Here is a 57671-nt window from a genome sequence, read left to right on the forward strand (position 1 = left end):
ACCCCCGGGCGCCCCCCCCAGTGGCGGGGACCCGACGGCGTTTTCGAGGTGAGCGGAAGGTCAGCCCGCGGATACCGACTTGCGGTGCACCGGGCCGTGCGCGTCCTCGCAATGCGGCGCGTGATCGTGGTCATTGTGTTGCTCCGCGACGCATTCCGCGAAATCGACCTGAAGCACGACATGGTCGATGTGGTAGCGCTCGTCGAGCATGGCGGCCACGGCGGCGCGGGTGCGCTGGCAGTCCTGATCGGGCTCGACCAGGATGTGCGCGGACAGCGACGGGACGCCCGAGGTGATCTCCCAGATGTGCAGGTCGTGCACCTCGACCACGGTATCCATGGCGGCCATCTCGCGACCGATCTCGATCGGATCGAGGTGGGCGGGGGCGGCCTCCAGGAAGATCCGGCCGGAGGCCTGGACCAGGCCGATACCGGCCTTGACCATGAGGACCACCACGACCAGGGTCGCGATGCCGTCGGCGCGGGCGAAGCCGGTGAGCATGATGATGACGCCCGCGATCGCGGTGGCGATGAAGGCGAACAGGTCATTGAGGATGTGCTGGTACGCGCCCTCGACATTGAGGCTGGTGCGATTGGCGCGGCTGATCATCCAGGACGCCAGCACATTCACCACGATGCCGATCAGCGCGGTCACCAGGACCAGGCCGCCGGTGACCTCGGGCGGATCGATGAGGCGGCGAATGGCCTCATAGGTGAGCCAGGCCGCCAAGCCCAGCAGGGTCAGGCCATTGGCCTGAGCGGAGAGGATCTCGGCGCGTTTCCAGCCGTAGGTCATGCGACCCTCGGCCGGTTTGGCGGCGAGCCGAATGGCCCACAGCGCCAGCACGATCGAGGCCGCGTCGGTGAGCATGTGCGCCGCATCCGAGAGCAGGGCCAGGGACCCCGCGATCAGGCCGACGACGACCTCGCCGAGCAGGAACGCGACGATGACCGCGAGTGCCCCGGCCAGCCAGCGCTTATCGCTGTCCGCCGTCGCTCCGTGCGAGTGTCCGCCGTGCCCGTGCGCATGGCCGTGGTCATGTCCGTGATCGGCGCTCATAAACCCTCCTTCGATCTTTACCGCTCCACACCATATGCATACATCGCAATGTATGCAACGCTTCGCAGCGAGAAACATATCCGGACAGCTCGCGAGCAACATCTCAGCGACCGAGAGTTACCCGTTCAGGACAAGTCACGGAAGGTCATGACGAAACCGACCATGGCCATCAGCACCAGCGCGATGTAAACGATCACCCGCAACCACACCCAGGGCAGATCACGGGCCCATAACCCCGCAATCATGAAGGTGATCAGCATCAGCACGCCATAGAACGGCGTTCGCTGCGGATGGCTACCCATAGTTCATGAATACGCCCTCCCCGGGCCACATGCTCGTATTCCCCCGCCGAACTGTCATCGGAAGTTCGGCCACGACCCTCCCCGCGTTAACGGCAGCACATCCTGAGCATTCCTAGCCTGGATCATGACCTTGTCACGACGGCAGTTGTTGCGTTTCGGCGCTGCTGGATCGGCGGCGGTGCTGGCGGGTGCGGCCGCGGCGAGCAGTTGCCGATTCCGCGCGCCGCACTGGGTGGGCGGTGATCCCTTCACCCTCGGCGTGGCGTCAGGCGACCCGATGCCGGACGGGGTGGTGCTGTGGACCCGGCTCGCACCGGACCCGTTCGACCCGGATGGGCTCGGGGGCATGCCCCTCGCGCCGGTGACCGTCGAATACGAGGTCGCGCACGATGAGGGCTTTCGCGATGTGGTGGCCCGGGGCAGCGCGGTGGCGACGCATGAGCTCGCGCACAGCGTGCATCCCAAGGTGAACGGGCTGGAACCGGATCGCTGGTACTTCTACCGGTTCCGGGCCGGGACCGCGGTCTCGCCGATCGGGCGGACCCGCACCGCACCGCGACCCGGAACCGCCTTGGCGCGCATGCGATTCGCGTTCGCCTCGTGTCAGTCCTGGGGCTACGGATATTTCACCGCGTATGAGCACATGGCCGCCGAGGACCTGGATCTGGTCGTGCATCTGGGCGACTACATCTACGAATCGGCCTGGGTGGAGGGGCGGCAGGGGAACACCCAGCCGGATCTGCCCGACGAGGCCTTCGATCTGCGCGATTACCGGCTGCGGTACGCGCAGGCCAAGGCCGAGGCACCGCTGCGGACCGCGCATGCGGCGTTCCCGTGGCTGGTCACCATGGATGACCATGAGGTGCACGACAATTGGGCGGGGAATTACAACGGGCCCGCCTTCGATATCGTGCATCGGCTACCCGGGATGTTCCGGCAGCGGCGAGCGGCCGCGTTCCAGGCACTGTACGAGCATCAGCCGCTGCGCATCGCGCAAATGCCTTCCGGGCCGAATATGCTGCTGCACAGGCGTTATGCCTTCGGCGATCTGGCGGAGATCACCATGCTCGACACCCGCCAGTATCGCAGTCGGCAGGTCTGCGGTGATGGCAACCTGGTCGCGTCCTGCCCGGAACGCTACGACCCGGACCGCACGATTCTCGGTGCACAGCAACGTGATTGGCTGATCAACGGCCTGACGTCCTCGCCCGCCCGCTGGCAGATCCTGGGTAACCAGGTATCCATGGCCCACTCCGACTACGACCCCGGACCGGGCGAGTCCATGGGCACCGACGGCTGGGACGGCTATGTCGCCGACCGTAATCGACTACTCGGCGCGGCCTCCGCGCGCGGCGTCGACAATCTGGTCGTGGTCACCGGCGATCGCCACCACAACTATGCCGCAGACCTCCGCCGGGACTACTCCACCGCCGATTCACCGGTGGTGGCAACGGAATTCACCGGAACCTCCATCAGCAGCGGCGGCGACGGCGAGGATATGAACGCCACCGGCAGCGATCTGCTGGCCGCCAATCCCGACTACAAATTCTTCAACTGCCAGCGCGGTTACGTGCGGGTGGAACTCGATCATCGGCTGTGCCAGGCCGGATTCCGGGTCGTCCCGTATGTGCATCGCCCCGGCGCACCGATCTCCACCCGGGCCGAATACGTGGTCCGCGATGGCATTCCGGGCACCGTCGAGGCCTGGCGTCCCGAGCCGCCCGTCACACTCACCGTCAAGCCGACGATCTCCAACGACGCGCTCCCCAGCAACCACTGACGGCGTTTCAGCTCTGGATGCGGGGCCAGGGGTAGAAGGCCAGGTGGATGAGCAGGACCACCAGCAGGCCGAGCAGTACCGCGGCGAATGGGTGGGCGCGCCGCTCCAGGTAGCCGATGGTGCGAAACAGCGTGGGGAAGGGCACGTCTCGGCTGAAGAACATGGCCAGAATACTGGGGACGATCACCCACATCAGGGCGATCAGGCCGTAGAGCACGTAGGCACCCAGATAGGAGTCGGGGTGCATGCCGCGATCGGCTGCGGCGAACAGAACGCCGAACGCGAAGGTGGCGGCGGCGGTGGCGAGATAGCCCGCGCCGAGCAGCGTGATCGGTGAATCCGGTTTGGTGACACGGCCATTCAAGGTGACAGCGCGGCCGCCGACCGTGCCGGGCAGCACCGGTTTCTGGGCGATCGCCAGCTGCGGCACGGCGTAGTAGGCGAGCAGCACGATGACGAACACCACCACCAGCCGCACCCAGGCGTGCTGGAATTCCAGGTGGCCGATGGTGTTCGAGATGGTGGGCCAGCCCGCCAGGCCGAAGACCGAGGCCAGTTCGGGCACGGCAATGGCCAGCCCGGCCAGGCCCCACATGCAGTAGCCCCAAAATTCGAGCGAACGGCCCGCCGGGGTTGGCGTGGCGCCGTTGCCGACCACCTCAGTCATACTGTCGGTTTACCATGAAAATAGGTCGCTACCTGGGATTTTCTCAGTCGATATCAGGCTGGGACTGATCCGAAACCGGCCAGTTGGTCGAGAGCGGACGCGGTGGCCGAACCGGGCACCGCCGTATAGACAACCATCAATTGATCCGGATCGCCCGGCAAGGCGAGGCATTCGTAACCCATATCCAGCAGACCCGCCTCGGGATGCCGTATGCGCTTGACCCCATTCGTCTTCTCCTTCACCGGATGGTCCGCCCAGATCCGGCGGAACGGCTCACTGCGCGCGGACAGCTCATCCACCAGGGCAATGAGTTTCGGGTCGTCCGGATGCAATCCGGCGTCACGCCGCAGGAAGGCCACCGTCTCCCCCGCCACCACTTCCCAATCCGGATAAAGCTCCCGCGAGGCGGGTTCGAGGAACAGGTACCGGGCCTGATTGCGCTCGGCCTCCGGCACTCGGGAGAACCCCGACACGGCATCCCCCAGCGCATTCCAGGCCAGCACATCCATCCGCCGCCCGAGCACGAACGCCGGGGCCGCGAGCGCGTCCAGCACCAGCCGCACACCGGGCCGCAACGCATCGCTGTACACGCCGCCCGATCCGCCCGGCCGGGCCAGCGCATACAGGTGCGAGCGCTCCGAATCGGTCAGCCGCAATGCCCGGGCAACCGCATCCAGCACCGCATCGGAGGCATTCCTCCCCCGCCCCTGCTCCAGCCGGATGTAGTAATCCACGCTGACACCCGCGAGCTGCGCGACCTCCTCCCGCCGCAGTCCGGGCACCCGACGACGGCCGTACTCGCGCAACCCCGCCTCGCCGGGCTGAATCCGAGAGCGGCGAGACCGCAGAAACTCACCCAGATCGCTGTCCATGCCACCACCCTACGAATCCATCCTGGTACTGGCAGACCCAGGAAAGACCGAACCCTCGCTGACCGGCTTCCGCGCTCACAGGATGAGTGCAACGCCCACAGCGAAGGAGCACACGACATGAGCTACGACAACCTGGCCGGACGCACCGCGGTCATCGCCGGAGCCGCCAGCGGCATGGGCGAGGCCACCGCCCTCCTGCTGGCCTCGCACGGTGCGAAGGTGGCCCTGCTGGCCCGCCGCGCGGACCGTTTGGCCGCCCTGGCCGCCAAGATCGAGGCGAACGGCGGTACGGCCCTCGCGGTTTCGGTGGACGTCACCGATTCCGCGAGCGTCACCGCGGCGGCCGATCAGGTGCACGCCGCCTTCGGCCCCGCCGATCTGGTCGTCAATTCGGCGGGCGTCATGCTCCCGAACCCGATCACCGAGGGCCGCGAGGACGAGTGGGCCCGCATGCTGGACACCAATATCGGCGGCCGCCTGCGCATGATCCGCGCCTTCGTCCCGGATCTGCTGGCCGCCGCCGATGCGGGCCGCCCCGCCGACCTGGTGAACATCTCCTCCATCGGCGCACACGTCCCCTTCCCCAGCTACGCCGTCTACGGGGCCACTCAGGCCGCGATCACCCAACTCTCCGCGACCCTGCGCAGCGAACTCGGCCCGCGCAAGGTCCGCGTCACCAATATCGAGCCCGGCCTCACCGATACCGAGCTCGGCACCCACATCGACAATCCCGAACTCAGCGGCCAACTCGACGGCATGTTCAGCCTCATCGAATCCCTGCGCCCCGAAGATGTCGCCGACCTGATCGCCTACACGACCAGCCGTCCCACCCATGTGAACCTGCGCCAAGTCATCGTCCTGCCGACCCAGCAGGCCTGATCTACCTCGGAATTCGGAGGCAGGGTCGATCTCGTGCCTACTATCGAGGGCATGCGGGTGGGACGAGGGTTATCCGGGTTGCTGGCGTTCATTCTGCTGCTCGTCGTGGTGGTGGGGACGGCGTGGGAGCAACAGCCACACGGGTATCGGACCGAGGAGAACCCGGTCGATGTCTTCAATGCCACCAAGGCGTTCCGGACGGTGACCGAGATCGCGCAGCGGCCTCATGCGGTTGGTACCGCGGAGCATGACCGGGTTCGCGACTATCTCGTGGGCGAATTGCGAAAACTGGGGATGCAGACCGAGGTTCGGTCGGGGATCGGGCAGTGGCCCACCGAATTCAAGTCCGGTGAGCTGGGGATCGGACGGGTCGAGAATATTGTGGGCAGGCTGGCCGGAAACGCTCCGACCGGCACGGTGTACCTTGTCGCGCACTACGATTCCGTCCCGTCCGGGCCGGGCGCGAATGACGATGGGGTCGGGGTCGCGGCGATTCTCGAGTCGGTCCGGGCATTCACCAGTAGCCGGACCCCGGTGCTGCGCAATAACCTCGTCGTATTGCTCAGCGATGGTGAGGAACCGGGGCTGCTCGGGTCGGAAGCCTTTGTGGCGGCCGGGGATTACGACAAGAACGGCGTGATCGTCAATCACGATGCGCGCGGGGCGGGCGGGCCCGCGCTCCTGTGGCGGATCACGCGGCCGGACGGGGCGCTGGCTCAGGCTGTGGCGGACGCGATTCCGCATCCCAACTCGGATTCCATGACGACCGCACTGGCCGGGGCCGAGACCTCGAGCAATACCGATTACGCCTCGTTCAAGCCCGCCGGGTTGCGGGTGCTGGACTGGGCGTATGCCGGGCGCAGCGCCTATTACCACAATCGGCTGGACGATCCCGAGCACGTGAATCTCGCGACCCTGCAACAGCTGGGTGAGAATACGCTGGCACAGACTCGTGAGTTCGGGAACAAGGATCTTGCGACGGTCACCGCCGATGACTCGAATCGCGCATATTTCGCACTGCCTTTCGGCGTTCTGGTCGTGGTACCGGTGTGGGTGATCATCGCGCTCGCCGTGGTGATGGTGCTCGCGGTGGGCTGGGTGATCTGGCAGGTGCGGCGCAATGGGGAGACCAGTCTCAAACGGGTGTTCCTGTCCGCCGCAACGGCATTGGCGGCGGTACCGCTGGCAGGGGCGGTGACGTACGGGCTGTGGGTGGGGGTGCAGGTCATCCGCCCCAGCTATAAGGGCATGCCGATCGATCCGTATCGGCCGGAGTTCTATCAAGCCGCCACCATTGTGCTGTCGGCCGCGGTGCTGATCGGCTGGTATGTGTTCGCACGCAAGATGTTCGACGCCACGGCGGCCGGGCTCGGCATGCTGACGGGCGTGGCGGTGCTCGGCGCGGCGACCGCGGCGGTGCTGCCCGCGGCGGCAGAGGTCATTGTCGTGCCCGGGACACTGGCCGCGATCGGGGTCGCGCTCACCTTCGTCACGCCACAGCAGTGGCGGCTGCCGATCCTCACCGTGTTCCTCATCCCGGCCGCCTTGTTCCTCGGCGGCTTCACCTGGACCGGGGTGCAAGCGGGCCTCACTTCCGCGCCCTTCCTGGCCGCACCGCTGATCGTGCTGCTCGGCGGGCTGCTCCTGCTGACCCTCACACATGCCTGGCCCCAGCGGCGGAGCTGGACCATTCCGGTGACCGCCGTCCTGCTCACGGCGGCGCTGACGGCGGCCGGGCTGGTCGTGGACCGGGTCGACGATCAACATCCGCGAATGAGCCAATTGATCTACGCCCTGAACGCGGAAACCCATGAGGCGCGATGGCTCTCATCCATGGAGCCGGACGATTGGACCCGGAACTTCGTCAGCGGCGATGCTCCCGAACAGCCCTTCGCGACACTGTGGCCGAAGGCGATATCCAGTGGCAGCGCACCGGCACAGTCGCTCGCCGCGCCCACGGCCGAAATACTCTCCGACACCACCGAAGCGGGGCAGCGGAAGGTGCATTTGCGACTGCGTTCACTGCGCGGCGCGAATCGCATCGACCTGCTCTGGGATGCCAAGCCACAGTCACTGAAGGTGGCCGGGCGGGACATCACCTCGGTGCCGGACAAGGGTTTCCACTTCTACGCCCTGCCCGCCGAAGGCATCGAGGTCGAACTGGTCGCGCCCGCCGGACCGCTCCCGCTACGGCTGATCGACTTCACCTGGCTGGCGGACTCCGGTGTGGACGCCTATCGCACCCCACCGGCGGACACCTACTTCCGGCAGGACACCACCAGCGCCGTCTTCACCACGGTGCCGTTGAACGGCTAGCGGCCCCACCGGTCGGCGAGTGTCGCGCCGATGTGGGTAAGCGAATCCGGTTGTGCCATACCTATATGTGTCGCATCGATCGGAATATCGTGCACCGTGCCTGTGATGTGGTCATTCCAGGTGCGTGCCGGGTGACGATCGGGTTCCCGGGTCGCCGTGAAATGCAGTAGATCGCCATCGAACATTCCGCTCGGCGCGCCCGGCACGGGGCGGGTGAGGGCGGTCGTGGCGCGTTCGACCATGGCGGGCGGGAAGCTGTCGGGCGTCACGAGCGCGCGAAGTTCACACCATGCCGCCTCGGTATCGGACTGGGGCTCTTGCGGATTCGTGCCGTCATCGGATGCCGCATCCATGATGGCGAGCAGGGCGACCTCCGCGCCGGACTGTTGCAGCTGAACTGCGATCACATGCGCGATGCGCCCGCCGAGCGACCAGCCCAGGAGCCGGTACGGACCCTTCGGCTGCACTCGGCGGATCTCGCGGACATAGCGGTCGGCGTAGTCCTGAATGGATTCGCACGGTGTTTCGTCGCGCACGACCCACGGGTCCTGGATGCCGTACACGGAGATCTCCGGGTCCAGGTGTGCGAGCAGACCGGCGTACGGCCAGGCCATGCCGCCACCCGGATGGATGCAGAACAAGGTGCGGTCCGTCGCTCGGCGCAGCGGGAGCACGACCTGATAGGACTCCTCGGCGGACTTGGCAGCCGTGCTCAGCCGCGCCGCCAGACCCGCGACAGTCGGCGCTTCGAACAGATCACGCAGGGCCACACCGTCGAGCCGGGACATAACCCTTGCCGCCGCAAGAGAATTGCCGCCGAGAGCGAAGAAGTCATCGTCGAGTCCGGCCCGATCGAGGTCGAGCACTTGGGTAAAGGCCGTGGCCACCGCCTGTTCGGCGGCTGTGACCGGCGGCCGATACTCGGTGCGAGCGATCGAGGGTGCGGGCAGCGCACCGCGATCCACCTTGCCGTTCACCAGCATGGGGAGCTCGTCGAGCACGACAATGACCGGCACCAGGCGATCCGGAAGACGCTGTGCGGCAAACAAGGTGAGCTCGTCAGCAGCAATGGTGCGACCCGATTCCGGAACCGCATACGCGACGAGCCGCGCACCCGCCGACCCCCCGGCAAGCACCACAACAGAATGCGCGACGCCCGGCGCAGCCGCCACGACCGCCTCGATTTCGCCCGGCTCCACCCGCATTCCACGCACCTTGACCTGAAAGTCACTGCGCCCCCGATAATTCAACTCGCCACCCTTGGTCCAGGAGACGAGATCCCCCGTGCGGTAGAGCCGCTCACCAGCAGGTCCGAACGGATCGGCAATGAACCTCGCCGCAGTCTCACCCGATCGCCCCAGATAGCCGCGAGCAAGCCCCGCACCGCCGATATACAGCTCCCCGGTCACCCCCGCAGGCACCGGCCGCAGACAGCCATCCAGCACGTAACAGCGAATCCCGACCGCAGGCCCGCCAATAGTGACCGGTCCGCCCACATCGAGCGGCCCGCTCATGCTGGTGATGACAGTCGCCTCGGTGGGACCATAGGCATTGACCAGCCGACGACCTCGCCCCCAAGACCCAGCCAACGCGGGCGGGCACGCCTCCCCACCGGTAATCACCACCGAAAGGTCCTCCAGCCCCTCCGGATCGGTGCAAGCCAACACGGCAGGCGTCACAAACGCATGCGTCACCCGCTCCCGCCGCATAACCTCGGCAAGCCGCGGTCCGGCATAAGCATCCGGCGGCGCAATTACCAGCGCAGCCTCCGCCCCCACCGCCAGCACCAACTCCCACACCGAAACATCGAAACTCGGTGCAGCCAAACACAACACCCGCGACTCCCGATCAGCCCCAATCTGCCAAGCCTGAGCAGCAGCCAAATTCGCCATCCCGGCATGCGTCACCACCACCCCCTTGGGCAATCCAGTGGAGCCGGAGGTGTGAATCACGTACGCGGCATTGTCCAGTCGCAGAGGAGCCGACGATGCGCCCGAGGCCGAGGTGGCGTCCGGCTGATGCGCGCCTATGGTGCCGTCGGCATCCAGCACCAGGACTTGGGTATTGGGCAAGGCTGTGAAGGCGGGGCTTTCGGCGGCCGTCGTTATGACCGCGCGGGCTCCGGCGGCGCCGATCACGCCTGCGATTCGGGCGCGCGGGAACGTCGGGTCCACGGGCATGAGCGCCGCGCCCGATGCAGTCGCGCCCCAGAACGCCGCCACCCAGGGCAGGGACCGCGACATCCCCAGGGCCACCACGTCTTCCGGGCCGATTCCGCGTGCGGTGAGCCAATGTGAGATCCGGGTGGCGCGATCGTTCAGGTCGCGGTAGGTGAGGGTGTGGTCGCCGGAGCGGACGGCTTCCGCGTCGGGGGCGGATCGGACGGCTTCGGAGAGTAGGTCGCGGAGGAGGAGGTCGGAGTCGGCGGACCCGGTGCGGTTCCAGTTGTGGACGATTTGGCGGTGCTCGTGGTCGTCGAGCAACGGAATGTGGGCGGCCGGGGTGTCCGGGGCGGTGACGACCTGCTCCAGGAGGCGGAGGTAGCGGGCGGCCAGCGCCTCCACCGTGTCGGGGTCGAATAGGTCTGTGGCGTACTGAATGTTCAGGGTGAGGGCCGAATCCTCTTGGGCGACGATGAATTCCAGATCGAAGCGGGCGGTCGGGGAGCTCATCGGGACCGGTTCGACGCGCAGGCCCGGGAGGTCGAGGCGGATCGGGTCCAGGTTTTGCATGGCCAGTAGGACCTGGAAGAGCGGGTGGCGGGCTCGCGAACGCGGCGGGTCGAGCGCCTCCACTACCTGTTCGAAGGGGAGTTCGGCGTGGGCGAAGGCCTCGAGGTCGATGCCTCGGACCCGTTCCAGCAGGGTCGAGAAGGTCTCGGCCGCATCGACTTCCACCCGCAGGGCGAGGGTGTTCACGAACATGCCGACCAGGTCGTCGAGTGCGGCCTCACCGCGCCCGGCCACGGGGGTGCCGATCGCGATATCGGCGGTGCCGGACCATCCGGCCAGCAGCATGGCCAGGCCCGCGTGCAGCACCATGAACAGCGAGGCATCGTGGTCGCGGGCCAGCTCATCCAGCCGTCGCACCAGCGGTTGCGGGAGCGCACAGGACACCGTCGCGCCTCGATGGGAAGCTACCAGCGGACGCGGGTGATCCACTGGCAGCGCGAGTTCGGCGGGCAGTCCCGCGAGTGTCGCTGTCCAATAAGCGATCTGGCGGCTCATCTCCGATTCGGGATCCGAGGCCGACCCGAGCATCGCGCGCTGCCACAGCGTGTAGTCCGCATACTGCACCGGCAGGGCGGCCTGTTCCGGCGTTTCGTCGTTCAGGGCGGCGGCGTACGCCTCCCCCACATCCCGGGCGAGGGGGCCCAGCGAGAACCCGTCGGCATTCGCGTGGTGAACCACGAAGGCCAGCAACCACTCCGGGTCTCCGTCATCCGTGGCGAACAGCCCCACGCGCAGCGGCACCTGGGCGGTCAGATCGAAGGGGGCGGAGCAGAATTCGGCCAGTGCGGCATCCATCGCCTCGGACTTCACCACCCGCATATCCGGTTCCGCACCGGTCAGTGCCTGGTCCACGGACATCACCCGCTGTAGGCCGACGCCCCCGGATTCCGGGTAATACGTGCGCAGCGCCTCGTGTCGAGTCAGCACATAGCGCAGCGCGGTGGCCAGTGCACCGCGATCCAGTGAACCGCGCAGGCGCAGGACGAGGGGAATGTTGTAGACGCCGGATTCGGGGTCGAGGCGGTTGAGCAGCCACAACCGCTGTTGTGCGAAGGAGAGCGGCACCTGCTCGGGTCGGGTCAGTGCCACCAGGGATGGCCGGGTGAGGCCGGTGGTCTTGCCGATGCGCTCGGCCAGGCCCGCCACGGTGGGCGCGTCGAAGATCTCCCGTACCCGCACTCGCGTGCCCAGGGCCGCGCCGAGCCGGGCCGCCACCCTGGTCGCGCTGAGCGAATTGCCGCCCAGCCGGAAGAAGTCGTCGTCCACCCCGACCCGCTCGATCGCGAGGACTTCCCCGAATACCCGGGCCACCTTCTCATCGATCGGCGTGCGCGGCGGGCGGAAGGGCTCGGCGTCCGGCTCGGGTGCGGGCAGGGCCGCGCGATCCACCTTGCCATTGACCGTCAGCGGCAGCCGCTCACACAGGACGAAGGCGGACGGCACCATATAGTCCGGCACGCGCTGCCCGACCGCGGCGCGCAATCCGGCCGGGTCCACGGCGGGCACCACATACGCGACGATGCGCGGATCGCCCGGGACGTCCTCACGGACCGTCACCACGGCCTGCGTGACACCCGGTGTGGCGGCGACGGCGGCCTCGATCTCGCCGAGTTCGATGCGCATGCCGCGCACCTTGACCTGAGAGTCGTTGCGCCCCAAGAATTCCAGCGACCCATCAGGACCGCGGCGGACGGTATCCCCGGTGCGGTACATGCGGCCGGGCGCGAAGGGGTCGGGGAGGAACCGGACGGCGGTCTGCGCCGGACGACCGTGATAACCGCGGGCAACGCCGAGACCCGACAGATAAAGCTCACCGGGGACGCCGACCGGGACGGGTGCGAGCCGATGGTCCAAAACATGGCAACGCATGCCGATGGCCGGGCCGCCGATCGTCACCGGGTCACCGGAAACGTAAGGGGCGCTCAGATTCGAGATGATGGTGGCCTCGGTGGGACCGTAGGCCACCAGCAGGGTCCGCCCGGCCGACCATTTGGCGGCAATGGCCGGAGCCACCACCTCACCGCCCGTGACCAGGACCCGCAGCGCGGATACCGCTCCCGGACCGGTCAATTCGGCCGGATTCATCCCGGACAGCACAGCCGGGGTGATGAAGGCATGCGTAACCCGTTGCCGCCGCAGCAGATCCACCAGATCCGGGCCGCCGTACACATCCGGGTCCGCGACCACCAGGGTCGCAGCGGCACCGACGGCCAGCAGCACCTCCCACAGCGAGGCGTCGAAGCTCGGGGACGCCAATTGCAGGATGCGCGACTCCCGTTCCGGGGCAAAGTGTTCGGCCTGAGCGGCAACCGTATTCGCCAGTCCGGCGTGCGTGATCACCACGCCTTTGGGCACACCGGTCGAGCCGGAGGTGAAGAGCAGGTACGCGGCATCCAGAATGCTCAGCGGGCGAGTCCGATCGGCGTCGGTCACCTCGCTCACCGATGCCAGCGCCACATCCACCACCACGCCCGGGGCATCCAGGAGCGTCCAGTCGCGATCGGGGAATTCGGGGAGATGCGACCGCACCTCACTCGCGGTGAGGCCGAGCTCCGCACCGGAGGCACTCAGCATGCGGGCGATCCGCTGCGGCGGATACCCGGGCTCCATCGGAAGGTAGGTCGCGCCCGACTTGGCGACCGCCCACAGCGCGACCATCAGGTCCATGGAGCGCCGCAGGGCCACGGCCACCACACTGCCCGGACCGATATTCCGGCCGATCAACCAGTGCGCCAGGCGATTCGACTGCTCATCCAGGTCGCGGTAGGTGAGGGTGCGGCCCTCGAACCAGACCGCGTCGGCCTCGGGGGCACGCATGACGGCACGAGACAATAACTGCGGCAGGGTGATCGGAGTGGCATTGCCGGTGTCGTTCCACGTCCGGAGCTGCCCCCGGTGCGCAGGTAGGTCGAGCGCGCGCACGGGCAGCGTGGGATTCACGGCTATCCGGTCGAGCAGTCGTTCCAGCCGGTACAGGAAGGATCGCGCGGTCTCGGTGTCGAAGAGCGCGGTGTCATGACGCAGGGTCAGGACGAGGCCCGAATCCAGTTCGGCCACTTCGAATTCGAGGTCGAAGCGCACCGTGGTGGAACCCGACTCGAGGGGCTCGGCCGTGACGCCCGGCAATCGCAACTCCGCCGGGCCGAGATCGCGGAAGGCCAGCATCACCTGGAACAGCGGGTGGCGGGCGCTCGTGCGCGGTGGATCGAGCGCCTCCACCACCCGCTCGAACGGCACCCCCGCGTGGGCGAAGGCATCCACATCCAGTTGCCGGACCCGGTTCAGGAGCCGGGCGAAGGGCTCGTCCGGATCCACGGTCACGCGCAGGGCGACCGAGTTCACGAACATGCCGACCAGATCGTCCAGCCCGGCCGCATCGCGTCCCGCGACGGGCGTGCCGATCACCACGTCGGAGGTCCGCGAGAGTTCGGCCAGCAGGACCGCCAGCGCGGAGTGCACGACCATGAACAGTGAGGCCTTGTGCGAGCGGGCGATCTGCCGAAGCTTCACCGTGACGGATTGCGGCACAGCGGACTCCGCGATTCCGCCAATATGCCGAGCCCGCTCGGGACGTTGCCGGTCCACTGGCAGCGGCAGCTCGACGGGGGCATCGGCCAGCAGGCGAACCCAGTACTCCAGCTGCCTGTTCAGCTCGGAATCGGGATCATCCGGCGAACCCAGCCGCGACCGCTGCCGGAGCGTGTGGTCCGCGTATTGCATGGGCAGCGGCGGCCACTCCGGCTCGCCGCCATGCGACCTGGCCGCATAGGCCGCCGCCAGATCCCGGGTCAGCGGTCCCAGCGAGAAGCCGTCCACATTCACGTGGTGCACCACCATGGCCAGCACCCAATGTGCTTGCGCCGCATCGTCCACCGCATACAGTCGCACCCGCACCGGAGGCGCGCTCGCGAGATCGAAGGGCGCGGCCTCGAGCTCGGCGAGTGCCGGGCTCAGTTGCTCGGCGGGTATCCGATGGATCGACAGTGCCGCGCAATCCTCCTGTGCGACCGCCTGATACGGCTGATCCTCGTGCTCCGGGAAAAATGTGCGCAAGGCCTCGTGCCGCCCGATCACATCACCGACCGCCGCCGCCAGCGCCGCCACATCGAGGGTGCCGCGCAGCCGCACCGCCAGCAGAATGTGATAGGCCGAACCCGCGCCCGCCCGGTCCAGCAGCCAGATCCCTTGCTGTGCATGCGACAGCGGCACCCGCTCCGGGCGCACGCATGCCGCCACCCCGGGAATCGGATGGCTGCCCAGCAGTGAGACGGCCGACTCGCGGACCTCGAGGAGTTCCGCCAGACCCGCGACGGAGGGCTCGTCGAACAGATCCCGAAGTTCGACCGCATACGGGCCGAACTCCGCGCGCAGCTGCGTCACCGCCCGGGTCGCGCTGAGCGAATTGCCGCCCAGGGCGAAGAAGTCATCGCCGGTGCCGACACGCTCCGCGCCGGTCACCTCCGCGAAAACCCGCGCCACGACCTCCTCGGCGCAGGTCTCGGGAGCCCGGAATTCGATGCGCGCGCGGACCGGTTCGGGCAGTGCGCGGCGATCCACCTTGCCGGTCATGGTGAGCGGGAAGCGGTCCAGGACGCTCACCATCGCGGGCACGTACTGGCCCGGGAGTCGCAAGGCCAGGGCGGTGCGGATCTCTTCGGGATCGACGTCCCGATTCGGGACCGCCACATAGGCGACCAGCTCGGGTTCGGCGGCCGGAGCGTCCCCGGGGCGCAGCATGACGACCGCATCGGTCACCCCGTCCTGCGCGGTGAGGGCGGCCTCGATCTCGCCGAGTTCGATGCGGACGCCACGCAGCTTGACCTGGAAGTCGCTGCGGCCGTGGAATTCCAGCTCACCGTCGGGCCGCCAGGAACCCAGGTCGCCGGTGCGGTACATGCGGCGACCGGGGGCGCTGAACGGGTCGGCGATGAAGCGGGCACCGGTGCAGGCGGGACGATCAACATAACCGCGCGCCAAACCCGGTCCGGCCACATAGATCTCGCCGATCACGCCCGGCGGGACGGGACGCAGGCGATGGTCGAGGACGTAGCAGCGCGCGCCGACCACGGGGGCACCGATGGGAACCGTTGCGTCCGAATCGGATACCGGCCACGGACTGCTGACGGCGGACCAGATGGTGGCCTCGGTCGGCCCGTACGCATTGACGAAACACCGGTCCGCGGACCACAGTCCGGCCAGCTCGGCCGGGCATGCTTCGCCTCCCGTGGCCAGCAGCCGGAGATCGGGGAGCCGGTCCGGAGCGGGCAGGGTGGCGAGTACGCGTGGAGTGAGCATGGCGTGCGTAATACGCTCGCGCAGGAGCAATTCGTGCAGATCCGCTCCGGCGTACACCCTGGGCGGGGCGATCACCAGGATTGCACCCCCGGCCAGGGCCATCAGGAGTTCCCATATCGAGGCGTCGAAGCTGGGTGAAGCCACCGCGAGCACCCGGGAATTGGGGTCGGAGTCGCACCGCTGCGCCTGGGTGACAACCACATTCGCGAGACCGGCATGAGTCAGGGCGACACTCTTGGGTGCTCCGGTCGAACCGGAGGTATAGATGACATATGCCGGATGATCGAGGTACAGCGGGCGTATCCGATCGGCATCGGTGATCGGGGGCAGCGCGGGCTCGGTCGGTCCATCCACGGTGAGACGCAGCCAGTCACAGGTGCCGAGTTTCGGAACCGGCGAACGCCGTCCATCACTGGTAATGCCCAGGACCGCACGGGAATCGGCGAGAATCGCGCCGATGCGTTCGGCGGGCGCATCCGGATCCACGGGGAGATACGCGGCACCGGTGTGGGCTACCGCGCAGACCGCCACCACCCATTCGAGAGAGCGTGGCAGCGCCACGGCCACCACATCCTCCGGGCCGATACCTCGGGCGATCAGGATGCGCGCCAATCGATTCGAATGCGCCGCGAGCTCCCGGTAAGTCAACGCGGCGTGCGCACACACCACCGCATCGGCGTCCGGACGATAGGCGGCCGCACGGGTGAAGAGCTGCGGCAACGTCAGCGCCACAGCCTGACTGGTGTCGTTCCACTCCCGCAGCACCCGCCGCCGCTCGCCCGCCGACAGCAGGTCCAGGTCTCCGACGACCAGGCCCGGATCCCGGCCTACCTGGTCGAGGATGCGAGGCACGCGATCGGCCAGCGCCTCCATATCCTGGCGGTCGAACAGATCCGTCGCGTACCGGACCGTCACCGAGAGTCCGGAAGCTGTTTCCTCGAAGCCGAATTCGAGATCGAACTTGGCCAACGGCAGCGGCATCTCCACGGGATCCACTCGCAGCCCCGGCAATTCGAACCCGGAACGAGCACGCGTGCGGAACGACAGCATCACCTGGAACAGCGGATGCCGCCCCCGCGCACGCGGTGGATCAACGGCATCCACAACGCATTCGAACGGCGCTTCCTGTGCGAAGGCGCTCAGATCGATATCCCGAACCTGGGCCAGCAGTTCCGTGAACGGTTGCGCCGCATCGACATTCACGCGCAGCACGAGCGTATTCACGAACATGCCGATGAGATCGTCCAACCGCGGATCCCCGCGCCCCGCGACCGGCGTCCCGACCGCGATATCCCGCCCACCCGACACCGCCGCCAGCAGTGCCGCCAGCCCGGCGTGCACCACCATGAACAGCGTCGCACCCTGCCGTGACGCTACCTCCCGCAATAGGCTCACGGTCGCGCCGGACACCTCGGCGCACACCCGCTCGGCCCGCCGCGACGCCACCGCGGGCCGCGCCCGATGCCGCGGTAACCCGGACTCCACCGGCAGCCCCTCGAGGGTTTCCCGCCAATACCCGAGCTGCCGCGCGAGCACCGATTCCGGATCCTCGGCCGACCCCAGCACCTCCCGCTGCCACCGCGCGTAATCCGCGTACTGCACCGGCAGAGGCGCCCAATCCGGGGCCGCACCCCGCAGCCGCGCCCCATACGCCGCGGCCAGATCCCGTGCGAACGGCGCGAGCGAAAACCCATCGGCGACCACGTGATGCACCAGCACCGCGAGCACATACTCACCGTCCGGCGCGTCGCCTTCGACAGCGAACAGCCGCAGCCGAACCGGCGGAGCCGCAGCAAGGTCGAACCCACCCCCACCGAACTCCTCCAACACCCCGCCCAGCGCCTCCCCCGACACCGATTCGGCCACCAGCCCGCCGATCACCTCCCCCGCCCCCGAAACCCGCTGACACACAACCCCATCAACCTCGGGGAACGAGGTCCGCAACACCTCATGCCGCTCCACCACATCCGTCAGCGCCGCCCCCAACGCCCCCACATCCACCCCGCCGACCAGCCGCAACCCCAACAACATGTTGTAAGCCGCCGACCCCGAATCCCACTGATTGATCAACCACAACCGCCGCTGCGCATACGAAAGCGGCACCACCCCCTCCCGCTCCCCCGCCACCAGCCGAGCCCCCACCGCACCCGTCCGCCTCCCCTCGAGCCGAGCCGCCAGCCCCCCAACAGTGCTCGCCTCGAACAAATCCCGAACCCCGACATCCACCCCCAACGCCGAACTCACCCGAGCCACCGCCAATGCAGCGGTCAATGAATCCCCGCCCAGCAGGAAGAAGTCATCATCCACCCCCACAGGTTCACCTGCCCCGAGCGCGCCAGCGAACGCTTCAGCCACCGCCCGCTCCGTCGCGGTAACCGGTGCTCGATAAGCAGTCTCCACACAGGCAGGCACAGGCAGCGCGTGCCGATTCACCTTCCCGTTAGCGGTAACCGGAAACCGATCCAGCAACACAATCGTCGGCACCATATACGCGGGCAAGCTCTGCGCCGCAGTCTCTTCCAACTCCCGAGTCGTCAACAAGCACCCCGGCTCCGGCACCGCATAAGCCACGATCCGAGGCGCTGACCGACCCCGCACCACCTGCTCGCCCACTACACCAAACCCGTGCGTCGGATTGGTCCCGGGCACCGCAACCTGGCCCGGCCTGCCACCGGACTCGACCACCAGAATCTGCTCACCGGAGCCGCCCCCGAGCTCCGGCTCACCGAGCTCAACCGTCGCCCCCAACTCGCTGCCGACCTCGGACGCCGATGCGCGCTTGCCCGAGGCGGATTGACCCCGCCTGACCTCAGGCCGAGTGAGCAACGGTTCCGCACCGTGGTCGGGTGGCGAATCGTGGTCGCCGCCTCGGATTACGACGACGGCTTGGGCTACGCCGGGGTGGTCGGCGAGGACGGATTCGATTTCACCGAGTTCTATGCGGAGGCCGCGGACCTTGACCTGGAAGTCGGCTCGGCCTCGGAAGTCGAGTTGGCCGCGGTCGTTCCAGGTGACCAGGTCGCCGGTGCGGTAGAGGCGGTCGCCGGGGGTGTCGAAGGGGTCGGGGATGAAGCGGGCGGCGGTGAGGGTGGGGCGAGACAGGTAGCCGCGCGCCAAGGCGGGGCCGCCGAGGTAGAGCTCGCCGACCACGCCGGAGGGGACAGGGCGGAGCCACGGGTCGAGGACGTGGCAGCGGACGCCGGGGACCGGGGAGCCCAGGGAGACGGGGAGATCGGGGAGGAGGCGGCCGAGATTGGTGACGATGGTGGATTCGGTGGGACCGTAGACGTTTACGAGGACTCGGCCGGGGGCCCAGGCGGAGACGACCGATTGAGGGCAGTCCTCGCCTCCGGTGGCGAGGTAGCGCAGGTGGTCGAGGCCGGTGGGGTCGGTGCCCGCGAGGACGGCGGGGGTGATGAAGGCGTGGGTGACCCGTTCGCGGCGGATGAGGTCGGCCAGACGGGGGCCCGCATAGGCGTCGCCGGTGGCGAGCACCAGGGTCGCGCCATTGGTGCAGGCGAGGAGGAGTTCCCAGAGGGAAGCGTCGAAGGTGGGGGTGGTGACGCACAATGCGCGGTCGCCCGGTGCGATGGGGAGCTGTGCGGCTTGTGCGGCAACGAGATCCGCGAGACCGGCGTGGGTGATGACCACGCCCTTGGCGGTTCCGGTCGAGCCGGATGTGTAGATCACGTACGCCGGATGCGCCGGATGCAGTGGCCGGACCCGGGTCGTATCGGTGACCGCCGCATCGTCTTCGGTGAGCGCAGACGGCTGCGACAGGTCGTCCAGGACCAGCCAGTCCTGGATCGCGGTGGGCATTTCGATTGCCGCGGTAGCGATTCCGAAGCGAACTCGCGCCTCGGCGAGCGCGGTATTGATCCGCTCGGCGGGATGATCGGGGTCGATGGGCAGGTACGCGGCACCGGATTTCGCGATTCCCCAGACGGCGACCATCCACTCCGGTGAGCGGCGCGCCGCGACGGCGACCACATCCTCGGGGCCGATGCCGCGCTGACACAGGGTGCGCGCCAAGCGATTCGAGAGTGAATCGAGCTGACCGTAGGTGAGCGTTGTATCACCGCACACCACGGCCACCGCCGAAGGATCGCGAGGCACGGCGGCCGTGAGCAGCTCGGGCAGCAATACCGGATCGGTGGCGGGGGTTCGGTTCGGGGCGTGTGCGATTCGCTCGCGCTCGGATTCCGAGAGCAGCGGGATGCGGCCCACCGGCGCATCGGGATCGGCGGCGATGAAGTTGCCAAGAAATAGCAGAAAGTGCTGGAGTTGCTCCTCCAGCTCCCTCGGACCGTGCTTTTCGGGGTTGGCGAGCAGATCCACCGACAGCCCGGCCTCACCCCCGGCGCGATACAGATTGAAATGCAGATCCGACACGGAACCGGAAGCCAGAATGCGGTATTCGCCGACCGCCGCGCCGAACTTTCCGGCGCGATCGAAGAACATCAGATTCACGCTCGGCCCGAGCGTCTGCTCTGCCCCGACGCCGAGATCCCGGCGCAGATCCTCGAAGCGATACCGCTGATGCCGCAGCCCGCCGGTGGTCTCCCGGGCAGCGGCCGCGACAAGCTCGCGCAGTGTCACCCCACCCGCGCAGCGCACCCGGATGGGCAGCACATTGGCGAGCATGCCGCCGGACTTCTTGAGCGCCGCGGTGGTCCGCGCCGAGGTCGCCAGCAGCACCGTCGGATCGGGCTCCCCGGCCATCCCCGCACGAAAGGCGCAGACCGCCGCCACCAGCACCTGCGCGGGACTCACCGCGCACGCGACGGCCAACCGCTCCAGGCGATCCCAGTCCGGCGGCGGCAGCGCACCGGCGGCGCGCAAGGCGGGCGGCAGCGCCGCACTCCGTCGCCCGGGTCGCACCGCGGCGGGTGCGGGCAGCGGTGCGGTCCAGTCCGCGAAGCGTTCCCGCCAATACTCGCGATCGGTGGTGAAGCGCTCGGACGCACGGTATTCGGCATCGACCGCCTGGATCCGGGCAGGCGACAGCCCGCCGAACGCGACCGGTTCCGCACCCTCGAGCAATGCCTCGTACCACTGTCCGATGCGCGCGATGAGGCTCAGCCCGCCGTATCCGTCGATGGCGATGTGATGCATCTGCGCGTACCAGACGTGCCGCTCCGGCCCGACCCGCAGCAGCGCCGCCGCCCACAGTGGCGCGTCGATCAGGTCGATGGGAATCCGGTGCCGCCGGTTCATCCAGTCCAGTGCTGCCGCATGCGGATCGGGCTCAGTACTGAAATCGACACGTTCCAGACTGCCGCCGATCTCGGCCGCCATCCACTGGTGCGGCAACCCGTCGATCAGCCCGAGGCGCAACCGCCCGACGCCGAACTCCGCGAAGGCGCGATGGCTCGCGGCATCCAATAGTTCCGCGTCCAGCTCACCGCGTAACTCCAGATAATGCGCCTGCCCCGGCAGCGCACGGGGCATGGCATCGGCGGCACCGGATCCGAGATCGTCCGCGAGCCACAATTCCATTTGGGCCCGGGATAATTCGAACGGCGTGGCGTCTACATCGGCAAGCACAGTCCTGGCCCTCCCGTGGTCGAGACCTGCGGAATGCCCGGACAGTACCGCACAGTTGCTGGAAGTCTGCTGCTATTCCAAGCGTGCCGTAAGTGGACGAATGATCAGACGGCCGTAGCCATCTACGTGGTCGCGGCCGAGGGAGTCAGGCCATCCGCACGACGAGGCGGCCGAGATTGCGACGGGATTCGATCAGCGCGACACCCTCGCCGAGGCGCTCCAGCGGAAGCACGGTATGCCGGGGACGCAGCTTTCCGGCCGCGAGCAACTCCCACAGCTCGGCCCGCCAGGAGTCGAGGAGATCGAGGCGGGTGCGACTCAGCAGTCCGACCGAGAAACCGGTGACGGTCTTCAGTCCGGCGAGCAGACTGCCCGCATCCACCGCTCCCCCACCCGCACTGAAGGCGACCAAACGGCCATGCGGCGCAAGCGCATCCGCACCGCGCTGCACGAGATCGCCACCGACGCCGTCGAGCACCACATCGACAGGCTCGCCCCACGGCTCGTCATAGGTCACCACCGCATCGGCCCCGCACTCACGCAGGAATTCCGCCTTGCCCGAACTACTTACGGCGGCGATTACCCGAGAAGCCCCGAGTGCCTTGGCCAATTGCACCGCGAGATGCCCGGTTCCACTGGCCGCGCCGGTGATCAGCACCGATTCGCCCGCCGCGAAGCGCGATGTCTTCAACACACCCTGGGCGATGAGACCCCCGCGCACCACCACGAGCGCATCGGCGGCGTCGACGCCCTCGGGAATCTCGGTGATCAATTGCGGTACGGCGAGAACGTATTCGGCGTACACCTCACCGAAAACCACACCGCCGACCCGCTTTCCGAGCCACTCCGGCGACAGGTCCGCGCCGACGGCGGCCACGGTGCCGACCATTTCGCCGCCCAGCTCGGAGAGCTTGCCCGCCTTCAGCATTCGAACCAGGCCGAGGCCCAGGCCTGCCAGTTCGGTGCGAATCAACAGCTGCCCCGGGCCGGGAGCCGGTCGTTCGGTCTCGATGATGGCCGGGTTGCTGGAGAACTGCATCTTGCGCACTGACAGGCCCTTCTTTGGATCTTTTTGTTACGGGCCTAAAACTAGCCTGATATAGATTTGTATGTCAAACCTAAATTTCTGCCTTGGCTTCCTCTTCGGCCACATAGTGCGACTTCGAGCCCCAGCCGACATGGGCTTCGGCGCGCATGCGCTCGACCATGTGCGGGTAGTGCAGCTCGAACGCCGGACGCTCCGACCGAATCTTGGGGAGCTCGTAGAAGTTGTGCCGCGGCGGCGGGCAGGAGGTCGCCCACTCCAGGGAGTTGCCGTAGCCCCACGGATCATCCACCGTGACCACTTCGCCGTAGCGGTAGGACTTGAAGACGTTCCACACGAACGGCAGCATCGACGCACCGAGAATGAAGGCACCGATGGTGGAAACCGTGTTCAGCGCGGTGAACCCGTCACCGGGCAGGTAGTCGGCGTAGCGGCGCGGCATGCCCTCGTTACCCAGCCAGTGCTGCACCAGGAACGTGGTGTGGAAGCCCACGAACGTCGCCCAGAAGTGCCACTTGCCCAATCGCTCGTCCATCATGCGACCGGTCATCTTCGGGAACCAGAAATAGATGCCCGCGAACGTCGCGAACACGATGGTCCCGAAGAGCACGTAATGGAAGTGCGCCACAACGAAATACGAGTCCGACACGTGGAAGTCGATCGGCGGGCTCGCGAGGATGACGCCCGAGAGACCACCGAAGAGGAAGGTCACCAGGAAGCCGACGGACCACAGCATCGGTGTCTCGAACGTCAATTGACCTCGCCACATGGTGCCGATCCAGTTGAAGAACTTCACGCCCGTAGGCACCGCGATCAAGAACGTCATGAACGAGAAGAACGGCAGCAGCACCGCACCGGTGGCGTACATGTGGTGCGCCCACACCGCGATGGACAGCGCCGCGATCGCCATGGTCGCGTAGACCAGGGTGGTGTAGCCGAAGATCGGCTTGCGGCTGAACACCGGGTAGATCTCCGACACGATCCCGAAGAACGGCAGCGCGATGATGTACACCTCGGGATGCCCGAAGTACCAGAACAAGTGCTGATACAGCAGCGTCCCGCCATGCGAGGGGTCGTAGATGTGCCCGCCCAGATGCCGGTCGTAGGCGATGCCGAACAGCGCGGCCGTCAAGATCGGGAAGGCCAGCAGCACGAGCACACTCGTGATGGCGATATTCCACACGAAGATCGGCATCCGGAACATGGTCATACCGGGACAGCGCAGGCAGACCACCGTGGTGAGCATATTGACGCCACCCAGAATGGTGCCCAGACCCGAGACCGCGAGGCCCAGAATCCACAGGTCCGCACCCACACCGGGCGAATGCACCATATCCGTGAGCGGGCTGTAAGCAGTCCAGCCGAAATCGGCCGCACCACCCGGGGTGATGAATCCTGCGGTCGCCATGGTGCCGCCGAACAGGTACAGCCAGTAGCTGAACGCATTCAGTCGCGGGAACGCCACATCGGGCGCGCCGATCTGCAACGGCAGGATGACATTCGCGAAGCCGAACACAATGGCCGTCGCATAGAACAGCAGCATGATGGTGCCGTGCATGGTGAACAGCTGGTTGAACTGTTCGGTGGACAGGAACTGCATGCCCGGCCGGGCCAGCTCGGCGCGCATGAGCAGCGCCATCAACCCGCCGATCAGGAAGAAGGAAATGGCCGTCACCAGGTACATGACGCCGAGCACCTTCGGATCGGTCGTCGTCACCAACTTGTAGATGAACGAGCCTTTGGGGCCCAGCCGCGGCGGATAGGGGCGGGTGGCCTCCAATCCCGCTTCCGGCTTGGGTGCTACGGCAGTCACCAGATCCTCCTCGAGGTCGGTCCGGTGCTGGACGAGCGGCTCCGGAACCCACGATGAACGGCGCCAAACAAAGTCTTAGGGCAACTCAGCGTACTCAGAGCAATTCGATTCTGGCAGAGAACACTCCGGGCCGGAACTCAGGTCACCGGTTTCAGCTCCGGCGGCCTCCATTTGCCCTCGATGGCGGCGGCCTTCGGGGCGTATAGCCGCATGGTCAGCGAGAACTCCCCCGCGGGTGGAATCGGCAGCCAATTGCCGCGCGGCACACCGGGACCCGGATCGGCATTCTGCACCAGAATCTCGACCGAGCCATCCGGGGCGGGCACCACCGGAATCTCATGGCCGACGGCGTAGATATTCGCCGAGTTGGATACCAGGAAACTGTCGGCATCGTAGGCGGTCACCGACCAGAAGGCGTCGACCGGCGGCAATTGCCCGGGTTCGAATCGGAGCCGGAAGCGGCGCGGCGTGCCATTGTCGTCGGCCACCAGCGTGATGGTCGGATACAGCGTATTGCGGGGCAGATTCGAGCCCAGCCCGTACAGCGCGGTGCGGGCGCGCAGCGAATAGTCGGTGCCGTAGGTACCCAGACGGGTGGAGAAGCGCCAGCCGTTCTCGGATTTGGTGGCCGGGTCGACATAGGTCGAGATGGCCTTGCGCCCCGCCGCGGCGGCCGCCGCCAAATCGAACATCTTGATGCCGTCCACACTGCCGCCGGGCTGGATGCCGATGTCGTCGAAGCGATCGATCGCGGAGGCGTCGGCGGGCGCGGGCGTGTCGACGGTCATGAGCTTGCACAGCTGGTCGAAGTAGGTGCGGCCGTCCATGGCCGCCACATCCTTGGTCGGCCCGGCCGCGCCCGGCGGGATTCCGATCAGCGGCACGCCGGGGGTGGGTGCGTTCGGGTCGGCGCGCCAGGCGGTCAGCGGGGCCAACCGCATCTGCTCCTGTACGGCCCGCACGCCGGGCAGATCGTCGGGGCCGTTGACCTGGATCCGGCCCAGCAGCCACACCAGATTCGTGGGCATGGGCAGGTGGGTGACGTCCTGCGGGGTCTCTCCGGACCAGTTCGGGCCGGTGATCAGATAGGTGAAAGGCGGTCCGGCTGTGGGCTGCTCGGAGAGGGCATCGTCGTGGGGACCGCCGCTCGGGCGCAGGCTGTTCGGGTCCTGCACGGTATTGGACCACGCGTCCAGCAGTTGCATCATCCAGTAGCGGCCCGCCTCGACCGGAGGCATTTGCAGGACCATCGGTTCGGTCGAGACGTCCAGCCAGGCCATCGTGTAGAGCGTGTCGACATTGGCGCGGACCAGCAGCCGCAGGTCCGCGGTGGGCAGTACCTGCGCGTGTTGCAGGGTATTGATCGGGCCGCCGGAGGCCTTGGTGGCGTGCATGAGAATCAGGGGATATCCGAAAACGTATGCGTCGGTAGCGATCGCCAGCGCATCCGTGGACGATACTGTGGTCGTGATGGATGTCCCGGAATTGTCTTCGGAGCGGCCGCACGCCGCGACGGAGAGCCCGGCGGCTGCTGCCAGACCGAGCATGGCCCGGCGGCTCAGGGCGCTGTCCATGATGTCCGGAACCTATCAAACCGACCGGCCGGGAAGAGTTTTGGCGCGCTATTCACCCTCAATTCATCCCGTGACGTCACGAAATCCTCACAAGTCGCGATTCACTATCAGAGCTATGAGTCGATCGATCCGCACCCGCATCACCACCGCAGTCGTGGTCGGCTCCCTCGGCGCGCTGCTCGCCATGGGCGCGGCCCACGCCAACGGTGAACCCAAGGCCGTCATCCAAGGCCGGACCGCCATCACCGCGCACGTCAGCGGCGAGAAGGTGGGCTACAAGTGCCAGATCGCGGGCTCGAACGTGAGCGGGCCGTGGGGCACGGTCGGTGCGGACGGGACCGTCGACCTGACGCTCGGTGAAGTGCACGGCGACCTCAAGAAACTGCGCGTCATCTGCGAGGACCCCGCCCGCGGAGATGTCAGCATGCACACCGTGCGCGCCGACCGCGTCAGCTATGACGGCGCGCTGTCCCCGCTGCGGCACATCATCAACAACCGACTATTCGGCCGGGGCTAACCCGCGCGTGCGGCCGCGACCGCACCCCGGACCGAAGGCGCGGTCTCCGATGCGAAACGCTGCGTTTCCCGTTCGTCGTCCGGCGCCACCGGAAGCAGGAATTCGCTGACTCCGGTCGTCAAGGCCACATCGGTCAATTGCGCCGCGGGCATGGACGGATCGATCACGTAGGCGCGGCGGATGAGCGCCGGGACACGACCGGCCTCGCGGGCTCCCGCGTCGATCGCATCCATGAGGCCCGGAAGTTTGTCCGGCGGTGCGTAGGTGAAGCCGCCCAGCCAGCCGTCGGCGAGCTCGCCGGTCAGGCGCAGCGCGCGCGGGCCGTAGACGCCGAGCCAGATGCCGATCGGATGAGCCGGAATCGGGCCGGGCTTCGCGCCGTGCAGGGAGTAGAACTCGCCGTCGAGGTTCGTGCGCTCGCCCGCACTCCACAGTGCGCGGAGCACGCCGATGGCTTCTCGCAAGGCGCGCAACGATTCTCCCGGCGTGCGGCGCTGCCCGCCCATGGCCTCGATGGCATCCCAGAACGCGCCCGCGCCCAGACCGAGTTCGACGCGCCCCGCACTGAGCAGATCCAGGGTCGCCGCGCTGCGCGCCAGCACGGCGGGCGGGCGCAGCGGGAGGTTCGCCACGGCGGGCATGAGGGTGAGATTGCGGGTGGTGGCGGCGAGATAGGACAGCAGCGTCCAGGTGTCCAGGAAGGCCGGTTGATACGGATGATCCTGCACCGCCAGCACTTCCAGGCCGGACTCATCGGCCAGACGCACCAGGCGCAGCAGTGAGCGGCCGCGCGCCGCCTCGGGCGGAACGAAGATCCCGAACCTCAGCTCATGCCCGTAATCGCTCATAGCGAATGTCAAGCTACCTGCATGTCCGGGCCGCTTCACCGATCTCTCGTCGCATCGGCGAGTCCGGAGCAGGCCCCCGGTCACGCCGCGTGTCGCGATCGTGATCAAGCGGCAATCGGATTCCATAGTCGTTGCCGGGCAACGGATTACAATCGAGCAGGTGCAGCCCCACAGCACGCTCGACACGGCCCGGCAGCATCTGGCCAAGGTGGACCCGGACGCCCTCTCCCATGCTCGAAACCGATTGGCGGAGACCGGAATCGCGCGGCTCGGATTCCTGCTGCCGTACCGGGTCAAACGGGCGCTGGCCGCCGAGGCGCTCACCGTGGTCGATCATCATCGGCACTGGGGCGAGGCGCTGCCCGGCGGCGAGAACCAGGTGCGGCACGGCATCGATATCGGGCCGCAGGAAGTCACCGGGCAGTGGAACTGGATTCCGCAGCTCTACGACTGTGAACCCTTGCGGCACAAGCTATCCATCGTGGCCGACGAATCCGTGCTGCCCTCCCCCGCCGCGCGCCGCTACGGCGTCACCCGCCTGCACCATGACGACGACCCCAGCCAATGGCATTGGGACGATTACGCTTTCGCCCTGGTGCTGCTAGTGGAATGCCCGCCCCTGGAGGACGGCGGCTTCGTGCAGACGGTCGCGCACACCCGGCGGGACTGGGATCACGCCGACGTCTACCGCACCCTGACCCGCAATCCGATCCGCTCCTGGGAGCTCAATCCCGGTGATCTGTATCTGATCCGCGCCGACACCACCCTGCACCGGGTGCATCCGTTCGCGCACGGCCGCCGCACCAGCGTCCGCATGGCGTTCGCCTCCCGCGCCGATATCGAGCGCGAGCAATCTTCCGGCGCCGACCTGCGAGGTTTACAGACCGAAGCTACGGTTATGACGAATCAGACACGGTGATAACCTGATTCACCATAACCGCAGCGGGGGGCAGCGTCGCCTGACCGTATCTCCCTTCGGGCTACTCCACGCCCCACCGGTTAGGCGAACCGATGGACCTTTTGAATCCTCTCGACGCAATCTTCCTGGCGATCGAATCTCGCGAACACCCCATGCACGTGGGCGGGCTACAACTCTTCGAGCCGCCCGCCGACGCCGGACCCGAGTTCGCGCACGAGCTCTACCGCACCATGGCCAATGCCACCGACGTGCGCGCCCGCTTCCGCAGACAACCCAGCCGCAGGCTCGGTGGATTCTCCAGCCTGTCCTGGTCACACGCCGAAAATGTCGATCTCGACTATCACCTGCGGCGCAGCGCCCTGCCCAGCCCGGGCACCATGGCGGATCTGCTGGACCTCACCGCCCGACTACACGGGCAGCTACTGGACCGGCATCGTCCGCTGTGGGAAGCACGACTCATCGAGGGACTCGACGACGGACGGTTCGCCGTCTACATCAAGATGCACCACGCCCTCATCGACGGGGTGTCGGCCATGCGGCTCATGCAACGCACCCTCACCGACGATCCGTTCGACAGCCGGGTGCGGGTGCCGTGGGGTACGCCGCCGCCCATCACCGTCGAGGCGGCCGAACCCGAAAGCTCCTGGGCGCAACTGCGAAAAGCGCTCCCGCGAATGATCCGCAACAGCCGCTCGATCGCCACTCCCCTGCGCGGCGTGCTCGACGGCCGGCTCACCATGCCCATGACCGCACCCAAGACCATGTTCAATGTGTCCATCGGCGGCGCGCGCAGCATGGCCGTGCGATCCTGGCCGCTGGAGCGCATCAATACGGTGCGCCTGGCCACCGGCGCGACGGTCAATGATGTCGTGCTCGCCATGAGTTCCGCCGCGCTGCGCTCCTACCTGCTCGAACACGACGCGCTGCCCGCCGAACCGCTGATCGCCATGGTGCCGGTCAATATTCGCAGCGCCGCCGAATCCGACAGATCCGAAGGCAATATGGTCGCGGCCTGCCTGGCCAATCTGGCCACGCACCTGGACGATCCGCTGGAGCGGCTGACCACCATCAGCTCCTCCATGCGCGAGACCAAACAGGTCTTCACCCAGCTGCCCAAGCTGGAGGCGATGGCGCTCTCGGCGCTGCTCATGTCGCCGCTGGGCGTCTCGCTGCTGCCGGGGTTCGAAGCGCTGCCGCGCATGCCGTTCAATCTGGTCATCTCGAATGTGCCCGGACCGCGCAAACCCGTCTATATGCAGGGCGCGCGGCTGGACGCCAACTATCCGCTGTCGATTCCGTTCGAATCGCAGGCCATGAACATCACCCTCACCACCAACGGCGACAATCTCGACTTCGGCCTTGTCGGGTGCCGCCGCTCGGTCCCGGACCTGGACCGGCTGCCCGGCCATCTCGAAAACGGGCTGGCCGAGCTGGAAAAGGCCGTCGCCTGACGCCGTCGCACAGCCGGTACAACGCGGTCTCTACCCTTTAGCGGGTGGAGACGCGTTGGCCCGAACTGCGGAAACAGTGCCTGATCGCCGAGGACGAGGCGGTCCTGGCGCTCAATAAACCCGCCGGAATCTCGGTGACCGGCGAACGGCACGACACCGACATCGTGGAACTCGCGCAGGCGCACGGGGAGACGCTGTACCCGGTGCACCGCATCGACAAGGTGACCTCCGGGCTGGTGCTGCTCGCCAAGCAGCTACCCGCACACGGGGAACTGACCAGGCAATTCAATAAACGGACCGCGGAGAAGGCGTACCTGGCGATCACGGCGTCCACCGGGCTGCCCGATCGCGGCGTCATCGACTTGCCCTTGAGTGTCGGCCGCAAGAACCGGGTGCGGATCGCCGCGCCCCGCGAGAGCATCCACCGCGACGGCGACACCTGGCGCGTGCCCGAGCGGGACCTGCTGGCGGGCAAGAACTATCCGTCCATCACCGAATTCGCGGTCATCGGGCGCACCGACTCGCACACCGTCCTCGCGCTGCGGCCTCTCACCGGACGGCGGCATCAGATTCGCGTGCACCTGGCTTGGATCGGGCATCCGATCGTCGGCGATCCGCTCTTTGACAAGTCCGGCGCGCACCCGCGCACCCATCTGCATTCGTGGCGGCTGAAACTCGACGCCTCCTGGCGAGAACCGGCGGTGCTGGACCTGGAAGCCGAGCCCGGCGCGGACTTCTGGCAGGTCGGCGACACCACCGTGACCGGCGATCCCCGGCAACTCCTCGGCATCGCAGGCGAATTCGTGACCGGCACCATCGAACAGCGCCATTGATGTGAAAACGCTATATTCGGTGGCGAGTCTCACCAAGACCGCATCAAGGCAGGTCAACTAGCCTGAGGATCGTGGCCGCGCGGTGTGCGGCGCGATCGGGGCGCAACGCTGCGGCCCTTCACAGAAAGCGAATGCCGATGGTTCTGCTGGCACAGCTCAGTGACACCCACTTCAATATGGGCGCACGAAACAATGAACGCGCCGAACGGGTGATGGCCTTCCTGGCCGAGCTGCCGCAGCGACCGGACGCCATCCTGGTCACCGGCGATATCGCGGATGAGGGCGATATCGAGGAATACCAGCAGGCGCGCGCCGCCCTGATCGCCGACGTCCCCGTGCTGATCCTGCCCGGCAATCACGACGACCGCGGCAACCTGCGCTCCGTCTTCTTCCCGGACACCTCCGGCTACGGCCCGATCAACCAGTCCCACACCGTCGACGGCGTCACCCTCGCCCTGCTCGACTCCAGTATCCCCGGCAAGCCCGAAGGCCTCTTCGACGAGGAGACCTACACCTTCCTCACCGATCTACTGGCCGCCGCACCCGCCGACGAATCCATCATCGTCGCCATGCATCACCCGCCGCGACCGGTGCAATCCACGGTGTGCGACCCCATCCGGCTCACCAATCCGGAACGCCTCGCCGAGATCATGGCGGGCGACGACCGCATCATCGCGGTACTCACCGGCCACGTGCACGCCGGGGTCATGACCCAATTCGCGGGCAAACCCCTGATCGTCGCGCCGAGCGTGTCCTCCACCATCGGCCTCGAATGGGAAAGGGCCGCACCGGGACACGTCCCGATCGACTTCGCCCCCGACCCGTCCCTGGTCTTCCATTCCATCCAGGACGGCGAACTGCTGTCCACCTTCCGCCCCATCGCCATGGGCGGCTGGCTCAGCGAACCGGACGACTGACAGTCCTAATGCGCACCACGCCGGTACGCCGACGGCGTGGTCCCCGTCCACCGCTTGAACGCGTGAATGAACGTGGACGCCTCCGCATAACCCAGCCGAATCGCCACATCACTCACGGATAGCGGTGTGGCAGTGAGCATCTCCTCCGCCAACGCCCGCCGCACCTCATCCAGCAACTGCCGATAACTGGTCCCCGCAGTATCGAGGTGCCTCCGCAACGTCCGGGTACTCATATTCAAATCCCGTGCCACGGTGTCGATCCCGGGCGGCGCGGCAAACCCATCCACCCCACCGCGAGGCACCAGCCGCTCCCGCACCTCCGCCGCGATCCCCGTCCGCGCCCGCCGCCGCGACACCAGATCCCGGCACTGCGCCAGACACATGGCCCACGTGTGCTCATTGGCCTGCGGCAACGGCTTCTCCAGCACCGCAGGATCCAGCGTGAACAAGTTATGCGGCTGCTCGAACAACGGCCGCATCCCATAGATCTCGACCCAAGGATCCATATCGGTCGGCGGCGAAAAATCGAACTCCGCCCGCAACAACTCGATCCGATGCCCCACCAGATCACACAGCATCTGATGCATGGCGGTCACATCCCGCTCCACCAGGAACCGCCGCACATCCGCAGGCACCCGCTCATCATGAATCCGAGCCACGAACTCCCCCGGCCGCCACCGCGCGGCCGGAATACAGAACGTAAAACTCAACTCCAGATACCGCAGCGCAAACGCGATCGCTTCCCCAAGCGTCGGGCTGCTGACACAGGCGAACCCAAAGATCCCAAACGTGGTGATCCGATACCGCCGCCCCACATCCAACCCAAGGTTCGGCCGCCCACCCAACTCCCTGACCAGATTCCTGATCACCGCCAACTCGGTATGCGCATCAATCTGCGCATCCGGATCGGCAAGCACCTTCTCGGTAAGCCCACTCCCCTGCAACATTCGCCCGACCGGGACCCCATGCTCCCGGCCGTACCCCACCATCAGCACAACACTCGCCACCCCACGCGCAAAGTCCCAGTCCCGGACCCCCGCCTCCTGCTCAGTGCTCATACCTCAGATTATGGCCGAAATTCTCGATTATTACCCCCACCTAATCGGACGCTCGCTCCTACAGTGGGAAGCAGTCTTCACTGTGAGGAGCACCACATGCCGTCGATCATCATTATCGGGGCCGGGTTCGGTGGGCTGGGGATGGCGATTGAGTTGCAGCGGAATGGGTTCGGTGAGGTCACCATTCTCGAGCGGGCTGCTGACCTGGGCGGGGTGTGGCGGGAGAACACGTATCCCGGGGCTGCCTGTGATGTTCCTTCGCCGCTTTACTCCTTCTCCTATGAGCCGAAGCCGAAGTGGCGGCAGCGGTACTCGGAGCGGGAAGACATTTGGAAGTACATGCGTGGGGTGGCGGAGCGGCACGGGCTGTTCGACCGGATCGTGTTCGGGGCGGATGTGACCGAGGCCGAGTTCGATGAGAGCAGCGGGCGGTGGACGGTGCTCACGGCGGATGGGGTTGCCCGGACTGCGGATGTGCTGATCTCGGCGGTGGGGCAGTTGTCTCGGCCTGCCATGCCTGCGATTCCGGGGGTGGGGACGTTTGCTGGGGAGGCGTTTCACTCGGCGCGGTGGGATCACGAGGTGAAGCTCGGGGGGAAGCGGGTGGCCTGTATTGGTACGGGGGCCAGTGCTATTCAGTATGTGCCGGAGATTCAGCCGGAGGTGGAGGAGCTGACGCTGTTTCAGCGGACTGCCGCTTGGGTGTTGCCGAAGTTCGATACCGACTACAAGCCGGTGCATCAGCGGGTGTTGATTCAGGTGCCGGGGATGCCTCTGGCGGAACGGCTTTCGTGGTGGGCGATCGCGGAGTTCGTGGCGTTGGGCCTAGTTGAGTTTCCGGGGATCGTGCGGATGGTGGCTCGCATTGCGGAGAAGCATCTCGAGGAGCAGGTCACCGATCCGGAGTTGCGGGCCAAGCTGACGCCGGATTATCCGATCGGTTGTAAGCGGGGGTTGTTCTCGAACGACTATTACCCGGCACTCGCCGAACCCAATGTGACAGTGGAGACCACGCCGATCAGCGAGATCGTTCCCGAGGGAGTGAAGACGGCCGATGGGGTGGTGCATGCGGCGGACGTGATCATCTATGGGACGGGGTTCAAGGGGACGGAGTTCTTGTGGCCCATGAAGATTCGCGGGCGGGGTGGCCTGATTCTGTCGGATGCCTGGGATGGCGGGGCGCACGCGTATCTGGGGATCACCGTTCCGGAGTTCCCGAACATGTTCATGGTTTACGGGCCGAACACGAATCTCGGCGTGGGGTCGATCATCTACATGATCGAGTCGCAGGCTCGGTATATCCGGCAGGCGGTGCAGATGCTGGCGGAGCGACCGGGGCAGTACTTGGAGGTGAAGGCGGAGGTCGAGCGGGAGTACAACAGCGCGTTGCAGGAGCGGCTGGCGAAGACGCCGTGGAACTTCTGCTCCAGTTGGTATCGGACGGCCTCGGGGCGGATCACCAATAACTGGCCGGGGACGACTCGGAGCTATCGGCGGCGGACCCGGAAAGTCCGACTTAACGACTATCGACTCACCCGCGCGCAGTAAAGGTGAGAGTCGGCAAACGTGTGGCATATTCACGCCATGCGCACTCGCCTCCGGCTGATTGTCCTGTTGGCGCTCTTCGCCTCCCTGCCGCTGACCGGCTGTTCTTCGTCGGACAGCGCGAATAAAGGCCCAACTCCGACGACCCTCACCGTGACGACGGTCCCCGGTTCCGAGCAGTTCGAGATCTACGTCGCCGACCAGACCGTGCCATGCACGGGCGTCGCCCCACAGAACTGCCTCCAGGTCCGCCGAGACCCGAATGCGGAGTGGGAGTTGCACTACGGCGGCATCGACGGCTTCACCTTCGAACCCGGCTTCAACTACCGCCTACTGATCGAGCAGCGCCCCTGGGTGAACCCACCCGCCGACGCCCCCTCCGCCACCTGGCATCTGGTGAAGGTGCTGTCCAAGGAACCAGCGCAATAGATCTGCTGGTTGTGCATGACTACCGAGTTTGTGAGAGTTCGTGGAGATATCGTGCTGTCTACGTGTGCGGACTCGAGCACACGGCAGACTGGATGACGTGACCGATTCGCCCGCTCTGCCGCCAGGCCCGATTTCCGCCAGAGGACCCTTGCGTCCCATCGAACTCGCGACGGGGGCGGTGCTCGGCGGAGCGACCGTCGGATTGGTGACCGTCGGCTCGCTGGTGCCGTTCGCGGCCGCGCTGCAACTCGTGGCCGCCGTGCCCATGGGATTGCTGGCCAGCCGCCACCGCCTGCGCGCGCTCGTCGCCACCACCATCGCGGCGACGCTGGTGACCTTCGTGGCCGCGGGCGTGGTGCCCGCGCTCAACCTGGTGAGCGTGGCCGTGATCGGCATGATCATCGGCATTGTCAAGCGGCGGCACGGCGGCCTGCCCGCGGTGGTCGGCTTGTCCGCGCTGGCCGGACTGGTGGGTGCATCGTTCTCCGTCGGAATGCTGCTGCTGTTCTCCCGGACCCGCGAATTGCTGTTCGACACTATCCGCAACACGGCCAAGGGCGTGGAAAATCTTGCGGCGCGCCAGGCTTCGCTGGAACCGCTCGGCCGGTGGGTCGCCGATTTCACGGATGCGCTGCTGCGCTGGTGGTGGTTGTACATCGGCGGCGGCATTGTCGTGGGCGTGCTGGTGAGCGGCATCGTCTCGTGGTTCGTCCTGGGTGCGGTGCTGGATCGTCTGGCCTGGCTGCCCGGCCGCGACGATCTCCTGGACGCGCCCGCCGACGACCGTCCGGTCGAACCGCTGCCGGTCACCTTGAGCGGCGTCGCCTTCCGCTATCCGGGAGCGCGCACCGATGCGCTGTACGGCATCGACCTGACCGTCCGGCGCGGCGAATTCGTGGCCGTGGTCGGACACAATGGCTCCGGAAAGTCCACGCTCACCAGGATTCTCGCGGGACGCCCGCCCACCCACGGCACCGTCACCCGGCCCGGGGCGGCGGGACTCGGCGTGCTTGGCGGCACCGCGATGGTGTTGCAGCGGCCCGAAAGTCAGACCCTCGGCGTGCTGGTCGCCGACGATGTGGTGTGGGGATTGCCGACCGAGATCGCCGCCGCCACCGATATAGACGGCCTGCTCGGCGAGGTCGGATTGGCGGGCATGGGCAGGCGCGAGACCGCCACTCTGTCCGGCGGGCAACAGCAGCGGCTGGCCGTCGCGGCGGCCCTGGCCCGCAAACCCACCCTGCTGATCGCCGACGAAGCCACCTCCATGATCGATCCCGAGGGCCGCCGCGATCTCGTTGCGCTGCTTGCCGATCTGCCGCGCCGCCATGACATGGCCGTCGTGCTGGTCACTCATCACGAGGCCGATGCGGCCGCCGCCGATCGCGTGGTGCATCTGCAAGCGGGCCGCACCGTCGCCCATCTCCCCGCCTGGCCCCGCCCGGTCCGCGACCAACGCCGCAGGCCCATGGGCGAACCCGTGCTGGAACTGCGCGACGTCCGGCACACCTATAACGCGGGCACCCCGTGGGAGGCCCCCGCCCTGCACGGCATCGACCTGACCGTCCGGCGCGGTGAGGCCCTGCTCATCGTGGGCGGCAATGGTTCCGGCAAATCCACCCTGGCCTGGATCATGGCCGGACTCACCGTCCCCTCCGGCGGCAGCTGCGAACTGCACGGCGGACGCGGCGGAACCCGTCCGGTGAGCAAGCGAATCGGCCGGGTACAGCTGGCATTCCAGCATTCGCGACTACAACTACAGCGGCAGACCGTGGGTGCGGAGATCGAGGATTGGGGTGGCTCCGGCACCGCCGCCGTCGCCCGCGCGCTCGACGCGGTCGGCCTGGACCGGGCCCTCGCCGGGCATTCCATCGAAGGACTCAGCGGCGGACAGGCCAAACGGGTGGTGCTGGCCGCCATCGTGGCCCGCCGCCCGCAGGTGGTGGTCCTGGACGAACCCCTGGCCGGACTCGATCCCCAGGGCCGCGCGGGCGTGGTGGAACTGCTTGCCCGGCTCCGGGATTCGGGGCTGACCCTCATTGTCATCTCGCACGATGTCGCGGATATGTCCGCCGTCGTCGACCGCACCGTGCACCTCAGCGACGGGCACCTACTCGAGCACGCCCCGCCCGCCCCCTGGTCGCTCAGAGCTCAGAGTCCCGCCGCCCACGACTACACCGGAGGCGTGCGATGAGCAGTCTCGTCCTGCGCGAAGTTCCCGTCGACAGCCCCGTGCATCGACTCTGGGCCGGTACCAAGATGATTGCCGCGTTCGCGGTCAGCGCGGTGCTCATGTTCATTCCGTCCTGGCCTGTGCTGGCCATCTGCATCGCCTTCCTGACCGCGGTGTGGCTGCTGGCGCGACTGCCGCTGGGCACCATGCCGCGCTTGCCGTGGTGGTTCTGGGCGAGCATGCTGGCGGGCGGGCTGATCAATGCGCTGGTCGGCTGGGATGCGGTGCTGCGGTACACGAATGTCATGGTGTTCGGGCTGATCCTGCTCGGCGCTTCCTTCCTGATCGCCTGGACCACGCCCATGGGCGATATCGCGCCAGCGCTGGCCACACTCGGCGCGCCACTGAAACGCATCGGCTGGACGCGCGGCGGTGTGCGGCACCGGATTCCGGTGGACGAGTGGGCGGTGGTGGTGGCGCTGACCCTGCGCGGGCTGCCGCTGCTCATGGAGGAACTGCGAATCCTGCGGGCCGCCCGCAAACTCCGGCCCAAGGAGTCGTGGGTGCAGCAGGCGTCGGAGAACCCCCTAGTAGACATCCTCACCGCGAGCCTGGCGGTATCCAGCAGGCGCGCGGGCGAACTCGGCGAGGCCATCACCACGCGCGGCGGCACCGGGGAATTGACCGCGCGGCCCAGCTCGCCGGGTCGCCGGGACGTGATCGCATTGATCGTGGTCGCGGCGGTATGCGCAGTGGCGATCGGAGTCGACCTGCTCTTTTGACCGAATCTCGAGTCAAAAATAACTCGAGGTGTCGGTGGGAGGGATTACCGTAGCAGGTTGTAGAACGCGTTGCTATCCGTAGACGGCTCAACACGTTTCAGGGGAGGAGAGGGAATCGTTTCGTGTGAGCTGTGCGTTGCGACGAATCACCTGATGAAGATTGGATCTCCCATGATGCTGCGCAAGATCACCGCAGTCGCCGCACCCGTAGTAACCGCCGTGGCCATCGCCAGCGCGGGCGTCGCGCACGCCGACGCCACCGTGCCCGAAATCGGTTACGAGGCACACCTGTCGGGCAACACCATCGTCACCACCCTGACCAATGGTGAATTCCAGGTTTCGGGATCGACGGTGAACGTGAACGACTCGGCCGGGAACACCGTGGTCACGCTGCCGCTGTCCTTCTATCAGGACGGCAAGCAGTACCCGATGCCCGCCTCGGTCACCAATGGTTCCCGCACCCTGGAGTTGACGGCCGTCAAGGACGAGTCCGCGGCCGTGGACGTGGGCATTCATACGGTCGCCTCCCCCATGGAGAATCTGCGCGCCCAGCAGAACTTCCAGAGCCAGTTCGGCATTGCCACCGCCATCGGCTCGCTCGTGGGCACCGCCATCGGCGCGCTGGTCGGCCTGACCGGCATTGTCGGCGGCGCGACCGTGATCGCCAGCGTCCTGCTCGGTGCGGGTCTCGGCGGCATTATCGGCGCGGTCGCCATCGGCGGCCCGACCCTGCTCATCGCCGGTATCGACCTGATCAGCACGCTGATCGCGACGCCCGGCACCACCAAGTGGTCCCAGCCCGGGGACAACTGATCCCTCGCATGCGTCGGGTGCGCCGTGCTGCGAGTCAGCGCACGGTGCACCCGGCATCCACCGGAATACCGGCGAACCGGTCGGACAGAAAGTTCATGGCCCCCAAGGCTTCCGCGAGCGCGGCGGCATTATGGCCGGGCACACCCGAATGCACCGCGGTGAGGTTCGCGCCCAGCGCGCAGTAGCGGTCCACGAGGTTGCTGAAGCCCGCCACGGGAATCACGTCATCGGAATTGCTGTGGTAGAGGTACAGCGGCACATCGGGTGCCCAGCCGCCCAGCTCCTGCCGATTCACCGCCGTCCGGAAGGCGTTCTGCCCCAGGAGATCCGGCTCATCCGAGTAGTCGTTCACCTGCCGGAACAGATTCCGCACCACCAGGTCCCCGCCACACGCGGTGGCCTCCCGGGAGATCAGATCCCGGCCGCTGTCGTTCAAGACGTCGATCAGTCCGGAGCCAGGATCATTGCGCGCCAGGGCAATCAGGATCAGCACCGCCAAACCGGCCTGATAACCGCCGTTCACCCCGCGCGCGATGGCGGCGATATCAGAGGGCACGCCGCCGGACGTCACACCCGAGAACACCAGCTCCGGCGCATAGCTCGCCCGCAGCTGCATGCCCCACAGGGTGGCGAACGCCCCACCCGAGTAGCCCCACGCGCCGAGCGGACTGGCATCGGTGATTCCCAGCGGTGCAAAGGCTTTCGCGGCACGAATGCCGTCCAGCACCGAACGCCCGGAGTTCACGCCGTCGAAGAACCTGGACTGCGGCCCCTCGTAATCCGACACCACCACGGCCCAGCCGCGCCGCATGGCCTCGGCCAGGAACGGCACGTCCAGGATGGTGTTCACGATCGAGAAGTCCCGCCCGCCGCGCAGCGCGAACGAAGGCGCGCAACGGGTTCCGAGACTGTCCTCCGCCACCTGATACGACAGCAGCGGCCGCGTGCCCGCACCGGTCCACGGTGTCATGGGCACCATGACCGTGGCGACATCGGCATTCGCCTCGCCCGCCGAACCGGTGGTCCGATACTGCACTTGCCAGCCCGCGACAGGTAGCGGCAGGCCGAGCACGGAGATCGGCCGCGAATTCAGCACGGCGCCATTGCCGAACTCGCTCAAGCCGACCGGCTCGGCATAGAACGGATCATCGTCCGGATAAGGGATGTCCGCGTGGGTTCCGGGAATGACCACGAAGGCCGCGACAATGGCCGCCACCGAGATCACGCCCACACGCCACCGGGAAGGTAATCGGGGAAAGCGCCGGGTCAGGGCCCGCGCGCGCCAAGGGATATCGAACCATGCGCCATACCGCCGCATTACGCCTCCAGCGTCGTATCCACCGACACTCCAGGCACTACAGCGCATTGACGGCCGACTCGAACTCCGGCGCATCGGACAACCAAAATTACTGCGACCATCGCGCCGGGTCAACGGCCTCCCGCGCGTCGTAGCTCGGGCGTTGCGGAAGGTGCGCCGGGGCGTTGCGGTCAGCGGTCGGTGCGCGTGTTCTCGATCAGACCGGCGAAGGTGCGGGTGACCCGATCGCCGAGTTCGGCTGCGGTGGTGCCCATCTGGGTGGCCCGCTTGCCGAGTTTGCCGTCGATGGTCAGCGCCGCGAGTCCATGCGCGAGCGCCCACCAGGCCAGTGCCAGGGTTTCGGCATCCTCGGCGGGCAGTGCGCCGATCCGGACCAGCTCCGTGACGGTGTCCTCCAGGACGGCGAAGGCATCGTCCCCGGCATCCCCGTCCCCGGAATGCTTCCCCGACTCGATCAGCTCGGGCCGGAACATGAGCCGGAAATACGAGGGATTCTGCACCGCGAATCGGACATAGGCGTCGGCCAGCGCGGGCAGCGCCTCGCTCGGGTCGGTGATGGCGGTGCGTGCGGAAACCACTGTGTCGCGCAGGATTTCGTAACCGCGCTCGGACAGTGCGGCCAGTAGCGCGGCGCGGTCGGCGAAGTGGTGATACGGCGCGCCCGGACTCACCCCGGCCTCGCGGGCCACCCGGCGCAGGCTCACCGCGGCGAGACCCTCGGCGTCGATGAGTTGTAGCGATGCGCGCAGCAGCTCCTCGCGGAGGTCTCCGTGGTGGTAGCGGTCCTTGGTCGGCGGCATGCGATGAGAGTACGGGGTTGACACTTCGCGCCTCGGGAATCTATACATTGCTTACATTCTAAACACTGCTCAGATTGGGGCATCGCAATGTCGGACCTCGTTCTCGTCACCGGCGCGTCCGGTTACCTCGCCGGGCACATCATCAGCGAACTCGTCGACCACGGCTATCGGGTGCGCGGCACCGTGCGCTCGCTCGACCGGGCACCCAAGCACCTGCCCGCCGAGGTGGACTTCGTCGCGGCCGATCTCGGCTCGGATGCGGGCTGGGACAAGGCCGTCGCCGACTGCCGGTACGTCATCCACGCCGCCTCCCCCTTCCCACCCTCCGAGCCCAAGCATGAGGATGAGCTCATCCGGCCCGCCGTCGACGGCACCCGCCGCCTGCTGCGCGCGGCCGCGGCCGCCGGTGTCGCCCGGGTCGTGCTCACCTCCTCGGTCGCCGCGATCATGTACGGGCACCGCGGCCGCACCCTCACCGAGGACGACTGGTCCGAACTCGCCGCCTGCGACGCCTACCCCAAGAGCAAGACCCTGGCCGAACGCGCGGCCTGGGATTTCGTCGCCGAGCACCCGGAACTCGAACTGGCCGTGATCAATCCGGGCATGATCATCGGGCCGGTCCAGCACGCCGGACTCGGCACCTCCGTGGGCGCGATTCGCACGCTGCTCGCCGGAGACTTCCCCGCCGTGCCGCGACTGAATTTCGCGACCGTGGACGTCCGTGACGTGGCCACCGCCCACCGGCTGGCCATGGAACTCCCCGACGCCGCGGGCAATCGCTATATCACCGCCGGAGAACAGCTTTCGCTCCCCGAGATGGCCCGCATCCTCGCCGGTCGCTACCGGATCACCACCCGCCCCATGCCCGACTGGGTGCTGCGCCTCGCGGGCCGCTTCAATGCCGAGGCCCGCGGGGCCGTGCGCTGGCTGAATCGCGAGGAGCGCGTCTCCGCCGACAAGGCGCGCAAGGAACTCGGCTGGACCATGCGCCCGGTCGAGCAGACGCTCTTCGATACCGCCGAGAGCCTCATCGGCTTCGACGCGGTCACCGTTGGACTCCGATAGCAAGCCCCCTGGACGGTCCAGCAATCGGCAACTGGATCTGTTTTCGAAGTCCAGTCGTGCCGATGATGGGACAATGCTGCTTCGCCGCCTCCTCGCCCTCTATGCCGGACTCTGGCTGTACGGGTTCTCCATGGCCGTCATGCTGCGCGCCGCCATGGGCCTGGACCCGTGGGATGTGTTCCATCAGGGCATCGCCGACAATGTGTCGCTGAGCTTCGGGACCATTGTCGCGATCGTCGGTGCCGCGGTATTGCTGGCCTGGATTCCCTTGCGGCAGTGGCCCGGTCTCGGCACCATCAGCAATGTCGTGGTGATCGGTGTGTCGGTCGATGTCAGCCTGCGCATGCTGCCGCACTTGGAAGGGCTGCCGCTGCGCTCCGGGGCCATGCTGGCGGCGGTGGTGCTTAACGCCATCGCCTCGGTGCTCTACATCGGCGCGGGCCTGGGTCCGGGTCCGCGCGATGGCCTGATGACTGGCCTGGTCCGGCGGACCGGTCGCCCGGTCTGGGCGGTGCGGACCACCATCGAGGTGACCGTGCTGTCCATCGGCTGGCTGCTCGGCGGCAGCCTCGGCATCGGCACCCTCGTCTACGCCTTCGGCATCGGACCGCTCATCCACGTGCTGATTCCGCTGGTCGACGGCATCCTGCCCGGCTTCAAGGACGTACACGGCAAGCCCGTGCCCACCGAGCAGGACCGCAGCGCCGAACCCCTCGCCGTCTGACCTCCGGCCCGCCCGCCCCGGGCACGGGTACTGTGAAACCGAAAGTCGTTGTGAGAGCTACCGATAGCGGGGAGCGATGCGGCACGGTAACGGGCTGGAAATTCCGGAAAACCTGGAAGACGTGTGTGCGCCCGAGCGCATGGCACTGATCGTCTACGACATGCAGGTCGGCGTGCTCGGCCAGTTGGAGGACGGGCCACAGATCGTGGAACGGGTGGTGCGCGTGGTCGAGGCCGCCCGGCGCGGCGGCTACCCGATCATCTTCCTGCGGCACATGTTCCTGCCCAAGCGGCTCATGGGCACGTTCGCACTGCGCATGGCCATGAGCTGGCAGGGAGTCGACTCGGTCGAGGCCGTCACCCCGATCCTGCAACGCGACACCCCGGGCTTCCAACTGGTGCCCGAGTTGCAGCCGCAAGAAGGCGAAATGATCTTCGACAAGACCACCATGTCCGCCTTCGAGGGCACGCCGCTGGCCTCCACGCTGCGCGATCTCGGCATCGGGGCGTACGCCATTGTCGGCGTCGCCCTGGAGATCGGCATCGCACCGACCGTCACGCACTCCACCGACCTCGGCTTCCTACCGGTGGTGGTGGCCGACGGCGTGGGCGGCAAGGACACGGCCGGAATGACCCGCGCCCATGAGGAATTCGAGTTCCAGGGACATGCGCTGATCACCGATATCGACACGCTCACGCCGCTGCTGGAGAAGTCGAGCTAGCCGAAACCCCTAGTCCGAGGCGGGAATCCAGGCCGGATGCCATAGGCGTCCGGCCTCGGTCCAATTCATGAAGCGCACGGTGCCATTGATCTGGGGGCTCACCCATACGGCATCCTTGCTCTCCTCGGCGGTGAGCTTATTGCCGAACGGGCTGGACTTGCGTTCCAGCCGACGCAATTCGGTGGCCAGTTCGCTCATCTCCTGCTCACTGAAACCGGTGCCGACCCGGCCCAGGTAGTACAGGTCCCCGTCGTGCGGGACGCCCACCAGCAGTGACGCGAACTGCCGCACCTCCGACCGGCGATAGCCCCCGATCACCACCGGCAGCGTGCGCCAATTACGCGTCTTGATCCACGATTGCCCCCGGCGGCCGGGCAGGTAGACCGAATCCCGGCGCTTGGCGATCACGCCCTCCATGCCGTGCTCCTGGCTGTAGTGCAGCGCCTGCGCGCCGGAGCCTTCCAGCAGCGGCGGCACAATGAGCGAGGGCGCACGCTCGGCGAGGGCCTCCAGCACCCGCCGCCGATCCTCGTAACGCTTGCGCACCAGCGACGTGCCGTCCAGATACAGCACATCGAAGGCCACGAACACCGCCTGCCGCGAATCCGCCCGCAGCAGACCGAGATTCGCGCCGCCGTGATCGTCGAACACCACGGCCTCGCCGTCCAGCACCACGGTATGCCCATCCAGCTCCGAGCCCAGCACAGCCAATCCCGGGTATTTGCCGGTGACCACGAGCCCGGCCCGGCTGTGCAAAGTCACTGCACCGTCCTCGATTTCGACAATCAGGCGGAACCCGTCCCACTTGGTTTCGAAGGCCCAATGTTCGGCGTCGTGCGTCGAGACATCCCCCGGCGAGGCCAGCATGGGCGAGAGTCCGCGCGGCATGGGCGAGGAAGCCTTCACCGCCGTAGGCCGTTGTGCCCCATTGCCTTCCGGAGCCTTCTGCTCCTTCATCAAATGCATGAGCCACTGATTGCCATTGGTCTGAATGAGCGCGTACCGCCCGTCCAGACGCTCCCCGCGCAAGCGCACGATGACCTCGTCGTCGCGCCATTTCTCGGTCTCGTAGACGCCGGTGTCCCAGATCGTCATCTGCCCGGCACCGTATTCGCCCCTGGGGATCTCGCCGTGGAATTCCAGGTATTCGAGAGGGTGATCCTCGGTGTGCACGGCCAGCCGATTCTCATGAGTATCGATCGGCGGCCCCTTGGGCACCGCCCACGACACCAGCACCCCGTCCCGCTCCAGCCTCAGGTCGTAGTGCAGCCGTCGCGCCCGATGTTCCTGGATCACATAGCGATTCCCGGCGCTCGGCTCGGGCGCGGTGGCGGGCACCGGTTCCGGCGTCCGCTCCGGATCGCGCATGGAACGGTAGATGTGCAGCTTGTCCGGAACCTCTTCCGGGAGTGGATCATCCAACCCGGCGAGCAGGTCACCCTCCTCATCCCAGCGCTCCAGCACCTCGTCCAAATGCAAGTGCCGCAGCCGCTTCGACTGTTCGATCTCCTCCCAGTGACGCGGTGCCGCCACCCACGGTTCGGTCCGCCCGCGCAGCGAATACGGTGCGATCGTGGTCTTGGCCGGATTGTTCTGACTCCAATCCAGAAACACCTTGCCGGTGCGCGCGGACTTGGCCATGGTCGCGGTCACCAGTTCCGGCCGCAGCTGTTGCAGATTCGTCGCCACCTGCTTGGCGACCGCAGACGCCCCATTCGGGCCGAGCTTGCGGTCCAGCGGCACGTAGACGTGAATTCCCTTGGAGCCGCTGGTCACCGGATATGCGTCCAGGCCCACATCGCGCACCACATCACGCAGGATGAGCGCCACTTCGGCGCATTGCGCGAGCCCGGCCCCCGGCCCCGGATCCAGATCGAAGACCAGTCGCGTGATATCGCCGACCTCGCCGCCGTCGAAACGCCATTGCGGCACATGCAGTTCGAGGGCCGCCTGCTGCCCGAGCCAGGCCATGCCCGCGACCGAATCGATGAGCGGGTAAACAACAGTCCGGTCGGAATGCTGGACCGTCTGCCGCTCCAGCCATTTCGGCGAGTGATCGGGCAGATTCTTCTCGAAGAACGACGACTCCTCCACGCCATTCGGCCAACGCTTACGCGTCACGGGCCGCCCCGCGACATGTGGCAGCAGGGCCGGGGCAATGGCCGTGAAATAGTCGATGACCTCGCCCTTGGTGGTCCCGGTGGCCGGATACAGCACTTTGTCGAGGTTGGTCAGGCCAACCTCGATACCCCCGAAATCCCTGCGGGACCCCATGTATCAAGTCTAGACGTGAAAAGCCAACGGGCCGTTCAGGTTCACCGGCGCGCTGTGCCTTATCAGAAAAACAGCGCCCCGACCCCGAACGGCCCGCATCGACCGACTTGAACTAGACCGGAGGCTGCCCCTCTTCGGGCGCAGGCTCCGGGGCCGGTGCCGGTTCCGGAGCGGGTTCAGCCGCGGCCTCGGCCGGTGCGGGCTCGGGAGCAGATTCGGCCGCCGGAGCATCCTCCGGAATCGCGCCCTTCACCGCTTCCTTGCCCTTGTCGATCTGGGACGAGAACTTCCCCTTCGTCTTCTGATCGACGAAATCACCGGCCTTGTCGACCGCCTGTTCGATCTTCTCGGCGTTTTGGGCTGCCGCTTCCTTGCCCTTGCCGACCAGTCCCTTGAGCGTGTCTATCAGACTCACAGCCCCTGCTCCTTCACTCTCGGTCTTCGGTCATTGGCGAACATCCTCCCACCACGTATCCCCTGATGGGAGGCCAATCGGGTCGATCCGCTGTCCCGGCTTCGGCACGGCGATTCGGGTACCAGCCTCCTTCGCCGCGGCGACCAGTCGTTGTACCGGCTCCGACCAGCCGTGGAACGCCAGATTGAAGGTTGCCCAATGGATCGGTACCAGCAGGCCATACCCGGCATCACCGACACACAGATCGGCGTGTGCGCGGACCGCCTCCTCCGGGTTCATGTGCACGTCCGGCCAGTGCCGGTCGTACGCGCCGATCGGCAGCAGGGTCAGATCGAACGGGCCCAGCCGGGCACCCGCCTCCGCGAACGCCTTCGTGTAACCGGTGTCGCCGCCGAAGTACACGCGGCGAGTCGGACCCGCGATGGACCACGACGCCCACAGCGTCGTATTGCGCACCAGGCCGCGACCGGAGAAATGCCGGGCCTCCGAGCAGGTGATCACCAGATCGGTGCCGTCATCCTTGGCGCGGCCCAGTTCGGACAGGGAAACCGAAGCGGTCCAATCGAATTCGACAATCCGGTCCTCCGGCACCTGCCAGTGCCGCAAATGCGCGCCGATGCCGATCGGCACGATGAACACCGCGCTCTGCGTGGCCACCAGCTGATCCACGGTGTCGCGGTCCAGATGGTCGTAGTGGTCGTGCGAGATCAGCACCGCGTCCAGTGGCGGCAGATCCGCCAGCGGCGACGGCACCGGATGCAGGCGGGCCGGACCCACCAGCGGCGACGGCGAAACCCGCTCGCTCCACACCGGATCGGCCAGCACGCGATACCCGTCCACCTCGATCAGGCAGGAGGCGTGCCCGTACCAGGTGACCGCCAGATCGGCGGCCTGCTCCGGCAATTCCGGCTTGACCAGCGGAATCTTCCCGGGCGGGCGGCCCGCGTCACGCTGAGTGAACAGCTGATACAGCAGTTCCGCCGGATTGCCGGTGATCTGACTGCTCGGTTCGGTGTTGTGGAACTGTTTGTCCCGGTACGTCGTCGCGCCGAGCGCGGTCGGCTGAATCGCCGAAATCGACGCGCCCATGGCGGACGGAATCCGCCATGCCGCTCGTACCACCCAGGAAAGTCCGAAAGCGCCCGCAGCCATACCCACCAGTTTCCGCGAAGACGCGGCCACGCGCTTGGCGTTCATCGGCCCTCGAATTTCGCGGGCCGCTTCTGCTGCCGGGCCTGGCGTGCCTCCTGCGCATCGGCGCTGCTCCACGCCGCCCTCAAGGCCGCGGCCTGTGCCGGAGTGTCGACTCCGCGTGTCTCGTCATCGTTGAACACCAGCTTCATATGCCGCAGGGAGAGCGGGGCCAGCTGCGCGATCTGCTTGGCCCACTCCTGCGCATCGGCGAGCGTGCCGAGCTTATTGGCGAATCCGAAGGTGTAGGCGTCGGCGGCGGAGATCCGCTCCGCGCCCAGCAATATGCTGCGCGCCGGACTCGAACCGATCAGCGACGACAATCGGCGCACCGTCCAACGATCAACGGAGATACCGAGTTTCGCCGCCGGAATCGCAATGAACGAATCCGGCGACATGACCCGCAGATCCGACGCCAAGGCCAATTGCACACCCGCGCCCAGCGCACCGCCATTGATCGCGGAGATCACCGGCACCGGGACCGTTTCGATCGTGCGCAGCATCCCCAGCAGGCCCTCGAGGAACCGGTCGGAATACACCCCGTCCAGATCCGCGCCCGCGCTGAACAGCGGCCCCTGACCGGTCAGCACGATCACCCGTGCCGACAGCGCCGCATCCTCTATCGCGGTGCGCAACAACCCCACGAGTTCTTCGTTGAGAGCGTTCCGGCGTTGCGGACGCTGAAGTTCGATAGTGACCACATCACCATCGCGGCTGACTCCGAGCATCTGCCCTTCCCCACTGTGCTACGTACCCATGGACGGGTTTCACTCTAAGCGCGCGTACCGTCGGGTCCGTGATCGCAACACCCGATGTCGACATCCTGGTGATCGGCGCCGGCCAAGCCGGACTGTCGGTCGGCTACCACCTCCGGCGACTCGGGCTACGCCCCGAACAGGACTTTCTCATCGTCGACCACGCCCCCGCACCCGGCGGAGCCTGGCAGTTCCGGTGGCCGTCTTTGACATTGAGCACGGTCAATCGTGTCCATGATCTCCCCGGCATGTCGTTCGCCGAGACCCTGGCCGAGGATTCGGACAACGCACAAGCTTCCACGGCCGTCCCGCACTACTTCGAGCTGTACGAGAAGCAATTCGACCTCCGCGTGCACCGCCCGGTATCGGTGAACGTCGTCTGCGATCGCGCCACACCCGCGACCTGCCCCAACGAAGCGGTCGACGGCCTCCTGCACTCCGAAGCCCGCGACACCACCTTCCGCAGCCGAGGTCTCATCAATGCGACCGGCACCTGGGACAAGCCCTTCATTCCCTACTACCGCGGCGCGGACACCTTCGCCGGACGACAGCTACACGCCCACGACTACCGCACCGCAAAGGAATTCGCGGGCAAGCACGTGGTGGTGGTCGGCGGCGGCATCACCGCGATCCAACTCCTGGACGAGATTTCGCAAACGACGACGACCACCTGGGTCACCCGCCGCGAACCCGTCTTCCGCGATGGCACATTCGCCCCCGAAGACGGGCGCGCGGCCGTCGCCATAGTGGAAGACCGTGTCCGGCACGGACTTCCACCCGGTTCGGTGGTCTCGGTGACCGGCCTCACCGACGACGCCCGCGTCCGCGCGGCCCGAGCCCGAGGCGTTCTCAACCGCCACCCCATGTTCGACCACATCGAACCCGACGGAATCCGCTGGCCCGACGGAACATTCCAACACGCCGACGTAATCCTCTGGGCCACCGGATTCCGCAGTGCCCTGGACCATCTCGCCCCCCTCCGCCTGCGCGGCCCAGGCGGCGGCATCACCATGACCGGCCGTCTGGCCACCCAGGTCGCCGCAGACCCGCGCATCCACCTCATCGGCTACGGCCCCTCCGCCAGCACCATCGGAGCCAATCGCGCGGGCCGGGCGGCGGCTGTCGAACTCACGGGCTATCTCGGCCTCCAGACTGCCTGAACGGGGCAGGAGTCGGAAGTCAAGAGACACAAGACAAAGAACGAAAGACAAAAGACGCCTGGACAAGAAGAGACAAAACAAGAGATACAAGACAAGAACAAAGACCAACGAGCAGCCGCGAAGGCCCCAAATGGCCCCTACCGCTGCGTATCTCGAGCTAGAACACGTTCAGGAGGGACATGAGGCTGGTCTAACCGGACAAAACCCCGGCTCATGTCCCCCCTCGATGAACAGGCCAACCCGACACACCGCAACACGCCGATCCCCGGCCTCGCCCGGCCCCTGCTGGGTGTCTCGAGTCTTTTCTTCTCTTGCTCGTCCAGGCGCTCTTGTCTTTTGGTTCTTGGTCCCGGAACGGGACCACAGCCATCCAGCCAGGCTGGAACGGGAGGTGGCGGCTCTGGGCTGGGGAGCCAACGTCGGGTACGGCAGGCGAGGCGACCACGCTATATCCGTACTGCCGTGCGCTTGGGGCACGAGCGGCCGAGACGCTGGTTTGACCGGTGCGGTTAATGGCAGCGATGGCCGAAGGCCGAGCCGTCCGAGGAAACGCGAACGCCCGTGCCGCCGACAGGGGGTGTCGGCGTCACGGGCGGTGACGTTGCGGGTGTTCAGATATTGGCGCAGGCCAGTGCGGCGGTGCGTTGCGCGGTAGTGCGGCGATGGAACCACGCCGCGCGCGCATCGCGTTCCTCGCGGACCCGGATCCGGGCCTTCGCCAAGGCGAGCAGTTCTTTGGAGTGGTGGCGGTGATTCACTCGCGGTGTACCGGTCGGATCGATATGCGCCGGAGCGATCCACGCGGTACGACCCGGGAACTGGGAATCGGCACCGAGTTTCACCGTCTTCCAGCCGTCCGGGCCGTCATTGACCAAGGCGTGGCAGTGATCGCACGCGAGCGTCAAGTTCTCGATGTCCGTCGCACCGCCGTCGGCCCATTCCGAAACATGGTGCACGGCAGTGAGAGTGGCGGGGGCGTTGCAGCCGGGGCGGGTGCAGCCGCGCTCGGCGGCGATCAAGGCCAAACGCTGCGCGGGGTTGGCCAGACGCTGCCCACGCCCGAGGTGCAGTGGCATACCCGCATGGTCGAACAGCGCCAGGAACGGCAGCGCCTTCTCCGCCAGCTTCAACGCCGCCGGAATCGACACCGTCCCACCGGAAGCGGTGGTGACGACCCCGGCGGCGGACTCCAACTCGGCCAGGGACATCGTGATCACCGTCGACACCGGCAGCCCACGATGAGACCCGAGCTCGGTCGGTCCCATTTCCGGGCGCAGCAACGCCTGCAACGCATCGTGATTGCGTTGCGCGGCGCTACGCCGATCGCGCTGGGCGGCCTCCTCGACCTGCTCCCGCGGCACCGAATCATCAGCCACCCACGGGCTTTCAGGGTCTTCGGGGTTGCACATGCCGGGCCGTGCCAGCTTGGCGAGCACCGGATCCAACAACGCGCGCAAGCTCGGGGTGAGTTCACCCTTGATCGGGGACATCCCATCCGCGCGCTGGCGCCCGATGACGATCCCACGCAGGCGGGCCCGGTCGGAGTCGTCGGTGAGTTTGCCGTCCGGGTCCAGGTGATCGAGGATCCGCGCACCGACCCTGACCAGATCATCCGGAGACGCCGAGCGCGCCAACTCGACCAGGATCTGTTCGGCGGCTTCGCGGTCCTCACGCGGGATCAGGTGCGGGATCCGGTCGGTGATCTTCGCGATCACGCGGGCGTGATCGGCGGAGATCTCGCCTGCGGCTTGCGCGTTCGCGGTGTGCGCGAGCATCGGCGCCAACGCCCGCCCGGCCACGTCATGCCAAGTCCCCAAATGCTTGGCGGCGTTCACCCGCGCGATCGCATCGGCATGGGACAGGCGCAGGGTTTCCTCGAGGAACCGCACCGGTGAGCCCGCGCCCACGCGCTGGGGCAGCGACCGTTCGCACGCTTCGACCAGGAGCCGGTGTCCGAGCGCGGCCAGTTGGCGTGTGCTGGTTTCGATCTCGCGCAACAGCCCGGTGATGTCGGATTCCGGCAGTGCGGTGAGGGAGGTGTCGAGCAGGGCATTCACCGCGGTGGCCAGCGTACCGGCCCCCGATGCGGTGGATGTTTCCTGGCTCGAACTCATGTGCTAATTCTACCGCGAATGATCAAGCAAGAGAAGCGAATACCGCATCTGAACTGCGAATATTCAGACAATCTCGTTGTTCGCAACCAGGCTGTTCATCCACAGCTATTCGGGGCATTTGTCCCGTTACCTCCGGCCCCCCTTGCCTCGCCTTTGTTCAAGCAGGAGCATCGGCGAGAAAGTCATCCGGATCCGGGCCGATGCGAGAACCCTTGTCCAGTACGGTGATTCGGTTCACCTGATCGGCGCTGAGCTCGAAGTCGAAGACCGCGAAATTCTCGGCAATGCGGGACGGGGTCACCGATTTGGGGATGGCGACATTGCCGAGCTGCATATGCCAGCGCAGGATGACTTGGGCTGGGGTGCGGCCGGTTTCGGCGGCAATGGCCACAATCACCGGGTCTTCGAGTTCCGCGCCGCGGCCCAGCGGACTCCAGGCCTCGGTGGCGATTCCACGCTCGGCGTGGAAGCCGCGCAGATCGGTCTGGGCCAGGTAGGGATGTAGTTCGATCTGGTTGACCGCAGGGGTTTCGCCGGTCTCGGCAATGACGCGCTCCAGGTTGGCGCGAGTGAAGTTGGAGACGCCGATGGACGTCACGCGGCCCTGAGATTTCAAGGCCTGCAAAGCACGGAAGGTGTCCACGAAGAGACCGGCCTTCGCGATCGGCCAGTGGATCAGATACAGATCCAGACGGTCCAGGCCCAGCAGTTTCATGCTGTCGTCGAAGGCGCGCAGCGTGGCGTCATAGCCCTGATTGTTGTTCCAGACCTTGGTGGTCACGAAGATTTCGTCGCGTGGCAGGCCGGACTCGTGCAGGGCGCGACCCACCTCGGCCTCATTGCCGTAGAGCGCGGCGGTGTCGATGCTGCGGTAGCCGGTCCGCAGCGCGGTGGCCACGGTGTCGACGGCTGAGTCGGCGGCGACCTTGAAGACTCCGAAGCCGAGCTTGGGCATCACCTGCCCGTCGTTGAGCACGATCGAGGGGACTGGGCTCGTTTCACTCCTGAAGGTCACCGCTTCGACGGTAAGAGCGGTTTGCCCCCGGGTCAACGACCTGGGTCATGTGTTGGCTCACGCTTGACAACCTGTTGGGTTTTTACAACACTATGTTGTGTGAGCCCAGTGAGAAGGGGTGAAACCCTCCCGATCTACAACCGCATAGCCGTGCTGCGCGCCGAACACCGACTCAGTCGCGCCGCACTGGCCGAGGCGGTGAACGTGAATATGCAGACCATCGGGGCACTCGAACGCGGCGACCACTACCCGAGCCTCGACCTGGCCATGCGCATCTGCGACGTCTTCGGACTGCCCATCGAGGCCGTGTTCGCACGCACCGAATTCACACCGCTCTCCGCCGAGGTGTACCCCAGTTCGAAAGGAAAGCCATGACCGCACCGACCAACACTCTGCTCGACCGCTATCAGGAGTACCGGGTCCGGCGCTGGCTGGTCCACGAGACCCGCATGGCCGGAATGCTCCCGGGCTGGCGCACCCGCCACCGGCGACGCGTACTGGTGATCCTCACTGCCGTAGCGATTTTCGGGGTATTCGCTACCGGAGTACTGTGCGCTTTCGATCTGCGCTGGGGGCCGCTCGTCATTCTGCCGTTCCTGGCGGTGTTCTTCCCCGCGTGGATCATGCTGCGCATCGCCTCGCAGAGCCAGGACAATGCGCCGGAACAAACGCTCGACGAATGGCAGATCGCGCAACGCAATACGGCACGCTCGATCGGGCTCACGATCACCCAGACCCTGACCCTGGTGCCGGTGTTCTACCTGATCTACGGCGCGGTGCTCGCCCCGGAGGCCAGCGCGTTCCGCACCGCCTACGCGGGCGGCGTCATGGCACTCGCGACGCTGCTCGCGGGCGGCTGCGCCCCGGCCATGATCCTGGGCTGGAACCAGCCCGATCCCGAGCCGGAGGCCTGACCACTCAGCGCAACCCCACTCGCCGATACCTCGCGCGTCTCGCCGACACCAATTCGTCGGCGGGGCGCGCGGTCAGTTCCGCCAGTTCCTCCGCGATGGCCGCCACCATGCGCAGCGAGAAATCGGTGGGTTCGTCGGCGGCGTCCGGATATTCGGGCACCACCCGATCCACGATCCCGTCCGCCAGTAGATCCTTTGCCCGGATGCGCTGCGCCCCTGCCAGTTTCGGGGCATACCGGGTATCACGGTGGACGACGGCGCTCGCGCCTTCCGGCGGCAGCGGGGCCAGCCAGCCGTTCGCGGCGGCGAGGACCCGGTCCGCGGGGAGCAGGGCCAGGGCGCCGCCGCCGCTGCCCTGACCGAGCAGCACCGAGACCGTCGGCGTATCGAGGGTGACGAGATCGGCTAGGCAGCGGGCGATTTCGGGTGCGAGGCCACGTTCCTCCGCCTCACGGGAGAGCGAGGCCCCGATGGTGTCGATCACCAGAACCAGGGGAACCCGTAGCTCGGCCGCGAGGTGCATGCTGCGCCGCGCCTCCCGCAAGGCGGCGGGACCCATGGTCTGCTCCGGCGATTGACCGGCACGATCATGGCCGAATACCACGCACGGCTGCCCCCGGAAGCGGGCGAGCGCGAGCACCACGGTGCGATCGGATTCGCCTTGACCGGTGCCGGACAAGGGAACTCGCTCCGTCACGTGGCGCAATAGCTCGCGAATGCCCGGACGATCACCACGACGAGAGATCAGGACCGACTGCCAGGCGGGCACATCATCGCCTTCACGCAGCGCCGGACCGTAGAGCTCGTTCCCGGCGGCCAGCACCCCGATACCTTGATCGAATTCCCTCGAGTCACCGTCATTCCGGGGCAGCGCGGACGGCCCGTCGCACAACACGCTGAGCGAACGATGCACGATGCGGCGGAACACCCGCACCGGCACCACCCCGTCGATAACCCCATTGCGGTAAAGGTTTTCGGCCGTCTGCACACCTTCGGGGAAGCTCCTCCCGTACAGCGCCTTGTAGACGCGCGGGCCGAGAAACCCGATCAGCGCGCCAGGTTCGGCAAAAGTGATGTGCCCCAACGAACCCCACGAGGCGAATACGCCGCCCATGGTCGGATTGCGCAGATACACCAGATACGGATGCCCGGCCGCCTTGTGCACCGCCACCGCACCGGCGATCTTCACCATCTGCACGAAAGCGACTGTGCCCTCCTGCATTCGGGTACCGCCGGAAGTCGGCGACGCCAGCAGTGGCAGACCCAGCTCGGTGGCGCGCTCCACCGCCGACACGATGCGTTCGGCCGCGGCCACGCCGACCGACCCTGCGAGAAAACCGAATTCGCACGCGATCACGGCAACTCGCCGTCCGCGCAGCAAACCCTCCCCGGTGAGCACCGACTCGTCGGTGCCCGCCGTTGCCGCTGCCGCCTCCAGCTCCACCCGATACTGCGGTGAGGCATGGACGGGCACCGGTGGTCGATCCCAGCTCGAAAACGAACCGGGATCGAGCAATTCGCCGAGCAATTCCCGCGCCGAGACTTTCACGGCCAGAGCGTATCCGGCCGACTCCCTACGCGAGCGTCACCCACCGACGTGTCGCTCCACCGCAGCAACGCCCGTCTGTCCACGATTCTGGACCCTGCACCCTGGAGTTCGAGGCCCGAAGGGGCCGCGAACAGCCGGAGCGAAGCGGAGGCAAAAAGACTCAGTACCCCTGCACGACCTTGCGCAGCGCGTACTCGGTGACCGCGACCAGCGCCTGCTTCACCGGTTCCCGGCGGCGGGCGTCGATCGACATGATCGGCACATCCACCGGAACCGCCAGGGCGGCCCGGATGTCCTCCACCGGATAGCGGGGCGCATCGTCGAACTCATTGATAGCCACCAAGAAGGGTAGGTTTCGTGCCTCGAAATAGTCGACGGCGGCGAAACTGTCTTCCAACCGGCGAGTATCGACCAGCACCACGGCGCCGATGGCGCCCTTGATGAGGTCATCCCACATGAACCAGAAGCGGTACTGGCCCGGAGTACCGAACAGGTACAGCACCAGGTCATCGGCGAGGCTGATTCGGCCGAAGTCCATGGCCACCGTGGTGGTGGCCTTGGACGGCACGCCGGTCAGGCTGTCGACGCCGACACTGGCATTGGTCACCAGAGCCTCGGTGCGCAGCGGAACAATCTCCGAGACGGCACCTACCAAGGTCGTCTTACCCACACCGAAGCCACCGGCGACCACGATCTTGGCCGACGTGGGCTTACTTGTGCGCGTATCGACCTGTGTCGTCGAATCAAATACGCCGGAGTCCACTGAGAACCCTTTCGATCAGCTCGCGACGTTCATCGTCGCTGGAATCGTCTTTCAATGTCGCCGAAACCCGCACATGGCCGGCTTCGATGAGATCAGCGACCAGCACCCGGGCCACCCCGATCGGGATACCCAGGCGCGCGGCAACCTCTGCGACAGACGGCGATTCTCTGCACAACTCCACGATTGACGTCTCGATATTGGTGAGTTCGAACTGCCGCTCGAGGGCGACCGGATGCGATGCGACGAGCGCTTCCAACGCCAATTCCACCTTCGGCCGCGTGCGACCGGCGGTTAAGGAATAAGGGCGTACGAGACTGGGCTCGGCGCTCCCAACGCGTTCGTTGTCTATGTCCATCCCGCCATCAGGAACCCATCGTGACGCGAGGTGTGGCCTGGACTGTCTGGCCCACGCGCTCGACCAACAAAGCCATTTCGTATCCGACCTGCCCGATGTCACACGAGGTGTTCGTGAGCACCGCGAGGTAGGAGCCATCGCCGACCGCCATGAGCAGCAGGTAGCCGTGCTCCATCTCGACCACGGACTGTAGGACGGTGCCGCCCTCGAACAGATTGGACACACCCACCGAGAGGCTCGCGAGCCCCGCGGTCACCGCGGACAGCTGTTCGGCACGGTCCACCGGGAGCTGCGCGCTCGCCGCCATCAGCAGGCCGTCGGCGGATACCAGCACGGCATGCGCGACGCCGGGAACCTCATTGGCGAAGTTCGAAACCAGCCAATCCAGCTGACGCTTCGTACCACCTAGATCGGGGTTCATCGGTCTCCTTTATCTCCGGTTAGGTTCATTTCTTTCATCGCACGGCCATCCCGGACGCCCTGCTGGTGACGGCTCAAGCTTGACCTGATGGATTCTGGGTCGCGATGGGCCGCCTTGTCAGCGTTTCCGTTCACACCGCCGGGCACAAGTCGGTTACCCGGATCTCGTTGCGGCAGACCCGCTGCCGTCCGCCGCTGCGGTGTGGCCTCGACGGCCCGCTGCGCCGCCTGCCAACCCTCATCACCCGGTGATTCGAAGGAAGCGGCCACTTGGGACCGGTCCGCACTCGGATCCGACAACCACGCCGACATCATCTCGGCGAAAATCGGCGTGCCCAGCGACATCTCGTTCTCCCCCGCCGGCTGCAACCGGGTCTGGAAGAACGAGGCCGCCTTCTGCGGATTGGAACGGAAGCTGTGCCGGCCGCGATCCTTCGGATCCTCGGACGGATCCGGCTGCGGCAGACCCACACCCGGCAACGGAGCCGGACGCTGCGGCAGACCCGCACCCGGATCGCGCACCGGCAGACCACCGCGCTGCGGGAGACCGGCCGGAGCACCACCCTGCTGCGCTCCGCCTCGCTGGGGCAGGCCCTCACCGCGCTGCGGCAAACCACTGTCACGCTGGGGCAAGCCCCTGTCGCGCTGCGGCAAGCCACCGTCACGCTGCGGCAGTCCGTCGCGCTGGGGGACTCCACCGCCCAGTGCCTGGGCACCGGCGGCCGGATCCCGTTGCGGCAGACCACCCGAAGGCGCACGCTGCGGCAAGCCGCCGAACGCCGAATCCGCTCCACCTCCCAGCGCTTGCTGGGGCGCACCGTTCCCGCCGGGGGCACGACGTGGCAGGCCTTGGCCGCCATCCGCTCCGCCTCCCCGCGCTTGCTGCGGAAGACCGTTCGCGCCACCGTCACGCGGCGGGATACCGGTCGAACCGGCATCACGCTGCGGGAGGCCGCTCGACGGATCACGCTGCGGAAGACCATTGGCAGCATCACCACGCTGCGGGAGCCCGGTCGGGCCACTCTCACGCGACGGCAGACCGTGGCGGCCCGTATCCCGCTGCGGCAGGCCGTTCGGGGCCTGATCACGCTGCGGCAGACCATTTCCGGACTGATCCGCTCCGCCTCCCCGCGCTTGCTGCGGAAGTCCGTTCGGACCGCCCTCGCGCGGCGGCAGCCCGTTCGGGCCGCCTTCACGACGAGTAGCTCCGCTGCCCCGCTGTTCCTCACGCTGCGGGAGACCAGAAACGCTCGGCTGCGGCAGGCCACTGGGGCCGCCCGCACCCTGCGGCGCACCGTTCTTGCCCGGCTCGCGGGTAGGCAGGCCACCGGCGGCGGCACCGCGCTGCGGCGGTCCACCCGGCTCCCGGCCCGGGGCACCATTCACACCCGGTTGACGGGTCGGCAGGCCACCGGCACCCGGCTCCGCTCCGCTACCTCGCTGCGGAAGACCGCCCGACGAATCACGCTGTGGGAAGGACCCCGAGGGATCACGCTGAGGGAAGGACCCCGACTGCTCACGCTGCGGCGGAACCGGACCACGCTGCGGCAGACCGGATTCACCCGGACCGCCCGGACGCTGCTGCAATCCGCTGGGTCCACCGGGAGCGCCAGGCCCACCCGGGGCACCCGGGCCGCCTTGGCGGCGAAGCATATTGGCGGCGAGACCGCCGCGCGGCTGTGCCGGAGCCTCGCCCGGCTGCCGCGGCTGAAGGTTCGCGCCCGGCTGGGCCTGCGGTCCGGCCGGACCGTTCACGCCCGGCTCGCGCTGGGGTAGGCCGCCGGGTCTCGCGCTGCCCGGGGCGGCCACGGAGTGCTTGATGGTCGGGCCATTGACGCCCGGCTGCCGGGTCGGCAGACCGCCGGGCACCTGAGCCCCCGGCTGGCGAGTGGGCAGACCGGTGGCGGCGCTGGCGGCGGCCGGGGACGGAGCGGCCGGAGCCGCACCCGCCG

At 67.0% G+C, this 57671-nt stretch carries 42 protein-coding genes (1 of these 42 running past the window's edge); 19 read left to right on the forward strand and 23 right to left on the reverse strand.

Annotated features, from left to right (window positions below; all coding sequences use genetic code 11):
• Positions 1–60: 60 nt before the first annotated feature.
• Both AB0N05_RS37900 and AB0N05_RS37905 read right to left on the reverse strand, forming a co-directional pair.
• The gene (locus AB0N05_RS37900) at positions 61–1059 is read right to left on the reverse strand and encodes a cation diffusion facilitator family transporter (RefSeq protein WP_364703793.1); all 999 of its coding nucleotides are present in this window, start codon (positions 1057–1059) and stop codon (positions 61–63) included.
• Between the two features lie 125 nt (positions 1060–1184).
• Positions 1185–1361, reverse strand: coding sequence for a hypothetical protein (locus AB0N05_RS37905; RefSeq protein ID WP_364703796.1), 177 nt, complete (start codon positions 1359–1361; stop codon positions 1185–1187).
• Positions 1362–1485: 124 nt separating this feature from the next.
• Here AB0N05_RS37905 and AB0N05_RS37910 point away from each other — a divergent pair, with 124 nt between their 5' ends.
• Positions 1486–3141 carry an alkaline phosphatase D family protein gene (locus AB0N05_RS37910; RefSeq protein WP_364703799.1) on the forward strand — a complete coding sequence of 552 codons (1656 nt, stop codon included), beginning with the start codon at positions 1486–1488 and terminating at the stop codon, positions 3139–3141.
• Between the two features lie 7 nt (positions 3142–3148).
• Here AB0N05_RS37910 and AB0N05_RS37915 read toward each other — a convergent pair whose 3' ends face one another.
• On the reverse strand, positions 3149–3808 hold the full coding sequence (locus AB0N05_RS37915; RefSeq protein ID WP_364703801.1) for a hypothetical protein: 660 nt from the start codon (positions 3806–3808) through the stop codon (positions 3149–3151).
• A gap of 53 nt (positions 3809–3861) precedes the next feature.
• Positions 3862–4680, reverse strand: a complete 819-nt coding sequence (locus tag AB0N05_RS37920) for a helix-turn-helix transcriptional regulator (RefSeq protein ID WP_364703803.1) — start codon at positions 4678–4680, stop codon at positions 3862–3864.
• Positions 4681–4797: 117 nt separating this feature from the next.
• Between AB0N05_RS37920 and AB0N05_RS37925 the strand changes: the two genes are divergently transcribed.
• Positions 4798–5559 (forward strand): SDR family oxidoreductase, encoded by a 762-nt coding sequence (locus AB0N05_RS37925; RefSeq protein ID WP_364703806.1) that lies wholly within the window; start codon positions 4798–4800, stop codon positions 5557–5559.
• 51 nt (positions 5560–5610) lie between these two features.
• Positions 5611–7875 (forward strand): M28 family peptidase, encoded by a 2265-nt coding sequence (locus tag AB0N05_RS37930; protein ID WP_364703809.1) that lies wholly within the window; start codon positions 5611–5613, stop codon positions 7873–7875.
• Here the strand turns inward: AB0N05_RS37930 and AB0N05_RS37935 are convergent.
• From AB0N05_RS37935 to AB0N05_RS37950, 4 genes are all read right to left on the reverse strand, one after another.
• Positions 7872–21401, reverse strand: a complete 13530-nt coding sequence (locus AB0N05_RS37935) for an amino acid adenylation domain-containing protein (RefSeq protein WP_364703811.1) — start codon at positions 21399–21401, stop codon at positions 7872–7874. The two genes, AB0N05_RS37930 and AB0N05_RS37935, sit on opposite strands and share 4 nt — an antisense overlap.
• 193 nt (positions 21402–21594) lie before the next feature.
• Entirely contained in the window at positions 21595–22488 is an 894-nt protein-coding gene (locus AB0N05_RS37940; RefSeq protein ID WP_364703953.1) for a zinc-binding dehydrogenase, read from the reverse strand.
• A 79-nt stretch (positions 22489–22567) separates the two neighbouring features.
• Positions 22568–24307, reverse strand: a complete 1740-nt coding sequence (gene ctaD / locus AB0N05_RS37945) for a cytochrome c oxidase subunit I (RefSeq protein WP_364703814.1) — start codon at positions 24305–24307, stop codon at positions 22568–22570.
• A 137-nt stretch (positions 24308–24444) separates the two neighbouring features.
• A complete protein-coding gene (locus AB0N05_RS37950) occupies positions 24445–25881 on the reverse strand; it encodes a DUF1254 domain-containing protein (protein WP_364703816.1) in 1437 nt (478 codons plus the stop codon).
• Between the two features lie 115 nt (positions 25882–25996).
• Between AB0N05_RS37950 and AB0N05_RS37955 the strand changes: the two genes are divergently transcribed.
• Positions 25997–26398, forward strand: a complete 402-nt coding sequence (locus AB0N05_RS37955; protein ID WP_364703819.1) for a hypothetical protein — start codon at positions 25997–25999, stop codon at positions 26396–26398.
• On the opposite strand, the gene AB0N05_RS37960 is transcribed toward AB0N05_RS37955, so the two are convergent.
• A complete protein-coding gene (locus AB0N05_RS37960; protein WP_364703822.1) occupies positions 26395–27246 on the reverse strand; it encodes an LLM class flavin-dependent oxidoreductase in 852 nt (283 codons plus the stop codon). The genes AB0N05_RS37955 and AB0N05_RS37960 overlap by 4 nt on opposite strands.
• A 160-nt stretch (positions 27247–27406) precedes the next feature.
• Here AB0N05_RS37960 and AB0N05_RS37965 point away from each other — a divergent pair, with 160 nt between their 5' ends.
• The 4 genes from AB0N05_RS37965 to AB0N05_RS37980 all read left to right on the forward strand — a co-directional run bounded on the left by AB0N05_RS37965 (position 27407) and on the right by AB0N05_RS37980 (position 31366).
• Entirely contained in the window at positions 27407–28165 is a 759-nt protein-coding gene (locus tag AB0N05_RS37965; RefSeq protein WP_364703825.1) for a hypothetical protein, read from the forward strand.
• A 92-nt stretch (positions 28166–28257) separates the two neighbouring features.
• Positions 28258–29616 carry a wax ester/triacylglycerol synthase family O-acyltransferase gene (locus tag AB0N05_RS37970; protein WP_364703827.1) on the forward strand — a complete coding sequence of 453 codons (1359 nt, stop codon included), beginning with the start codon at positions 28258–28260 and terminating at the stop codon, positions 29614–29616.
• 44 nt (positions 29617–29660) lie between these two features.
• Positions 29661–30449, forward strand: a complete 789-nt coding sequence (locus AB0N05_RS37975) for an RNA pseudouridine synthase (RefSeq protein WP_364703830.1) — start codon at positions 29661–29663, stop codon at positions 30447–30449.
• 131 nt (positions 30450–30580) lie between these two features.
• Positions 30581–31366 carry a metallophosphoesterase gene (locus AB0N05_RS37980; RefSeq protein ID WP_364703833.1) on the forward strand — a complete coding sequence of 262 codons (786 nt, stop codon included), beginning with the start codon at positions 30581–30583 and terminating at the stop codon, positions 31364–31366.
• A gap of 5 nt (positions 31367–31371) precedes the next feature.
• On the opposite strand, the gene AB0N05_RS37985 is transcribed toward AB0N05_RS37980, so the two are convergent.
• A complete protein-coding gene (locus AB0N05_RS37985; RefSeq protein ID WP_364703836.1) occupies positions 31372–32424 on the reverse strand; it encodes an AraC family transcriptional regulator in 1053 nt (350 codons plus the stop codon).
• Between the two features lie 96 nt (positions 32425–32520).
• Here AB0N05_RS37985 and AB0N05_RS37990 point away from each other — a divergent pair, with 96 nt between their 5' ends.
• The 5 genes from AB0N05_RS37990 (at position 32521) to AB0N05_RS38010 (ending at position 38166) form a co-directional block, all read left to right on the forward strand.
• Positions 32521–33972 carry an NAD(P)/FAD-dependent oxidoreductase gene (locus AB0N05_RS37990; protein ID WP_364703839.1) on the forward strand — a complete coding sequence of 484 codons (1452 nt, stop codon included), beginning with the start codon at positions 32521–32523 and terminating at the stop codon, positions 33970–33972.
• Between the two features lie 36 nt (positions 33973–34008).
• The gene (locus AB0N05_RS37995) at positions 34009–34398 is read left to right on the forward strand and encodes a DUF4377 domain-containing protein (RefSeq protein WP_364703845.1); all 390 of its coding nucleotides are present in this window, start codon (positions 34009–34011) and stop codon (positions 34396–34398) included.
• A 97-nt stretch (positions 34399–34495) separates the two neighbouring features.
• Positions 34496–36592, forward strand: a complete 2097-nt coding sequence (locus tag AB0N05_RS38000) for an ATP-binding cassette domain-containing protein (RefSeq protein WP_364703848.1) — start codon at positions 34496–34498, stop codon at positions 36590–36592.
• Positions 36589–37353 (forward strand): energy-coupling factor transporter transmembrane protein EcfT, encoded by a 765-nt coding sequence (locus AB0N05_RS38005; RefSeq protein WP_364703851.1) that lies wholly within the window; start codon positions 36589–36591, stop codon positions 37351–37353. The genes AB0N05_RS38000 and AB0N05_RS38005 overlap by 4 nt, the downstream gene beginning before the upstream one ends.
• Positions 37354–37506: 153 nt before the next feature.
• A complete protein-coding gene (locus AB0N05_RS38010; RefSeq protein ID WP_364703854.1) occupies positions 37507–38166 on the forward strand; it encodes an ammonium transporter in 660 nt (219 codons plus the stop codon).
• A 34-nt stretch (positions 38167–38200) separates the two neighbouring features.
• Here AB0N05_RS38010 and AB0N05_RS38015 read toward each other — a convergent pair whose 3' ends face one another.
• Entirely contained in the window at positions 38201–39391 is a 1191-nt protein-coding gene (locus AB0N05_RS38015) for a lipase family protein (protein ID WP_364703857.1), read from the reverse strand.
• A 263-nt stretch (positions 39392–39654) separates the two neighbouring features.
• Positions 39655–40284 carry a TetR/AcrR family transcriptional regulator gene (locus AB0N05_RS38020; RefSeq protein ID WP_364703860.1) on the reverse strand — a complete coding sequence of 210 codons (630 nt, stop codon included), beginning with the start codon at positions 40282–40284 and terminating at the stop codon, positions 39655–39657.
• Between the two features lie 87 nt (positions 40285–40371).
• Between AB0N05_RS38020 and AB0N05_RS38025 the strand changes: the two genes are divergently transcribed.
• From AB0N05_RS38025 to AB0N05_RS38035, 3 genes are all read left to right on the forward strand, one after another.
• On the forward strand, positions 40372–41349 hold the full coding sequence (locus AB0N05_RS38025) for an NAD-dependent epimerase/dehydratase family protein (protein WP_364703862.1): 978 nt from the start codon (positions 40372–40374) through the stop codon (positions 41347–41349).
• A 73-nt stretch (positions 41350–41422) separates the two neighbouring features.
• Complete coding sequence (locus AB0N05_RS38030; RefSeq protein WP_364703865.1) at positions 41423–42073, forward strand: hypothetical protein; 651 nt, start codon at positions 41423–41425, stop codon at positions 42071–42073.
• A 76-nt stretch (positions 42074–42149) separates the two neighbouring features.
• Positions 42150–42794, forward strand: a complete 645-nt coding sequence (locus tag AB0N05_RS38035) for a cysteine hydrolase (RefSeq protein WP_364703867.1) — start codon at positions 42150–42152, stop codon at positions 42792–42794.
• A 9-nt stretch (positions 42795–42803) separates the two neighbouring features.
• On the opposite strand, the gene AB0N05_RS38040 is transcribed toward AB0N05_RS38035, so the two are convergent.
• The 4 genes from AB0N05_RS38040 to AB0N05_RS38055 form a co-directional block, all read right to left on the reverse strand.
• A complete protein-coding gene (locus AB0N05_RS38040) occupies positions 42804–45068 on the reverse strand; it encodes an ATP-dependent DNA ligase (RefSeq protein WP_364703870.1) in 2265 nt (754 codons plus the stop codon).
• 112 nt (positions 45069–45180) lie between these two features.
• Positions 45181–45483: an antitoxin gene (locus AB0N05_RS38045; RefSeq protein ID WP_364703873.1), complete on the reverse strand. Its 303-nt coding sequence runs from the start codon at positions 45481–45483 to the stop codon at positions 45181–45183.
• A gap of 30 nt (positions 45484–45513) precedes the next feature.
• Positions 45514–46635, reverse strand: coding sequence for an MBL fold metallo-hydrolase (locus tag AB0N05_RS38050; protein WP_364703955.1), 1122 nt, complete (start codon positions 46633–46635; stop codon positions 45514–45516).
• A gap of 41 nt (positions 46636–46676) precedes the next feature.
• Positions 46677–47402, reverse strand: a complete 726-nt coding sequence (locus AB0N05_RS38055; RefSeq protein WP_364703875.1) for an enoyl-CoA hydratase — start codon at positions 47400–47402, stop codon at positions 46677–46679.
• A gap of 71 nt (positions 47403–47473) precedes the next feature.
• Here AB0N05_RS38055 and AB0N05_RS38060 point away from each other — a divergent pair, with 71 nt between their 5' ends.
• Positions 47474–48589 (forward strand): NAD(P)-binding domain-containing protein, encoded by a 1116-nt coding sequence (locus tag AB0N05_RS38060; RefSeq protein ID WP_364703958.1) that lies wholly within the window; start codon positions 47474–47476, stop codon positions 48587–48589.
• A 611-nt stretch (positions 48590–49200) separates the two neighbouring features.
• Here AB0N05_RS38060 and AB0N05_RS38065 read toward each other — a convergent pair.
• Positions 49201–50703, reverse strand: coding sequence for a DUF222 domain-containing protein (locus tag AB0N05_RS38065; protein ID WP_364703878.1), 1503 nt, complete (start codon positions 50701–50703; stop codon positions 49201–49203).
• 157 nt (positions 50704–50860) lie between these two features.
• The gene (locus AB0N05_RS38070; protein WP_364703881.1) at positions 50861–51718 is read right to left on the reverse strand and encodes an aldo/keto reductase; all 858 of its coding nucleotides are present in this window, start codon (positions 51716–51718) and stop codon (positions 50861–50863) included.
• Between the two features lie 99 nt (positions 51719–51817).
• On the opposite strand from AB0N05_RS38070, the gene AB0N05_RS38075 reads away from it, so the two are divergent.
• Together AB0N05_RS38075 and AB0N05_RS38080 are read left to right on the forward strand one after the other, a co-directional pair.
• Positions 51818–52093, forward strand: a complete 276-nt coding sequence (locus AB0N05_RS38075) for a helix-turn-helix transcriptional regulator (protein WP_364703883.1) — start codon at positions 51818–51820, stop codon at positions 52091–52093.
• Positions 52090–52632, forward strand: a complete 543-nt coding sequence (locus tag AB0N05_RS38080; protein ID WP_364703886.1) for a hypothetical protein — start codon at positions 52090–52092, stop codon at positions 52630–52632. Before AB0N05_RS38075 ends, AB0N05_RS38080 begins: the two co-directional genes overlap by 4 nt.
• Before the next feature lie 4 nt (positions 52633–52636).
• On the opposite strand, the gene AB0N05_RS38085 is transcribed toward AB0N05_RS38080, so the two are convergent.
• From AB0N05_RS38085 to AB0N05_RS38105, 5 genes are all read right to left on the reverse strand, one after another.
• Positions 52637–54187: a carboxyl transferase domain-containing protein gene (locus tag AB0N05_RS38085; protein WP_364703961.1), complete on the reverse strand. Its 1551-nt coding sequence runs from the start codon at positions 54185–54187 to the stop codon at positions 52637–52639.
• Between the two features lie 154 nt (positions 54188–54341).
• Entirely contained in the window at positions 54342–54944 is a 603-nt protein-coding gene (locus AB0N05_RS38090) for an ATP/GTP-binding protein (protein WP_364703889.1), read from the reverse strand.
• Positions 54925–55299: a DUF742 domain-containing protein gene (locus tag AB0N05_RS38095; protein ID WP_067531005.1), complete on the reverse strand. Its 375-nt coding sequence runs from the start codon at positions 55297–55299 to the stop codon at positions 54925–54927. Before AB0N05_RS38095 ends, AB0N05_RS38090 begins: the two co-directional genes overlap by 20 nt.
• Before the next feature lie 7 nt (positions 55300–55306).
• Positions 55307–55720, reverse strand: a complete 414-nt coding sequence (locus AB0N05_RS38100) for a roadblock/LC7 domain-containing protein (RefSeq protein ID WP_029930951.1) — start codon at positions 55718–55720, stop codon at positions 55307–55309.
• Positions 55717–57671, reverse strand: the final stretch of a protein-coding gene (locus tag AB0N05_RS38105; protein WP_364703893.1) for an ATP-binding protein. The gene runs 2065 nt beyond the window's last position; only the last 1955 of its 4020 coding nucleotides appear in the window; its start codon lies beyond the right edge, outside the window; the stop codon is at positions 55717–55719. Before AB0N05_RS38105 ends, AB0N05_RS38100 begins: the two co-directional genes overlap by 4 nt.

It is taken from the genome of Nocardia sp. NPDC051030 (assembly GCF_040683015.1).
In the GTDB taxonomy this organism is placed as follows: Bacteria; Actinomycetota; Actinomycetes; order Mycobacteriales; family Mycobacteriaceae; genus Nocardia.

Bases quoted from the DNA above. Each gene is read 5' to 3' on its own strand.
- AB0N05_RS37900 (WP_364703793.1), bottom strand. From the start codon at position 1,059: ATGAGCGCCGATCACGGACATGACCACGGCCATGCGCACGGGCACGGC.
- AB0N05_RS37905 (WP_364703796.1), bottom strand. From the start codon at position 1,361: ATGGGTAGCCATCCGCAGCGAACGCCGTTCTATGGCGTGCTGATGCTG.
- AB0N05_RS37910 (WP_364703799.1), top strand. From the start codon at position 1,486: ATGACCTTGTCACGACGGCAGTTGTTGCGTTTCGGCGCTGCTGGATCG.
- AB0N05_RS37915 (WP_364703801.1), bottom strand. From the start codon at position 3,808: ATGACTGAGGTGGTCGGCAACGGCGCCACGCCAACCCCGGCGGGCCGT.
- AB0N05_RS37920 (WP_364703803.1), bottom strand. From the start codon at position 4,680: ATGGACAGCGATCTGGGTGAGTTTCTGCGGTCTCGCCGCTCTCGGATT.
- AB0N05_RS37925 (WP_364703806.1), top strand. From the start codon at position 4,798: ATGAGCTACGACAACCTGGCCGGACGCACCGCGGTCATCGCCGGAGCC.
- AB0N05_RS37930 (WP_364703809.1), top strand. From the start codon at position 5,611: ATGCGGGTGGGACGAGGGTTATCCGGGTTGCTGGCGTTCATTCTGCTG.
- AB0N05_RS37935 (WP_364703811.1), bottom strand. From the start codon at position 21,401: ATGGAATTGTGGCTCGCGGACGATCTCGGATCCGGTGCCGCCGATGCC.
- AB0N05_RS37940 (WP_364703953.1), bottom strand. From the start codon at position 22,488: ATGCAGTTCTCCAGCAACCCGGCCATCATCGAGACCGAACGACCGGCT.
- AB0N05_RS37950 (WP_364703816.1), bottom strand. From the start codon at position 25,881: ATGGACAGCGCCCTGAGCCGCCGGGCCATGCTCGGTCTGGCAGCAGCC.
- AB0N05_RS37955 (WP_364703819.1), top strand. From the start codon at position 25,997: ATGAGTCGATCGATCCGCACCCGCATCACCACCGCAGTCGTGGTCGGC.
- AB0N05_RS37960 (WP_364703822.1), bottom strand. From the start codon at position 27,246: ATGAGCGATTACGGGCATGAGCTGAGGTTCGGGATCTTCGTTCCGCCC.
- AB0N05_RS37970 (WP_364703827.1), top strand. From the start codon at position 28,258: ATGGACCTTTTGAATCCTCTCGACGCAATCTTCCTGGCGATCGAATCT.
- AB0N05_RS37980 (WP_364703833.1), top strand. From the start codon at position 30,581: ATGCCGATGGTTCTGCTGGCACAGCTCAGTGACACCCACTTCAATATG.
- AB0N05_RS37985 (WP_364703836.1), bottom strand. From the start codon at position 32,424: ATGAGCACTGAGCAGGAGGCGGGGGTCCGGGACTGGGACTTTGCGCGT.
- AB0N05_RS37990 (WP_364703839.1), top strand. From the start codon at position 32,521: ATGCCGTCGATCATCATTATCGGGGCCGGGTTCGGTGGGCTGGGGATG.
- AB0N05_RS37995 (WP_364703845.1), top strand. From the start codon at position 34,009: ATGCGCACTCGCCTCCGGCTGATTGTCCTGTTGGCGCTCTTCGCCTCC.
- AB0N05_RS38005 (WP_364703851.1), top strand. From the start codon at position 36,589: ATGAGCAGTCTCGTCCTGCGCGAAGTTCCCGTCGACAGCCCCGTGCAT.
- AB0N05_RS38010 (WP_364703854.1), top strand. From the start codon at position 37,507: ATGAAGATTGGATCTCCCATGATGCTGCGCAAGATCACCGCAGTCGCC.
- AB0N05_RS38020 (WP_364703860.1), bottom strand. From the start codon at position 40,284: ATGCCGCCGACCAAGGACCGCTACCACCACGGAGACCTCCGCGAGGAG.
- AB0N05_RS38025 (WP_364703862.1), top strand. From the start codon at position 40,372: ATGTCGGACCTCGTTCTCGTCACCGGCGCGTCCGGTTACCTCGCCGGG.
- AB0N05_RS38030 (WP_364703865.1), top strand. From the start codon at position 41,423: ATGCTGCTTCGCCGCCTCCTCGCCCTCTATGCCGGACTCTGGCTGTAC.
- AB0N05_RS38035 (WP_364703867.1), top strand. From the start codon at position 42,150: ATGCGGCACGGTAACGGGCTGGAAATTCCGGAAAACCTGGAAGACGTG.
- AB0N05_RS38040 (WP_364703870.1), bottom strand. From the start codon at position 45,068: ATGGGGTCCCGCAGGGATTTCGGGGGTATCGAGGTTGGCCTGACCAAC.
- AB0N05_RS38050 (WP_364703955.1), bottom strand. From the start codon at position 46,635: ATGGCTGCGGGCGCTTTCGGACTTTCCTGGGTGGTACGAGCGGCATGG.
- AB0N05_RS38055 (WP_364703875.1), bottom strand. From the start codon at position 47,402: ATGCTCGGAGTCAGCCGCGATGGTGATGTGGTCACTATCGAACTTCAG.
- AB0N05_RS38065 (WP_364703878.1), bottom strand. From the start codon at position 50,703: ATGAGTTCGAGCCAGGAAACATCCACCGCATCGGGGGCCGGTACGCTG.
- AB0N05_RS38080 (WP_364703886.1), top strand. From the start codon at position 52,090: ATGACCGCACCGACCAACACTCTGCTCGACCGCTATCAGGAGTACCGG.
- AB0N05_RS38095 (WP_067531005.1), bottom strand. From the start codon at position 55,299: ATGGACATAGACAACGAACGCGTTGGGAGCGCCGAGCCCAGTCTCGTA.
- AB0N05_RS38100 (WP_029930951.1), bottom strand. From the start codon at position 55,720: ATGAACCCCGATCTAGGTGGTACGAAGCGTCAGCTGGATTGGCTGGTT.